The organism is Pantoea sp. EABMAA-21 (genome assembly GCF_030053335.1).
Lineage (GTDB): Bacteria > Pseudomonadota > Gammaproteobacteria > Enterobacterales > Enterobacteriaceae > Pantoea > Pantoea communis.
Genome location: NZ_JASGBX010000001.1, coordinates 115343 through 173013 on the forward strand (window position 1 = coordinate 115343; position 57671 = coordinate 173013).

49 protein-coding genes (2 of these 49 running past the window's edge) are annotated in these 57671 nt (G+C 53.4%); 30 read left to right on the forward strand and 19 right to left on the reverse strand.

Annotation, left to right across the window (positions count from 1 at the left end; genetic code table 11):
* The 3 genes from QMZ65_RS00525 to QMZ65_RS00535 all read left to right on the forward strand — a co-directional run.
* Positions 1 to 2044: the 3' portion of an efflux RND transporter permease subunit gene (locus QMZ65_RS00525; protein WP_160832904.1), read on the forward strand. The gene continues 1118 nt to the left of window position 1, outside the view; the window shows 2044 of its 3162 coding nt (coding positions 1119-3162); its start codon lies beyond the left edge, outside the window; it ends in the stop codon at positions 2042 to 2044.
* Between the two features lies 1 nt (position 2045).
* Positions 2046 to 3470 (forward strand): efflux transporter outer membrane subunit, encoded by a 1425-nt coding sequence (locus QMZ65_RS00530; protein ID WP_283215179.1) that lies wholly within the window; start codon positions 2046 to 2048, stop codon positions 3468 to 3470.
* Between the two features lie 133 nt (positions 3471 to 3603).
* On the forward strand, positions 3604 to 4188 hold the full coding sequence (locus QMZ65_RS00535; protein WP_283215180.1) for a TetR/AcrR family transcriptional regulator: 585 nt from the start codon (positions 3604 to 3606) through the stop codon (positions 4186 to 4188).
* 2 nt (positions 4189 to 4190) lie between these two features.
* On the opposite strand, the gene QMZ65_RS00540 is transcribed toward QMZ65_RS00535, so the two are convergent.
* Positions 4191 to 4754 (reverse strand): TetR/AcrR family transcriptional regulator, encoded by a 564-nt coding sequence (locus QMZ65_RS00540; protein WP_058959940.1) that lies wholly within the window; start codon positions 4752 to 4754, stop codon positions 4191 to 4193.
* 222 nt (positions 4755 to 4976) lie between these two features.
* Here QMZ65_RS00540 and QMZ65_RS00545 point away from each other — a divergent pair, with 222 nt between their 5' ends.
* The 3 genes from QMZ65_RS00545 (at position 4977) to QMZ65_RS00555 (ending at position 7267) form a co-directional block, all read left to right on the forward strand.
* Positions 4977 to 5657 carry a pirin family protein gene (locus QMZ65_RS00545; protein ID WP_211727902.1) on the forward strand — a complete coding sequence of 227 codons (681 nt, stop codon included), beginning with the start codon at positions 4977 to 4979 and terminating at the stop codon, positions 5655 to 5657.
* A gap of 438 nt (positions 5658 to 6095) precedes the next feature.
* A complete protein-coding gene (locus tag QMZ65_RS00550; protein WP_283215181.1) occupies positions 6096 to 6692 on the forward strand; it encodes an NAD(P)H-dependent oxidoreductase in 597 nt (198 codons plus the stop codon).
* The gene (locus QMZ65_RS00555; RefSeq protein WP_097117160.1) at positions 6689 to 7267 is read left to right on the forward strand and encodes a TetR/AcrR family transcriptional regulator; all 579 of its coding nucleotides are present in this window, start codon (positions 6689 to 6691) and stop codon (positions 7265 to 7267) included. Before QMZ65_RS00550 ends, QMZ65_RS00555 begins: the two co-directional genes overlap by 4 nt.
* Here the strand turns inward: QMZ65_RS00555 and lplA are convergent.
* From lplA to QMZ65_RS00570, 3 genes are all read right to left on the reverse strand, one after another.
* Positions 7260 to 8276: a lipoate--protein ligase gene (lplA, locus tag QMZ65_RS00560; protein WP_058959936.1), complete on the reverse strand. Its 1017-nt coding sequence runs from the start codon at positions 8274 to 8276 to the stop codon at positions 7260 to 7262. The genes QMZ65_RS00555 and lplA overlap by 8 nt on opposite strands.
* Before the next feature lie 253 nt (positions 8277 to 8529).
* Positions 8530 to 10521: a transketolase gene (tkt, locus tag QMZ65_RS00565; RefSeq protein ID WP_283215182.1), complete on the reverse strand. Its 1992-nt coding sequence runs from the start codon at positions 10519 to 10521 to the stop codon at positions 8530 to 8532.
* Positions 10522 to 10550: 29 nt separating this feature from the next.
* Positions 10551 to 11009 (reverse strand): RpiB/LacA/LacB family sugar-phosphate isomerase, encoded by a 459-nt coding sequence (locus QMZ65_RS00570; RefSeq protein ID WP_039328632.1) that lies wholly within the window; start codon positions 11007 to 11009, stop codon positions 10551 to 10553.
* 443 nt (positions 11010 to 11452) lie between these two features.
* Here QMZ65_RS00570 and QMZ65_RS00575 point away from each other — a divergent pair, with 443 nt between their 5' ends.
* The 6 genes from QMZ65_RS00575 to QMZ65_RS00600 all read left to right on the forward strand — a co-directional run bounded on the left by QMZ65_RS00575 (position 11453) and on the right by QMZ65_RS00600 (position 18055).
* Complete coding sequence (locus QMZ65_RS00575) at positions 11453 to 12787, forward strand: MFS transporter (protein WP_034823583.1); 1335 nt, start codon at positions 11453 to 11455, stop codon at positions 12785 to 12787.
* Position 12788: 1 nt separating this feature from the next.
* A complete protein-coding gene (locus QMZ65_RS00580) occupies positions 12789 to 14534 on the forward strand; it encodes a dihydroxyacetone kinase family protein (RefSeq protein ID WP_211727905.1) in 1746 nt (581 codons plus the stop codon).
* 2 nt (positions 14535 to 14536) lie between these two features.
* On the forward strand, positions 14537 to 15310 hold the full coding sequence (locus tag QMZ65_RS00585) for a triose-phosphate isomerase family protein (protein ID WP_283215183.1): 774 nt from the start codon (positions 14537 to 14539) through the stop codon (positions 15308 to 15310).
* A complete protein-coding gene (locus tag QMZ65_RS00590; protein ID WP_283215184.1) occupies positions 15310 to 16128 on the forward strand; it encodes a sugar phosphate isomerase/epimerase family protein in 819 nt (272 codons plus the stop codon). Before QMZ65_RS00585 ends, QMZ65_RS00590 begins: the two co-directional genes overlap by 1 nt.
* A complete protein-coding gene (locus QMZ65_RS00595; protein ID WP_283215185.1) occupies positions 16125 to 16982 on the forward strand; it encodes a phosphogluconate dehydrogenase C-terminal domain-containing protein in 858 nt (285 codons plus the stop codon). The genes QMZ65_RS00590 and QMZ65_RS00595 overlap by 4 nt, the downstream gene beginning before the upstream one ends.
* 107 nt (positions 16983 to 17089) lie before the next feature.
* A complete protein-coding gene (locus QMZ65_RS00600; protein ID WP_283215186.1) occupies positions 17090 to 18055 on the forward strand; it encodes a sugar-binding transcriptional regulator in 966 nt (321 codons plus the stop codon).
* A 150-nt stretch (positions 18056 to 18205) separates the two neighbouring features.
* Here the strand turns inward: QMZ65_RS00600 and QMZ65_RS00605 are convergent, their stop codons facing one another.
* Positions 18206 to 18982 (reverse strand): type IV toxin-antitoxin system AbiEi family antitoxin domain-containing protein, encoded by a 777-nt coding sequence (locus QMZ65_RS00605; RefSeq protein ID WP_283215187.1) that lies wholly within the window; start codon positions 18980 to 18982, stop codon positions 18206 to 18208.
* A 272-nt stretch (positions 18983 to 19254) separates the two neighbouring features.
* Between QMZ65_RS00605 and QMZ65_RS00610 the strand changes: the two genes are divergently transcribed.
* The 5 genes from QMZ65_RS00610 to QMZ65_RS00630 are packed head-to-tail and all read left to right on the forward strand — an operon-like array spanning position 19255 to position 24324.
* Positions 19255 to 20358 carry an ABC transporter ATP-binding protein gene (locus tag QMZ65_RS00610; protein ID WP_283215188.1) on the forward strand — a complete coding sequence of 368 codons (1104 nt, stop codon included), beginning with the start codon at positions 19255 to 19257 and terminating at the stop codon, positions 20356 to 20358.
* A 27-nt stretch (positions 20359 to 20385) separates the two neighbouring features.
* Entirely contained in the window at positions 20386 to 21663 is a 1278-nt protein-coding gene (locus tag QMZ65_RS00615; protein ID WP_283215189.1) for an ABC transporter substrate-binding protein, read from the forward strand.
* 10 nt (positions 21664 to 21673) lie between these two features.
* Complete coding sequence (locus QMZ65_RS00620) at positions 21674 to 22585, forward strand: carbohydrate ABC transporter permease (protein ID WP_283215190.1); 912 nt, start codon at positions 21674 to 21676, stop codon at positions 22583 to 22585.
* Entirely contained in the window at positions 22582 to 23400 is an 819-nt protein-coding gene (locus QMZ65_RS00625; protein ID WP_058960559.1) for a carbohydrate ABC transporter permease, read from the forward strand. Before QMZ65_RS00620 ends, QMZ65_RS00625 begins: the two co-directional genes overlap by 4 nt.
* 12 nt (positions 23401 to 23412) lie before the next feature.
* Positions 23413 to 24324, forward strand: a complete 912-nt coding sequence (locus QMZ65_RS00630; protein WP_097117150.1) for a metallophosphoesterase — start codon at positions 23413 to 23415, stop codon at positions 24322 to 24324.
* A gap of 35 nt (positions 24325 to 24359) precedes the next feature.
* On the opposite strand, the gene QMZ65_RS00635 is transcribed toward QMZ65_RS00630, so the two are convergent.
* Positions 24360 to 25106 (reverse strand): HPP family protein, encoded by a 747-nt coding sequence (locus QMZ65_RS00635; RefSeq protein ID WP_283215191.1) that lies wholly within the window; start codon positions 25104 to 25106, stop codon positions 24360 to 24362.
* A 189-nt stretch (positions 25107 to 25295) separates the two neighbouring features.
* Between QMZ65_RS00635 and rluF the strand changes: the two genes are divergently transcribed.
* Positions 25296 to 26177, forward strand: coding sequence for a 23S rRNA pseudouridine(2604) synthase RluF (rluF, locus tag QMZ65_RS00640; RefSeq protein ID WP_283215192.1), 882 nt, complete (start codon positions 25296 to 25298; stop codon positions 26175 to 26177).
* A gap of 109 nt (positions 26178 to 26286) precedes the next feature.
* On the forward strand, positions 26287 to 26436 hold the full coding sequence (locus QMZ65_RS00645) for a hypothetical protein (protein ID WP_160832916.1): 150 nt from the start codon (positions 26287 to 26289) through the stop codon (positions 26434 to 26436).
* Positions 26437 to 26483: 47 nt separating this feature from the next.
* Here the strand turns inward: QMZ65_RS00645 and curA are convergent, their stop codons facing one another.
* Complete coding sequence (gene curA / locus QMZ65_RS00650; RefSeq protein ID WP_283215193.1) at positions 26484 to 27521, reverse strand: NADPH-dependent curcumin/dihydrocurcumin reductase; 1038 nt, start codon at positions 27519 to 27521, stop codon at positions 26484 to 26486.
* Between the two features lie 141 nt (positions 27522 to 27662).
* On the opposite strand from curA, the gene QMZ65_RS00655 reads away from it, so the two are divergent.
* The 6 genes from QMZ65_RS00655 to QMZ65_RS00680 all read left to right on the forward strand — a co-directional run bounded on the left by QMZ65_RS00655 (position 27663) and on the right by QMZ65_RS00680 (position 35586).
* Positions 27663 to 27914, forward strand: coding sequence for a helix-turn-helix domain-containing protein (locus QMZ65_RS00655; RefSeq protein ID WP_058960556.1), 252 nt, complete (start codon positions 27663 to 27665; stop codon positions 27912 to 27914).
* Positions 27907 to 29139 carry a type II toxin-antitoxin system HipA family toxin gene (locus tag QMZ65_RS00660; protein WP_097117148.1) on the forward strand — a complete coding sequence of 411 codons (1233 nt, stop codon included), beginning with the start codon at positions 27907 to 27909 and terminating at the stop codon, positions 29137 to 29139. The genes QMZ65_RS00655 and QMZ65_RS00660 overlap by 8 nt, the downstream gene beginning before the upstream one ends.
* A 197-nt stretch (positions 29140 to 29336) precedes the next feature.
* On the forward strand, positions 29337 to 30692 hold the full coding sequence (locus tag QMZ65_RS00665; protein ID WP_160867313.1) for an MFS transporter: 1356 nt from the start codon (positions 29337 to 29339) through the stop codon (positions 30690 to 30692).
* Entirely contained in the window at positions 30670 to 32013 is a 1344-nt protein-coding gene (locus QMZ65_RS00670; protein ID WP_283215194.1) for an enolase C-terminal domain-like protein, read from the forward strand. Before QMZ65_RS00665 ends, QMZ65_RS00670 begins: the two co-directional genes overlap by 23 nt.
* A 9-nt stretch (positions 32014 to 32022) precedes the next feature.
* Positions 32023 to 33138: a lactonase family protein gene (locus QMZ65_RS00675; RefSeq protein WP_097117145.1), complete on the forward strand. Its 1116-nt coding sequence runs from the start codon at positions 32023 to 32025 to the stop codon at positions 33136 to 33138.
* A gap of 348 nt (positions 33139 to 33486) precedes the next feature.
* On the forward strand, positions 33487 to 35586 hold the full coding sequence (locus QMZ65_RS00680) for an FUSC family protein (RefSeq protein WP_283215195.1): 2100 nt from the start codon (positions 33487 to 33489) through the stop codon (positions 35584 to 35586).
* Here the strand turns inward: QMZ65_RS00680 and QMZ65_RS00685 are convergent.
* A complete protein-coding gene (locus tag QMZ65_RS00685) occupies positions 35583 to 40172 on the reverse strand; it encodes an ATP-dependent helicase (RefSeq protein ID WP_283215196.1) in 4590 nt (1529 codons plus the stop codon). The two genes, QMZ65_RS00680 and QMZ65_RS00685, sit on opposite strands and share 4 nt — an antisense overlap.
* Before the next feature lie 113 nt (positions 40173 to 40285).
* Between QMZ65_RS00685 and QMZ65_RS00690 the strand changes: the two genes are divergently transcribed.
* Positions 40286 to 40837, forward strand: coding sequence for a YbhB/YbcL family Raf kinase inhibitor-like protein (locus QMZ65_RS00690; protein ID WP_034823536.1), 552 nt, complete (start codon positions 40286 to 40288; stop codon positions 40835 to 40837).
* Between the two features lie 36 nt (positions 40838 to 40873).
* Here the strand turns inward: QMZ65_RS00690 and QMZ65_RS00695 are convergent, their stop codons facing one another.
* Together QMZ65_RS00695 and QMZ65_RS00700 are read right to left on the reverse strand one after the other, a co-directional pair.
* Complete coding sequence (locus QMZ65_RS00695) at positions 40874 to 42304, reverse strand: purine-cytosine permease family protein (protein ID WP_058960550.1); 1431 nt, start codon at positions 42302 to 42304, stop codon at positions 40874 to 40876.
* Positions 42305 to 42513: 209 nt separating this feature from the next.
* Positions 42514 to 42789 (reverse strand): VF530 family protein, encoded by a 276-nt coding sequence (locus QMZ65_RS00700; protein ID WP_097117143.1) that lies wholly within the window; start codon positions 42787 to 42789, stop codon positions 42514 to 42516.
* Between the two features lie 109 nt (positions 42790 to 42898).
* On the opposite strand from QMZ65_RS00700, the gene QMZ65_RS00705 reads away from it, so the two are divergent.
* On the forward strand, positions 42899 to 43207 hold the full coding sequence (locus QMZ65_RS00705; protein WP_034823530.1) for a hypothetical protein: 309 nt from the start codon (positions 42899 to 42901) through the stop codon (positions 43205 to 43207).
* A 3-nt stretch (positions 43208 to 43210) separates the two neighbouring features.
* Here QMZ65_RS00705 and QMZ65_RS00710 read toward each other — a convergent pair whose 3' ends face one another.
* The 9 genes from QMZ65_RS00710 to QMZ65_RS00750 all read right to left on the reverse strand — a co-directional run bounded on the left by QMZ65_RS00710 (position 43211) and on the right by QMZ65_RS00750 (position 54338).
* Positions 43211 to 43870 (reverse strand): DUF1345 domain-containing protein, encoded by a 660-nt coding sequence (locus tag QMZ65_RS00710; protein WP_034823528.1) that lies wholly within the window; start codon positions 43868 to 43870, stop codon positions 43211 to 43213.
* A gap of 772 nt (positions 43871 to 44642) precedes the next feature.
* Positions 44643 to 44813, reverse strand: a complete 171-nt coding sequence (locus QMZ65_RS00715) for a YlcI/YnfO family protein (protein ID WP_072050617.1) — start codon at positions 44811 to 44813, stop codon at positions 44643 to 44645.
* 110 nt (positions 44814 to 44923) lie between these two features.
* A complete protein-coding gene (gene cydC / locus QMZ65_RS00720) occupies positions 44924 to 46570 on the reverse strand; it encodes a thiol reductant ABC exporter subunit CydC (RefSeq protein WP_283215197.1) in 1647 nt (548 codons plus the stop codon).
* Positions 46567 to 48327 carry a thiol reductant ABC exporter subunit CydD gene (gene cydD / locus QMZ65_RS00725; protein WP_255253238.1) on the reverse strand — a complete coding sequence of 587 codons (1761 nt, stop codon included), beginning with the start codon at positions 48325 to 48327 and terminating at the stop codon, positions 46567 to 46569. The genes cydC and cydD overlap by 4 nt, the downstream gene beginning before the upstream one ends.
* A gap of 6 nt (positions 48328 to 48333) precedes the next feature.
* Positions 48334 to 49383, reverse strand: a complete 1050-nt coding sequence (locus tag QMZ65_RS00730; protein WP_034823522.1) for a cytochrome d ubiquinol oxidase subunit II — start codon at positions 49381 to 49383, stop codon at positions 48334 to 48336.
* A gap of 15 nt (positions 49384 to 49398) precedes the next feature.
* On the reverse strand, positions 49399 to 50841 hold the full coding sequence (locus tag QMZ65_RS00735) for a cytochrome ubiquinol oxidase subunit I (RefSeq protein ID WP_097117139.1): 1443 nt from the start codon (positions 50839 to 50841) through the stop codon (positions 49399 to 49401).
* A 973-nt stretch (positions 50842 to 51814) separates the two neighbouring features.
* Positions 51815 to 52885, reverse strand: a complete 1071-nt coding sequence (locus QMZ65_RS00740) for a 4-oxalomesaconate tautomerase (protein WP_283215198.1) — start codon at positions 52883 to 52885, stop codon at positions 51815 to 51817.
* Entirely contained in the window at positions 52882 to 53604 is a 723-nt protein-coding gene (locus tag QMZ65_RS00745; protein ID WP_283215199.1) for a 4-carboxy-4-hydroxy-2-oxoadipate aldolase/oxaloacetate decarboxylase, read from the reverse strand. Before QMZ65_RS00745 ends, QMZ65_RS00740 begins: the two co-directional genes overlap by 4 nt.
* Positions 53601 to 54338 carry a PIG-L deacetylase family protein gene (locus QMZ65_RS00750; protein WP_034823513.1) on the reverse strand — a complete coding sequence of 246 codons (738 nt, stop codon included), beginning with the start codon at positions 54336 to 54338 and terminating at the stop codon, positions 53601 to 53603. The genes QMZ65_RS00745 and QMZ65_RS00750 overlap by 4 nt, the downstream gene beginning before the upstream one ends.
* A 129-nt stretch (positions 54339 to 54467) precedes the next feature.
* Here QMZ65_RS00750 and QMZ65_RS00755 point away from each other — a divergent pair, with 129 nt between their 5' ends.
* The 3 genes from QMZ65_RS00755 to QMZ65_RS00765 all read left to right on the forward strand — a co-directional run.
* Complete coding sequence (locus QMZ65_RS00755) at positions 54468 to 55697, forward strand: LysR family transcriptional regulator (protein WP_283215200.1); 1230 nt, start codon at positions 54468 to 54470, stop codon at positions 55695 to 55697.
* 236 nt (positions 55698 to 55933) lie between these two features.
* The gene (locus QMZ65_RS00760; protein WP_283215201.1) at positions 55934 to 57310 is read left to right on the forward strand and encodes an MFS transporter; all 1377 of its coding nucleotides are present in this window, start codon (positions 55934 to 55936) and stop codon (positions 57308 to 57310) included.
* Between the two features lie 10 nt (positions 57311 to 57320).
* On the forward strand, positions 57321 to 57671 hold the 5' end (the start) of the coding sequence (locus QMZ65_RS00765; RefSeq protein WP_283215202.1) for a VOC family protein. 630 nt of this gene lie beyond the right edge of the window; the window shows 351 of its 981 coding nt (coding positions 1-351); the start codon lies at positions 57321 to 57323; the stop codon falls past the right edge of the window.

Sequence of the window (57671 nt, forward strand, 5' to 3'; positions counted from 1 at the left end):
CGTGCCGGTCGTGTTACTGGGCACCTTTGGCGTGCTGTCGCTGTTTGGTTATTCGATTAACACCTTAACCATGTTCGGTATGGTGCTCGCCATCGGCTTGCTGGTCGATGATGCGATTGTCGTCGTGGAAAACGTTGAGCGCGTGATGCGCGAAGAGGGATTATCACCGCGTCAGGCCACCGAAAAATCGATGAAAGAGATCACAGGGGCGCTGATCGGTATTGCCTTAGTGCTGTCGGCGGTGTTCCTGCCGATGACCTTCTTCAGTGGTTCAACCGGTGTGATCTATCGCCAGTTTTCGATCACCATTGTGTCGTCGATGGTGCTGTCGGTGATTGTCGCGCTGACGCTGACGCCGGCACTCTGTGCCACCTTGCTGAAACCACATAACCATGAAAGCGGCACCAAAGGCTTCTTTGGCTGGTTTAACCGTAGCTATGAAAAAGTACAGGGGCGCTATCAAAACGGCGTCGGCCATGTGGTGCACAGTTCAGTGCGTTATCTGCTGCTGTACGGCGTATTGTTGATCGGATGTGCGGTGCTGTATCTGCGCCTGCCGACCGGCTTCCTGCCGACCGAAGATCAGGGCTATATCATGGTGCAGTATCAGCTGGCACCGGGTGCCACGGAAAACCGCACCAGTGAAGTCCGTCAGCAGGTTCAGCAGTACTTCGCGACCAAAGAGAAAGATAACGTTAACGTCAGCATGCTGGTGAACGGCTTCAGCTTTGCGGGCAGCGGACAGAACGCCGGTATTGGTTTTATCTCGCTGAAAAACTGGAGTGAGCGTAAAGGCTCAGAGAACAGCGCCGATGCGATAGCAGGACGCGCCATGGCTGCGCTATCCAGTATTCGTGATGCACAGATTTTCGTGTTGTCACCGCCTTCAGTCTCGGGATTGGGCCAGTCCAACGGCTTTACTTTTGAACTGCAAGCACGCGGCTCAACCGATCGTGACCAACTGCTGAAGATGCGTAACCAGCTGATCGCTGAAGCCAATCAGGATCCGGTGTTGAGCGCGGTGCGTGCCAACTCGTTACCCGATTTGCCTCAGCTGGATGTGAGTATTGATGATGCCAAAGCGCAGTCACTGGGCCTGACCATCATTGACATCAATACCACCTTGAGTGCAGCGATTGGCGGCAGTTACGTCAACGACTTCACCGACCGCGGTCGCGTGAAGAAGGTTTACATGCAGGGCGATCAGCAATTCCGCAGTAAGCCTGAAGATATCGATCAATGGTACGTGCGTGGAACGGATAGCAGCAGCAACACCACCATGGTGCCGTTCTCGTCGTTCGCCTCCTCAAAATGGGCTTACGGTCCAGATGTGCTGTCACGTTATAACGGCCTGGCTTCCTATGAGATTGAAGGATCTTCAGCATCGGGCAAGAGTTCCGGCGATGCCATCACCGCTATGGAAAAACTGGCGGCCAAACTGCCAACCGGTACCACCTATGCATGGAGCGGCCTCTCTTATCAGGAAAAACTCTCCGGCAACCAGGCAATGTCGTTGTATGGCATCTCCCTGATTGTGGTGTTCCTGTGTCTGGCCGCGCTGTATGAAAGTTGGTCAGTGCCGTTCTCGGTGATGATGGTGGTGCCGTTGGGCGTCATCGGTTCCTTGCTGGCCATTACGCTACGCGGTCTGGAAAACGACGTCTATTTCCAGGTAGCGTTATTGACCATCATTGGTCTCTCGGCCAAGAACGCGATTTTGATCGTGGAATTCGCTGAGGAGAACTATCGCAAGGGTGAGAACCTGGTGAAAGCCGCGGTGCATGCCGCCACCATGCGTTTGCGTCCGATCATCATGACTTCGCTGGCGTTTACCGCTGGGGTACTGCCATTGGCGATTTCAACCGGTGCGGGGGCGAACAGCCGTATCGCTATCGGCACCGGCATTATCGGCGGCACCCTGACCGCGACCTTGCTGGCCATCTTCTTTGTACCGCTGTTCTTTGTTCTGGTCCGTCGCGTTTTCCCGGCGATTCCGCATGACGATGCACAGTCAACCGAATCTGCTGTGAAGGCGGAGGAGTAATATGTCTGCAAAACTTTTAATGGTGTTTTTGCCGTGTTTCCTTGCGGGTTGCGTATCTCTCGATCCGCATTACGATCGGCCAAAGGATGCGGTGAATACCACCGCGCCCACCGGCGATGCCTATCGGACGTTACAAGGCACACCGGCTAACTATCGTGATATCAGCTGGCAGGATTATGTGCTGGATGCGAAGCTGCGCCAGGTGGTGACGATGGCGCTGGACAGCAGCCGCGATCTGCGTGAAGCGGTCGCCAGTGTGAAATCGGCTCATGCTCAGTATGGTGAGCAGCGTGCCGATTTGTTCCCCAGCCTGAGCGCTGGCGTGAGCGGCACACGTTCACGCGCGCTAACCGGGGAGGGAAATCAAACTGCGCTCAGCAATACCTATTCAGCCGAGGGCAGCGTCAGCTCGTTTGAATTGGATCTGTTTGGCAAGAACCAGAGTCTGTCGCGCCAGCAGTATGAAACTTATCTCGGCACGCTGGAGGGCGCCCGCAGTACGCGCCTGACGGTGCTGTATAACACCGTGGATTACTGGCTGCAGCTGGCCGCCGATCGCAGCAATCTGGCGATCGCTAAAGAGACGGCAGAGAGTGCGCGTCAGTCACTGGAAGTGACGCGCAAGCGTCTGGAGAACGGTGTGGATTCGATGGTGGATGTCGCGTCAGCAGAGACCACTTATCAATCTGCTCAGGCGGATGTGGCCAGTTACACCACCAGCGTGGCGCAGGATAAAAACGCGCTGGATCTGGTGGTAGGCAAAAGCGTGCCAGATAATTTGTTGCCTGAAAGCATTGAGTCCATTGGCGATGCATTGAAAGCCGTACCTGCTGGCGTGTCATCGGATGCACTGAATAATCGCCCGGACGTGTTGCAGGCAGAGCACAACTTAAAAGCCGCTAATGCCAATATCGGGGCGGCACGCGCTAACTTCTTCCCAAGCATCTCCCTCACCGCCAGCGGTGGGGTGGGCAGTTCAGATTTGTCTTCGCTGTTCAAGAACGGTGCGGGAATCTGGTCGTTTGCCCCAAGTATCTCGCTGCCGATTTTCAAAGGCGGCTACAACGTTTCCTACCTCAACTACACCAAAGCGCAGAAAGAGTATTACGTGGCGGTGTATGAGAAGGCGGTCCAAACGGCGTTCTCAGAAGTGGCCGATGCGTTGGCACGACGCGGCACCATCAACGATCAGCTGACCAGTCAGCGTAATAATGTTGCTGCTTCGCAAACCTATTACCACCTGGCAGATCTGCGCTATCAAAATGGTGTGGATACCTATCTGAATGCGTTAACTGCACAGCGCACGCTGTATACAGCACGCACCAGCCTGGTGAGCGTTGAGCAGGCTTACTACCAGAACCTCAATACTTTCTACAAAGTGATGGGTGGTGGTACTGCGTTGAAAGAATCTGAACTGAAACTGTGATGATCGCCCCGGGTCGATGCGTTAGCGACCTGGGGAAAAATGTAACCGGATTTATAGCCAGCATATCGGCTATAAATCCCTTCGCGTATGATAGGAAAAAACAATAATAACGCGCCGGCCACTTTTAGGAGTTATGTTGAGCAAATCAGAGAATGACGCCTTCGTGCGACAGCGACAGCAAATAATTATTGCCGCTGCAAAAATATGTTTTAGTCGCTCCGGTTTTCACGGGGCGAGCATGGCTGATATAAGCCGGGAATCAGGTTTGGGTGCAGGGCAGATATATCGTTATTTCGAGAGCAAAGAATTCATCGTCAGTGAAACGATTAAAAGTATCGCCACGAGTTGGCGTGTTTTTTTACAAGATAATCTGCCGAAGCAAAGCAGCACCCGCGATATTATTGATGCGGAATCGCCATTTTGGCAGGACTGGCCCTATCAGGACCGCTGCTTATTACTGGAGATGTATTCGGAAGCGTCGCGTAATCAATCTGTGCGGGAAGTTTTGGCACAAGAAGAACAGCTATTGATTGCTGATTTGGAAAAAGCGTTTAGCCGCCAGTATGCTCAAGTGAGTCCACAGCAGCGTAATGAGCGTATCCAATTTTTGTTAATGATGGTAGACGGTGTTGCCTGCCGCGCATTTGGTGATAAGAACCTGGATCATCACGAACAGGGCAGGATTAATGGCATTCTCACACATCATTTGTTTGGCTGATTTCAGGCCATATCATGCTGATTGATGTCACGCGTGATGGCATCAAAAAAGGGCATAAATCCGTCGGGCACGTCACGTTGTTTCATGCAACGGCGAATGATCATCCCATCAATCACCAGAGAGATGATATGCAGTCGGGTGTTGATGACGTCGGCTTTCAGCGCCGGATTGAGCGTCTGCTCCTGAGCAATAAAGTTGTTTTTTAATACCAACCACGCATCATTCATTATCTGACGAATACGCTCGTTACGTGTGGCTTCAGATGAGACTTCCATCAACAAGACAATACTGTGCTCAACTTCGGGCGGCACAATGTCCTGCACCGAATGCGTGACGCCTCCCGCATGGGCAATTCGTTCAAAATCAGCGTTTAATAATGCGATCATGCGTTGCACCACATTGGTCACCAGCGCTTCGATAATGGCATCTTTGTTTTTATAATATTTATAAATTAAACCAATGCTAACATTTGCCTGGCTGGCAATATTCTGAATAGACGTTTGATGAAACCCTTTTAGGCGCATGCACTGTTCAGCTGCATCAAGAATCTGTTCGCTGCGATTCATGTTATTTACTCATCACGGAAAAGCGTATTTTACGCAAAAACAAGCAGCCTGACTAATCCTGAATGCTAAATAGTTGCGTTCTTTAGATTGTTTCTTTTTCTTATTATTGCTGTTAGTTATCAATATTCAAAAATTTTGACTTAAGTGAGCAAATTGCACACCTGTTCAGGGATTTTCTTGTCGCTATCATGATGAGCATAGCCACATTTTGAGGAGCAAATTATGAACGTAATGCGTGCCCAGCGTGACCAACTGTTTGAATACGGTCCCTTTACCATCCGCCGGCAACGGCCTGGCGAGGCTTTTGGCCCGCTGACGATTATTGATCAGATGTCGTTGAAAATGGATGCGCGTATTCCGATGCACAGCCGTCAGGACGAAGAGATTTTCAGCTACGTCTGGCGTGGTTCGGCGCAGCACCTTGCTGAAAATGGCGACAAAACCGCGCTGAATGCCAAACGCGCCATGGTGGTGAGTGCAGGAAGTGGCGTGCGTTATGAAGAGTCTGCGCCTTTTGTTGAAACCGAGATGTTGCAGGCTTATATCCGTCCGGCCAAAAGCGGCGGTGCACCACGCACCCTGGATTTTACTCGCGCTGATGGGGTGCCGCTCAACGCCTGGACATTGCTGGCGGGACCCGAAACTAGCGACGCACCGCTGCCGTTGGGTCAGGAGGTGTTTATTTATGATCTGAAAGTGGAGCGGGGCGCACAGGTTGAGGTGCCACATCTTGCCGGTTACTCAACATGGCTGACCTTGCTGGATGGCATTGTGACTGTTGGCGAGGAGCGGCTGTTGCAGGGGGATTCTATCAGCGAGCAGGGCGCATTGCCTGCAGTCCAAGGCGAGCGTGACGCGACAGTGATTGCATTTTTGGTGAGTGACGGCGTCACGTTTGTGTGAGTGCAGGCTGCCATAGTTAAATCAATGGCAGCTTTTTATGTGCGCTAGTGCGGGCCGTAGCACCTCTGCTGCTGCCGGGCAGTCCTCGCGCCGCTGACGCGGTACCCTCGGCTTCCACGTCGTGCCGACGGAACGTTCGGGGATCGACCATCCCGGTCGGCCCCGAACTGATCCGCGCATCCCTGCGTGGATCTCCTGGCCCAACGTAAAAGCCTCAGCGCTGCGGATAGCCCTTGCAGCATCAGAGGCGCTACCGCCATTCATATGGTGCCCGTTTAGACGAAACCCACAGTGGCTCCAGATTGCGTCATCACCTGAGCACCCACCATTCCCATCAAACGGTATTACACACTGAACTCACACAGCAAACGAACAATTGACAACCTACCACCAGTAAGTTACCAATGGTAGGTCAATCATTGTCGGAGGTTAACCCCCATGCACACGCTTATCGTTACGGCCCATCCAGACCACCATTCACACACCCATGCTGTGGTTGAACAGCTGGTTAAAGGCATTTCAGCGAGCGGCCAACACAGTGTTGAAATCGCCGATTTAGCGGCTGAGCAATTTGATCCACGCTTCAATCAGGCGGATGTCGATCAGTTCAAATCGGGAACCCCTTCGCCTCAGGATGTATTGGCCGAACAGCAGCGTCTCAATCGTGCCGATGCGCTGGTATTGGTGTATCCAATTTACTGGTGGTCTTTCCCGGCACAGTTAAAAGGGTGGATTGACCGCGTGTTTACCCAGGGCTGGGCGTACGACGACACCGGCGAAAAGGTCATCAAAAAGTTAGGTCATCTGCAGGTGCATCTGCTGGCACTGGGTGCGGCGAATACGCGCACTTACCTGCGTCGCGGCTATTTCAGCAGTATGCGCAATCAGATCGATGAGGGAATATTTGGTTATTGCGGCGCGCCGGTAGTCACCAGCGAACTGTTGTTGCCTTCCGATGAGGGTTATCCTGATGCGCATTACGCGCTTGCCCGGCAACTGGGGCAGCGACTTTTTACTGTAAAGGAATCTGCATGAACTCACCAACGCGCCAGCGTATGACCTTTGACGCCCGCCGCGAGCAGCTGATGAACACAGCGTGGAATCTGGTGCGAGAGCAGGGCAGCGATGCCCTTACTCTTGGGCGAGTGGCCATTGAAGCGGGTGTCAGCAAGCCTGTGGTGTATGAGCATTTTGGCACTCGCCACGGTTTGCTCGCTGCGCTGTATGAGGACTTCGATGTGCGGCAAAACGCTGTCATTGACGCGGCGATGGCAAAAGCGGGAGACGATCTGGCAGAACGCGCCAGCACGGTAGCCGCTTGTTACGTGAACTGTGTACTGACACAAGGGCGCGAAATTCCCGATGTGCTGTCAGCACTCAATAGCTCGCCAGAACTGGCTGAAGTGAAGCGCAAATACCAACTCGATTTCATGGCGAAGTTACGTCTGTGGTTTGCTGAGGCGAAGCTGCCGCAATCCAGCCTGTGGGGTTTACTGGGCGCGGCAGACGCCCTCTCAAACGCTGTAGTGTGTGGCGATATCCGGCAGCTGGATGGCGTAAAGGAACTGCAGGGACTCATTGAGGCGCTGGTGCAGCGCCACCTTATCTGATGCTGTTCACCAGCCAGTTTGTTAGTTCGGTGAGTTCCTTCTGCTGTTCCGGAAACGCCGCAATCAGTTTCTGCATTTCAGCCTGCAGTGACTCCGGTCGATACGCCACACCGTGCAACTGCATCGCCAGCGTTTCTAGCGGTGCGGGATTGAGGCTATCGGTGAAAATTTGACTGCGGGTAATGGTGCCACGCTCAACGTCAAAGTGAATCTCAACGCCACCCCAGACAAAACGTTCCTGCAGCAGATGTGAGAAATCAGGCGCCTGACCAAAATTCCACTCCCAGCTGCTCTGGCGGGCGAACTGCGCCTTAAAGCCGGGAAGGTCAGGCAGGGCTTCCGGTGAAATAAACTCGGGCTCGCAGGTTTCATGGTAATGCGCGAAGTAAGCCGCAATCACCTCACGACGGATGTCTGCAAACCGGATATCAGGAATAAAATCCGCGATGTTCGCCACGCGGGAACGCACCGAGGTGATCCCTTTGGCCTGAAGCTTTTTGATGTCCGGGTTGAGGTAATCGGCAAGGCGCGACAGATCGGCGCTCATCAGGAAAGTGCCGTGGTGAAAACCGCGATCCGGCGTTTCACGATAGGCGGAACCGGAAATCTTACGCATATCGCCATTCACATTGACCACGATGTCATTGCGACCGGAGGCTTCGGCGCGCATACCCAGCTTCTCAAGCGCCTGCAAAATAATCGCCGTCGAGACGGTTTTGTCATACTCCGGTTTACCGGCCATAAAGGTGAAACAGGCGTTGCCCAAATCATGAAACACCGCACCGCCGCCGCTGCTGCGTCGCGCCAGTTTGATGCCATCTTCCGCCATCCGACGCGTGTTGCACTCTTTCCACGGGTTTTGCGCGCGGCCAATCACCACCGTTTCAGCGTTCTGCCATAAGAACAATACGCGCTGCGTGGTGGGCATCTGACGGAAGATGCACTCTTCCACCGCGAGGTTAAACCAGGGATCGTGTGAATCAGAGATCAGCAAACGTAAGGTGGACATGTTTCCTCCAGTTCCGTGAGAAAAGGGCAAGCGGAGGACAGAATACGCTGATTCGGATGCAAAGATAAGCGGAGTGATTTTCGTGTTGAGTCAGGTGCGCATCCTGCAACCAGAGGACGCCATTGATGATGTCACGCCGAGCGGAAAATCGATGCTGTATTGAAATGGCTGAAAAAGGGCGGCATTCCTGCCGCCCCTGGGTGCATCTCACGTCTTATGTAGCCAGGCGCACGCCATTTCTGGCGTTGACCATTTACAGAATCGATTTCGCCGTTTGAACCACGTTTTCCACGGTGAAACCAAACTCTTTGAACAGCAGCTCCGCTGGCGCGGATTCGCCGAAAGTGGTCATGCCGACAATCGCGCCGTGCAGACCGGTGTACTTGAACCAGTAATCGGCGATACCGGCTTCGATCGCCACACGCGCGGCCACCGCTTTAGGCAGCACAGATTCACGGTAAGCCGCGTCCTGCTTGTCGAAGGCGTCGGTTGAAGGCATCGAAACTACGCGCACCTTACGGCCCTCGCCCGTCAATTGCTCATACGCAGCAACCGCCAGCTCCACTTCTGAACCGGTGGCGATGAGGATCAGCTCTGGAACCCCTTCACTGTCTTTCAACACATAACCGCCGCGCACCACGTTAGCCAACTGCTCAGCGGTACGATCTTGCTGCGCCAGATTCTGACGCGAGAAGATTAAGGCAGTAGGGCCGTTGACGCGCTCAATCGCGTATTTCCATGCCACCGCAGACTCAACCTGATCACACGGACGCCATAAGCTCATGTTTGGCGTCACGCGCAGGCTTGCCATCTGCTCGACCGGCTGGTGGGTGGGGCCATCTTCGCCTAAGCCGATGGAGTCATGGGTGTAGACCATGATCTGACGCACTTTCATCAACGCCGCCATACGTGCCGCATTGCGCGCGTACTCGACAAACATCAGGAAGGTGGCGGTGTAAGGCAGGAAACCACCGTGCAGCGCGATACCGTTGGCGATCGCGGTCATACCGAATTCACGCACGCCGTAATGAATGTAATTCCCCGCGGGATCTTCATTGATCGGCTTAGCACCCGACCACATAGTCAGGTTGCTGGGTGCCAGGTCAGCAGAACCCCCAAGGTATTCCGGCAGAATCTTGCCGAAGGCTTCAATCGCATTTTGCGACGCTTTACGGCTGGCAATTTTCGCCGGATTGGCCTGCAGCTGCTCGATAAACTGTTGCGACTCAGTTTCCCAGTTATCCGGCAACGCATCTTTGATACGACGGTTAAACTCCGCCGCCAGTTCCGGGTAAGCCTCGGCATAAGCCGCGACTTTTGCCTCCCACGCGGACTCTTTCGCCTGGCCGGCCTCTTTCGCATCCCACTGCGCATAAAGTTCTGAAGGGACTTCGAACGGCGCGTGGTGCCAGCCCAGCTGTTGACGAGTCTGTGCAATTTCGTCGTCGCCCAGTGGTGCGCCATGCACATCGTGGGTACCGGCTTTGTTCGGTGAGCCAAAACCGATCACGGTTTTGCACATCAGCAGAGAAGGCTTGTCCGAGACCGCTTTGGCTGCTTCAACCGCTTTCTTAATCGCGTCGCCGTCATGACCGTCTACGTCACGCACCACGTGCCAGCCGTACGCTTCGAAACGGGCGGCGGTATCGTCGGTGAACCAGCCATCAACGTGACCATCAATAGAGATGCCGTTGTCATCATAGAAGGCCACCAGTTTCCCCAGCTTCAGCGTCCCGGCGATGGAGCAGACTTCGTGCGAAATGCCCTCCATCATGCAGCCGTCGCCCATAAACACATAGGTATGGTGATCAACGATGTCGTGGCCAGGACGGTTAAACTGCGCCGCCAGCGTACGTTCGGCAATCGCGAAGCCGACGGCATTGGCGATCCCCTGACCCAGCGGGCCGGTGGTGGTTTCAACGCCTGGCGTATAACCGTATTCCGGATGACCCGGCGTTTTTGAATGCAGCTGACGGAAATTTTTCAGTTCGCTGAGTGGCAGATCATAACCGCTCAGGTGCAGCAGGCTGTAAATCAGCATCGAACCGTGGCCATTCGACAGGACGAAGCGGTCGCTGTTAGCCCACTTAGGATTGTTTGGATTGTGCTGTAAAAAATCGAGCCACAAAACTTCGGCGATGTCCGCCATGCCCATAGGGGCACCCGGATGACCTGACTTGGCTTGTTGTACGCCATCCATGCTTAAAGCACGGATGGCGTTGGCTCTTTCCCGGCGTGTTGACATAAGGTTCTCCAGAGGTAAGAAGTCGGTGATTATTTAGTATGTGAAACTTGTTCGTAGTAACCGATCTTCTCGACTTTGGCGGTGGAGCCACCACCTTCAAACTCTGAGGCCAGCCAGGCATTGACGATGTTCTTCGCCAGTTCTGGACCGATAACGCGTGCGCCCATGGTCATGATCTGAGCATTGTTGCTTTTACGGGCACGTTCAGCAGAGAAGGTGTCATGGCACTGTGCCGCACGCACGCCTTCCACTTTGTTGGCCACGATTGCCACGCCGATACCGGTGCCGCACAGCAGGATGCCGCGCTCAAATTCATTCTTCTGGATAGCGGTTGCCAGCGCAAATGCCACATCCGGGTACATCGGACGGTCATTTTGTGCGTCATTGGTGTAGTCCGTCACTTGAAAGTCTTTCTCTTCAAGCAGTTTTTTAATGATGTTTTTCAATTCGATAGCCGCATCATCGGCGCCAATTGCGATAGTTTTCATCGTCATTCTCCAGCAGGGTTTAGTTCTGACGCCTGAACGTTTGTTATGCAGGCGAGAAGATGTTCATCGATAGCCTGCCACAAATCCAATCATATGTTCAATGGTTGTTCATGTGTCTTACGTGCTGATTTAGTGATGCAAAGCGCGAAGGGTGCTGATACCGCGCGGATTGCGCTGCATTTCTGCGTATTTTTCCGATTCAGGGCCAAAATCAAATCTCATGAGCAGGCTCACATTTTCAATCATTGCAGTTGAGAGATGTACATTTATACGTGTAGTGTTCATTTGTTCGCATAACGATACCAATGTACAAGAAGACCCCTTGAGGACTCGAACATGTGTCATTTACACCGTACCTCTCAGTACACCTGCAGCCAGCGCTCATTTCGCGTCTGGTCAACACCAAACAACAGTTTTAACCACGCACGTCACGGAGGTGCGTTATGAGTCAGCAAAACATGACGGCGGTTGAGAAATCCGCTATCAGCAAAATCTCCTGGCGTCTGGTGCCTTTCGTGGCACTGATGTTCTTTATTAACTTCCTTGACCGCACCGCAATTTCTTTTGCTGGCCCAAATGGCATGACGCAGGACCTCGGTCTGACAGGTGTGCAGTTTGGTCTGGCATCCGGCATCTTCTTTATCGGTTATATCTTGCTGGAAGTGCCGAGCAACCTGGCGTTGCATAAGTTCGGCGCACGTCGCTGGCTGGCACGCATCATGATCAGCTGGGGTATCGTCTCGCTGCTGTTCACCTGGGTGAGCAGTGTCGAAGGCCTGTATACGCTGCGCCTGCTGCTGGGTATTGCTGAAGCGGGCTTCTTCCCGGGTGCGATTCTTTATCTGAGCATGTGGGTACCGGGACGTCATCGCAGCAAAATCCTGTCCTTGTTCTATCTGGCACAGCCGCTGACCGTCGTATTCGGTGCGCCCCTGGCGGCAGGTTTGATTGAGCAACACGGTCTGTTCGGTCTGGATGGCTGGCGCGTAATGTTCCTGGGTGTTTCCATCCCAGCGATTCTGATCGGTATTGTGGCGCTGTTCTGGCTGGTGGATTCACCGCGTCAGGCGAAATGGTTAACCGCAGATGAGAAGACCTGGCTGACCAACGAGCTGGAAGCGGAGCATCAACAGAAGCAGGGCCATAAGAAACATAGCCTGCGCTCCGTCATGGGCAACGGCCGTGTGTGGACGCTGTGCCTGATCTACTTCGGCTTTATCTATGGCCTGTATGCGCTGGCCTTCTTCCTGCCAACCATTATCGGCGGCTTCCAGCAGCAGTTCGGCACTACCTTTAACGTGATGCAGAAGGGATTGATCACCGGCGTGCCATACCTGATTGCGGCTGTGGTGATGTACTTCTGGTCAAAAGATGCCACCCGTCGTGGTTGCAAAACCTGGCACATCGCGATTCCAGCGCTGGCCGGTGGTATCAGCGTGCCATTGGCGCTGTATATGGATTCACCGTTCACCACCATCATGGTGATCGCGATTACTGCCAGTTCCATCTTTGCTGCCTTGCCTAACTTCTGGACGCTGCCAACGCAGTTCCTGACCGGCGCGTCAGCCGCAGCGGCTATCGCACTTATCAACACCTTAGGAAACGTGGCGGGCTTCTCCGCGGGCTACATCACTGGCGCACTGCACGACGCCACCAACAGCTATGTGTTACCGATGTTCGTGGTCGGTGGCTTCATGCTGCTGTCAGCCGTCCTTATGCTGTTATTGAATCGCCAGCGCCCGCAGTCTCAGCCGACCTCTATCGCACAGGAGCACTAAAATGACGTACCTGTTTAACCAACCTTCAGCCTTTGCTGCTGAACTCATTGAAGGCTTTGTCGCCGCCAACGCCGATAAAGTTCGTCAGGTCACCGGTGGTGTGGTGCGCAGCACGCGCAGCCAACCCAATACGGTTGCGGTGATTGTGGGCGGCGGTTCCGGTCATTATCCGGCCTTCGCCGGGTTGGTTGGACAAGGTCTGGCACACGGCGCAGCCATGGGGAACCTGTTTGCTTCGCCGTCTGCTCAGCAGATCTACAACGTGGCAAGAGCGGCACATAACGGCGCGGGCGTGTTGCTGATGTTCGGGAACTATGCGGGCGATGTACTGCACTTCGGCCAGGCTTGCGAACGCCTGCGTGCCGAAGGTATTGCCTGTGAAATTCTGGCGGTAACGGACGATATTTCCAGCGCCAGTAAAGACGAACGGGTGAAGCGCCGTGGTGTGGCCGGCGATTTGTGTGTGTTTAAAGCAGCGTGTGCAGCGGCAGAAGCGGGCGACGATTTAGCGACCGTGCTGAAGAAATCACAACACGCTAACGATCGTACGCGGACTTTCGGTGTGGCATTTGGCGGATGTACCTTGCCGGGTGCCACGCATCCTTTATTTGAAGTCGAGAAAGGACGCATGGCGCTCGGTCTGGGCATCCACGGTGAGCCGGGTATCAGTGAGACTGATGTGCCGAGTGCCGATGAGTTGGCCGAGTTGTTTGTTGAACGTCTGCTAGGCGAAGTACCTGCCGACGTCAAACAGATTGAAGGTCATCGCGTGGCGGTGATCCTCAACGGTTTGGGTTCAGTGAAGTATGAAGAGTTATTCGTGGTGTATCGCCGCGTGGCACAACTGCTGGACGCTGCAGGACTTAAAGTGGTTCAGCCCGATGTCGGTGAGTTTGTTACCAGCTTCAACATGGCGGGCGCATCGCTGACGCTGATGTGGTTGGACGATGAGCTGGAGACACTGTGGTGTGCGCCGGCAAATGCACCAGCCTATCGCAAAGGAAGCGTGCTGATCGCGGAACCGCTAAGTGCGGAAGAGCGTGAAGAGAGCACGGAAGAAGCATTGCCGCAGGCTTCAGCTGAGTCCCAGCAGAGCGCACAGCGCGTGTTACATATCCTGGAATCAGTGGCAGATTTGTTACAGCGTAACGCGAAAAAATTAGGTGATATCGATGCAGTGGCCGGTGACGGTGACCACGGTATCGGTATGGAACGTGGCGTGCTGGGCGCGGTGGAGAAGGCGCGTGAAGTGGCTGCGCGTGGTGCAGGTGCCGGCAGCCTGTTGTGCCGTGCTGCGGATGCCTGGGCCGATAAAGCTGGCGGCACATCGGGTGCACTGTGGGGTGTGGCATTAACTGCGCTGGGGACGGCCATTGGCGATCAGCAGTCACCCAATGCGCAACGCGTTGCAACCGGCGTACGCGAAGCCAAAGAGGGCATTATGCACTTTGGCAAAGCGAAGGTGGGCGATAAAACCATGGTCGATGTGTTGGCGCCGTTTAGCGACAGCCTTAACGCTGCAGTCGCAGAGGGTGCTTCACTGACCGATGCCTGGTTGGCGGCGGCGCAGGTAGCCGATAAGGCCGCACAAGACACCGCTCAGCTGGTGCCGAAAATGGGTCGTGCGCGTCCGCTAGCCGAAAAAAGTGTCGGTACGCCAGATGCGGGAGCCATTTCACTGGCGATGATCGTCAATACCGTTGGCGATCTGCTAAAAGAACATAAAGCCTCTCAGCAAGGAGCGTAATGATGTCTCAGCCCAAAATCTGGCTCGGCGTCAGCCTGAAAATGTATTTCGGTTACCAGCAGACACTGGACTGGTGCCGCAAAGTCGCCGGATTGGCTCAGTTGCCGGCGGTGAAAAACGGTGATGTCGGGTTGTTTGTACTGCCCGCTTATCCGGCTATTCCCGCTGTGGCTGACATTTTTGCAAAAACACCGGTGCGCTATGGCGGCCAGGATGTTTGCCAGGCTGAGAACGGCGCCTGGACCGGTGAGGTCAGCGCCAGCATGTTGCAGGAGCTCGGTTGCTCACTGGCCGAAATCGGTCACGCTGAACGTCGTCGCCACTTTCATGAAGATAAAGCGCAGATTGCTGCCAAAGTGGCTATGTCGCTGCGACACGGGTTAACGCCGGTGCTGTGTATCGGCGAAGAACAGCAGGCCGGGCCGGATCAGGCTATCGCACTGTGCGAACAGCAACTGGCGGAAGCATTGGCTGATGCAGTGCAACAAGGTCTAAAAGGCGAGGTGTTCTTTGCCTATGAGCCGCAGTGGGCGATTGGTGCACCACAACCTGCACCGGATAGCTATATCCGCGCAGTGTGTTCGGGCCTGCAACAGTTGAAAACGCCGGAGGGTATCACCTTAAAAATCATTTATGGCGGCAGCGCCGGGCCGGGGCTGATTCAGCGTCTGGGGACTGACGTTCATGGTCTGTTCCTGGGCCGTTTTGCCCACGACCCGAATGCACTGGCGCAAATCATTGAAGAGGCCAGCGTGCTGGCGAAGGAGATCCGTTAATGAGCCGTATCGGACTCAGTACTTATGCCTTTTTCTGGCGCATGTCCAGCAAAGTGCCCAACCCGCTATCGCTGGAGCAGATGCTGCAGCAGACCGCCGAGATGGATGTCTCGGTATTCCAGATTTGTGATTATCCGGCGATTGAAAGCTGGTCTGATGCGCAGTTGCAGGACCTTCGCCAATTGGCCGACAAGCTGGGCATCACCCTGGAGTTAGGCACACGTGGCTTAGGCACTGCGCATCTGCGTCGATATCTGTATATGGCGAACATTCTTGATGCGCATGTGGTGCGCTCCATGTTCTACACCGCTGATCACCGTCCGTCACTGGATGAAGCGGCAGAGTTGATTGGTGCGGTGTTGCCTGATTTCGCCCGTCAGCAGGTGCGTCTGTGCCTGGAGACGTATGAGCAGGTCAACAGCGGCGCGATGATGTCGGTGATCAATAAGTTTCTTTCGCCGTGGTTATGCGTGTGTCTCGATCCCGCTAACTGCGTAGCAGGACTGGAATTGCCTGAACAGGTGATCGCCAATACGGCGGCGCGCGTCGGCAACCTGCACATTAAAGATTTTGCCTTTACGCGTCGTGATGGCTGGGTCGGCTTTACCTATGCTGGCTGCCTGATGGGCGAAGGCCTGCTGGACTATGACCGGATGATCGCCAGCGTGCGTCCGGCAGAAAGAGAGATTAATCAAATCGTTGAACACTGGTTGCCGTGGCAGGACGATGCTGTGCTGACCTGCGAGCGCGAAGCCGAATGGACGCGCCGCACCGTTGAATTCTTACGTAGTAAACAAGATCAGGAGTTATACCAATGAGCAATGCATTGAAAACCATCACCGTAATTGGCGCAGGCGGCAAAATGGGGATGCGCATTTCTGCCAACTTCCAGAAAAGCGATTACCAGGTGTTTTACGTTGAGAACTCACCGAAGGCGCAGGAACAAGTCACGGCGCAAGGCCGTGAGTTGTCTGATGCCGCTTCCGTTGTGCCGGTCAGTGACGTGGTAATTCTGGCGGTACCGGATATCGTTCTGGGCAAAGTGTCTGAGGGCGTGGTGCCACAGATGAAGGCCGGTGCGATTCTGCTGACGCTGGACCCGGCTGCGGCTTACGCAAACCTGATTGCCCATCGTGACGGCATCGAATATGCGGTGGCGCACCCTTGCCATCCTTCCGTGTTCCTGGAGCGCTACACCAAAGAAGAGCACGCGGATGCCTTCGGTGGCATCGCGGCGGTACAGCATGTGGCGGCTTCGTATGAAACCGGCTCAGATGCGCAGAAAGCCGAACTGAGCAAAGTCATTAGCGTGATGTACGGTCCGGTAGAGGAAGTGCATTGGGTAACGGTGACGCAGCTGGCCTATCTGGAGCCAACGCTGGTGGAAACCGTGGCCTGCATGGTGGGCGCTTTCATGAAAGAAGCACTGGATGAGACCGTCAAGCACAGCGGCGTGCCGGAAGAAGCGGCCAAAGCGATGCTGTATGGCCATATTCAGATCGCACTGGCCGTGGCCTTCCGCGCCACCAACCCGTTCTCTGATGCCTGTATGATCGCCATTGAATACGGTCGCGAGAAGATTGTGAAGCCAGACTGGAAGCAGATCTTCGATCAGAAAGAGCTGGATATCGTGATTGCCCGCATGCTGAAAATCGACGCCATTAAACGTTAAGCGTGATGCAACCTGCGACTCGCCTCGCTGCTGTCTGGCGAAGCGAGTCGTATCAATGATATAACTCCCTCCTTAAATCAGGTGTCACGATACAAGACAGGTAACGGATGGAAAAAAACACGCTTTCTCAGGACTCCGAGCTGCTGACAGAAATTGCGGTGGCCTATTATCAGGAAGAAATCACCCAGGAGGAGATTGCGCGTAAGTTTGGGATATCCCGCATTAAAGTTGGCCGACTGCTCAAACGTGCGCGTGAAGAGGGCATCGTCGAAATTAATGTGCGCTACCATCCGGTGTTCAGTACGCGCCTTGAACAACAGCTGCAAAGCCGTTTCCCCCAACTACAACGCGCGCTCATTGCACTGGATTCGCCGGACGATGAAGAACAGCGTCGTCAGGTAGCGGCGTTAGTCTCAGCCCATCTGGCACAATCATTAAAAGACAATGCGATTGTCGCTGTCGGGCAAGGGCGCAACGTCGCCGCTGTCGCCGATTACCCCGGCCAGGTGCCGACACGTAACTGCCTGTTTATCAGCGGCATTGGTGGGACTCATCGTCCCGGTGATGCGATTAACGCCGATCATATCAGCCGTCGACTCGCCAAGAAATTTGGCGGTACCAGTGAAACCCTGTACGCCCCCGCCTATGTCGAGAACCGCGCACTACGCGATGCCTTTATGCAGAATGGCACCATCAAAGAGACGCTCGATCGCGCACGTAAGGCCGATGTGGCGCTGGTGGGTATCGGTGATATGAATGAAAACAGCTATATGGTGAAACTCGGCTGGTTTACGCCGCATGAGATCATCGATGCGCATGTGAATCAGGGCGTCACCGGGGATGTTGCGGGTTATGACTTCTTCAATGCCCAGGGACAGCATGTGGATACGGTGATGAATGACCGGGTGATTGGTCTTAGCATCGAGGAATTACGTAAAATTCCCTGCGTGATTGCCATTGCCTCCGAGAATACCAAAGCGATGGCACTACTCGGCGCACTGCGTACCGGGGCGATCGACATTGTGGCGACCACGGCGCAAAATATTCGGACGATTTTGAGTATGTCGCAGTAAATCCTATTCCGTGGCTAAGCCATGCTGCATGGCTTAGCTAAGTGGTTATTAGCAATACCTCTTTGAGTTTCGCCAGCGCCTCAGTGTGTTTAGATGGCTGCATATTCGATAAATTATGTAATTTCCACCAATAAACACTTTGGCGGTCCATTAATTCGACTCCCTGGGGACGGTAATATTCCATGTTTTATCCAATCTGCCGCCACGTGCTATTTCACGTTTACCCACACCTAAATCATATTCTTCCGGCTTAAGGTATTTGAACCAGGCATGATTATGCTGCTGAGACAGCCATAAAAATAATCGTTTGCTCTTGATGCTGGAGCTGGCACGCAAAAGCGCATCCACTTTTTTGGGCGATAGAGTAGGCAAGCTCTGCATCAGTTGATCTGCATGTTCAAAGCTCATTGCTGTTGGAACCCCGGCCAGGGCCTCAAGAATCGCTTTTTCGGGTGTAGAGTAGAGCAAGGGCGGAAGTGACTCTCGCCAGTTATCTTCACGAATATAGCGTATTTCCTGCATCAGTGAATCTGGCCATAACCGGCGGGTGCTGTGCCATGCAAAATGAATGTTGCTGTCAATTTTATTCAGCCATGCAGGCAATGCCGTTTCTGCGTATAGCTCGATGTGGATATGTTTGCTACGTGATTGATAATGTGCGAGTCCTTCCAGATCGAGTGCGCTCAATCCGCCGACATGGATGGGGAAGAGACTCATTCTTTGCAATGAGGTGACAACGCCTTTCCAGTTAACCTGCGATGTTTCGCGGACGTACACCCCAGGGGTCAGTGTCAGCAGGGTTTGGCTTTTGACCGCGTTATCAATGAAGTGCGGATTAAAACCCTGTGTCACCAACCAGGGTTTAGTGGCGAGTAATCCCGCAGGAAGTATCTGTTTCAGCCTTTTACGACTTTCAGCGTTCAACATTGCTTTTGGTTTGCATAATGGTCATATGACGGCAATTATCGCCGTTAATTTCAAATTAAGCAAACCGGATGGAAATTTTGGTTTGTTGTGTTTGAGTTGCACGGCAATTATCGCCGTCCTTTTGACTTTATATAAACTGCACGGCAGGTTTTTTCACTCCCTTATAACAGCAGGGTAGCCTGTTCCAGTCACCCAACCGTCACCCCAGCAACATAAATCCTTCATTTCCCTGAGCTAGCTTACCGCCATTCTGTTTTCAGGACTGCGGATGCATGAGCCACCTTTCGCTACATCACATCACTAAAGCCTGGGGCGACAAAATTGCCCTCAATGACATCACCTTTGATGCCGCAGAAGGGAGCTTTGTTGCGCTGCTTGGGCCATCAGGCTGTGGAAAATCCACACTACTGCGCACCATTGCCGGGCTGGAAACCGCCGACCGCGGCGAGATCCACTTTAAACACGATGAAATCACTCATTTGCCCCCATCACAGCGCAAGCTATCGATGGTGTTTCAATCCTATGCGCTGTTTCCGCATCTGAATGTCCGTGAGAACCTGCTGTTTGGTTTAAAGGCACGCGGTGAAGATAAGCAGACTTTTACTGCCCGACTGGATGACGTCAGCAAGCTGATGGAACTGGATAAGTTGCTTGATCGCCTGCCGTCGCAACTGTCTGGGGGTCAACAGCAACGTGTGGCGTTGGGAAGGGCGGTTATCGCGAATAACAACCTGTGTCTGATGGATGAGCCACTGTCTAACCTCGATGCCAAGCTGCGGCAGAGCATGCGCCGTGAGATTCGTGCCTTACAGAAGAAGCTGGGGCTCACCATGCTGTATGTCACGCACGACCAGACGGAAGCGATGAGCATGGCGGACAGCATTATTCTGCTGAATGACGGCCACATCGAGCAGCAAGGCACACCGAACGATCTCTATAACAACCCCGCCACGGTTTTTGCCGCGCAGTTTATCGGCGCGCCACCCATGAATATCCTGCCGTTGCACAACAAAGAAAACCGTCATTATCTTAGCCATTTACCGGCGCCGGTAGTTGAGCAATGTGATGAAGTTGCTCTGAGCCTGGGCTTGCGCGCCGAGGATATTCAACTGATCTCACCTGAGCACGCTGCCTTAAAGGCCAGAGTGATCAGCTACGAATACATGGGCGCTGACACTTTACTGGTGTGCCAACTCGCGGGTCTGTCCGATGCCATCACCGTAAAAGTGCCCGGCATGCAGCATTTTGTCGAGGACAGCCAGGTCGGCTTGCAGTGGTCCGCAACCCGTCAATATCTGTTTTCCACCACGACCGGCAAGCGCTGTTTGTCTGCCGAGCAACAGATGTTTGTTTCACAGAAAAAATACGCTGTTTAACCGTTGTTTTTCGCCCAAGGGATAATCATGTCTGCGATTCGTTACTCACGCCTGGCCTCTGCTTTACTGCTCTGTACTACGGTTTCCGCTTTTGCCGCCGATCCGGTTAAATTGCAGATGTACTATCCGATCGCGGTCGGTGGCAAAGTCAGCCACACCGTTGACGCGCTGGTGGCTGATTTCGAAAAAGTGCATCCGGAAGTGAGCATTCAGCCGGTTTACACCGGTGACTATGCGACAACCGTCACCAAAGCGCTGACCGCGTTTCGGGGTGGCAATGCTCCGCAGCTGGCGGTCATTGGTGACATTGAGGCTTATTCCCTGATTGATGCGGGCGCGATTGTCGCCGCCAGCGATCTGGCGACCGGTGATGAAGGTAAAAAATGGATCGATGGATTCTATCCAGCGTTCCTGCGTCACATTGATGGCAAAGTGTGGGGCGTGCCATTCCAGCGTTCAACCGTGGTGATGTACTGGAATAAACAGGCCTTTGAGAAAGCTGGCTTGGATGGCGACACACCGCCGGCCAACTGGCAGCAGGTGGTGGAATTCAGTAAAAAACTGACCATCAAAGATGCTAACGGCGTGAGCCAATGGGGCATCGAGATTCCGTCCACGCCAAACGGTTACTGGAACTTCCAGGGACTCTCTGCCACCAATGGCGGTCGTCTGGATAACGGAAAAGGCACGGCCGTACATTTCAACACCCCTGGTAACGTTGAAACACTGCAATGGCTGACCGACCTCGGGCAAAAAGAAGAAGTGTCACCGAAAGGCGCCATCGCCTGGGGTACCACACCACAGGACTTTATCAGCGGTAAAACCGCCATGATGGTCACCACCACCGGTAACCTGACCAACGTGCGCGATAACGCCAAATTCCCATTTGGTGTGGCGATGCTGCCAGAGAAAACACAGCGTGGCAGCCCAACCGGCGGCGGTAACCTTTACGTCTTTAAGAATGCCTCACCCGAGCAGCAAAAAGCCGCGATGGAGTTTATCCGCTGGGTGACTTCACCGGAGCAAGCTGCGCGCTGGAGTATCGCGACAGGCTATGTGGCGACATCTCCAGCAGCATGGGACACCACGGTGATGAAAGACTACGTGAAAGAGGTCCCTCAGGCGCTGGTCGCGCGTGAGCAGTTGAAGTATGCGCAGCCAGAACTCTCGACCTACAACAGCGTACAGATTCAGGATGCGTTGAACCATGCTGTCGAAGCGGCGGTGACCCAGGCAAAAACCCCGGCAGAAGCACTTGAAGGTGCGCAGAAGCAAGCGGATCGCCTGTTGAAGTCCTATCAGTAATGGAAGCGCGATGAGCACGATAAATGCCAGTACGGCGCAGCGTCGTCCCGCATTCTGGTCGACGCAGCTTTATGGTTACCTGCTGATTTTGCCAGCACTGAGTTTTTTGCTGCTGTTTACGCATTATCCCGCGGTGGCGACGATCTGGGAGAGTCTGTTCAGCGCTTCCCGTAATAATCATCCGGCCCACTTTGTTGGGCTGGATAATTACATGGCCTTGTTGGATGACGATATCTTCATCCAGTCACTCTGGAACAACTTGTTGTATGCACTGATCACCATTCCGCTGGCCGTCGCGCTGGCGTTAATGATGGCGCTGACTGTGAATCGACGATTGGCGGCAAATTCGCTGGTCCGCGCGGCGTTTTTTATTCCATCATTGCTCCCAATGATTGCCATCGCCAACCTATGGCTGTTTTTCTACACTCCGCAGTTGGGGCTGTTGAATAAGTTGCTGGCGCTGTTCTCACTGCCTGCCGTGAACTGGCTCGGTGAGCCGGGCACGTCCCTTTATTGTCTGATGGCGGTTTCTGTCTGGCGTGAAGCGGGCTTCTTTATGATCTTCTATCTTGCTGCCTTACAGCAGATCGATCCCCGCCTCAATGAAGCGGCAGCGATTGAAGGGGCTTCACGCGGTTACTTTTTCCGTCGCGTGCAATGGCCGCTGTTGATGCCAACGACGCTATTTGTGTTGATCAATGCTTCGATGAACGCCTTCCGCATTGTCGATCAGGTGATTGCCATGACCAACGGGGGCCCCAACAACAGCAGTAGTCTGCTGCTGTTCTATATCTATCGCACCGCATTCAGTTTCTGGGATATGCCTGCTGCCGCGGCGATGACCGTGGTATTGCTGGTGATTCTGGCGGCGATTGCGCTGATTAAATTTACGCTGCTGGACAAGCGAGCCCATTATCAATGAAGAAGACGAACGCGTTGGGTGGCTGGTGTCTGAACCTCATCATTTGGCTGGCCGCGCTGCTGTGGCTGTTGCCGATTCTGGTCGCCCTGTGGGTAGCAATCCATCCTGCATCGGATCAGGCCAGTTTTTCGCTGTTCTCACCGCTGACCTTTGATAATTTCATCAAGGCCTGGCATGCCGCGCCGTTTGCCCGCTACTTCCTCAATACCACCTTGCTGGTGCTGATGATTGTGGTGGTGCAGTTAATTTTGGCGACCATGGCGGCCTATGCGCTGGTGCGTTTCAAAATGAAATTCTCAGGGGTTATTTTCGCGCTGATCCTGCTGCAGTTGATGATTAGTCCGGACGTTTTGATTTTGAACAATTACAAAACCATCGGTGCGTTTGGGCTGCGCGATACTTTAACGGGAATAGCATTGCCGTATTTCGCCTCTGCTTTTGCCATTTTCCTGCTGCGTCAGACGTTCAAAAGTATCCCACTGGTGCTGGAAGAGGCGGCGATTGTGGAGGGAGCCAGTCGGTTTTATATCTTGCGCAAAATCTACATTCCATTGGCGAAACCGATCTACATCGCTTTTGCCCTGGTCTCGATCAGTTTCCACTGGAATGATTTCCTGTGGCCGCTGGTGATTACCGATTCCGTCAACGTAAGACCGCTCACCGTCGGATTGCAATTGTTCTCGGCGCCAGAGCAGGGTGTACAGTGGGCGCTCATTGGTGCCGCTACCTTGATGACCACCTTGCCGTTGCTGGTGCTGTTCCTGATTTTCCAGCGCCAGTTTATTCAGTCGTTCATGCGTGCTGGTATTCGCTAAGGAGTGTTTTTCGTGACTCATCCGCATCCATTGACATCCTTGCAGCGCGAACTCCTCGGCGATGTGGCCGAGCTTTATGCTTTACCTGATTTACGTCCTGCAATGATGGATAACGTGCTGCGTTTCGGTGTGATTGCTGATCCGCAGTATGCCGATGTCGAAGCTGATATCGCCAATAACCTCTACTACCGTCATGCACTTGATAAGTTACCGCAGGCAATTGAAGCCCTGAATCAGCAACCGCTGGATTTTGTTGTCACGCTGGGGGATTTGGTTGACCGCGATTGGGCAAGCTATGCCGCCATTCTGCCGCTGTATGACCAGTTGGTGCATCCGCATGCGGTAGTGTTGGGGAATCATGATGCGCAAACCCTTGCTCAGCATCTGAATAATCGTGCGGCACTCCCCAAAAGTTATTACTCGTTTCGCTTAGCGGGGTGGCGGTTTATTGTTTATGACGGTAACGATGTCAGTTTGTACTGCAATGCACTGAATGGTGATGACTATTACCAGGCTGAGAACCTGTTAGCGGAATTAAAGGCGCAGCGACAGCCGCAGGCTCAGCCATGGAACGGTGCCGTCGGTCAGCAGCAGCTGAACTGGATTGAACAGCAATTGATTGAAGCTCAGCAACGGGGGGAAAAAGTGGGGGTGTTTGGTCATTACCCGCTGGCGCCTCACACCACGCATATACTGATGAACGCCAGTGTGCTGGTGGATCTCCTTTCTAGTTACAACATACATTTTTGCTTCTCAGGGCATGACCACCGCGGCAACGCTGCATACATCGGTCAGACAGGGTTTTATACCATGAAGGGCATGCTCGATGGCCCAGCCGAAGTGCCCTTTGCGGTGGTCGAAGTGGATGATAATGGTGTAAGGATTCACGGCTTCGGCGGGGAAATCAGTCGCGGTCTGTTTTAATACAGTTTGCAGTTGGGTTTAGTACCGCCTGCTATTTAACTAGCGCGCTTCAGCGACTGTACCGGCAGCTGTTGCCGACGACGCGCAATATCTTCAGCACGCTGTAACAGCTGCTGCAAATCATCCTCGTCAATATCGAGAAGCTGACCGTTCTCCAGTGCCTGATGCAGATCATCGCGAGTAATTGGCACTTCAAGCGCCACTGAATTCGTTTTAGGTTCGTTAGCAGCCAGCGGATGCGGGGAACGGCGACCCGCAAGATTATTAAAAATGATTGCCAGTACAGCGAGACACACGGAATTTAGCAGCACGGGAGAGAGAATAAACTGATATCCCAATTGCTGAACGCCACTGCCGCCCAGAATCGCTGTCAGCGCCACCGCCCCGCTGGGAGGATGCAAGCAGCGCAGCTGAAACATCACGGCAATGGCGAGACAAGCCGCAATGCCGCAAGCGACTGCGGGATAGGGCACATACATCGCGGTTGTCACGCCTATCACGCCTGCGACCAGATTCCCGCCAACAATCGACCAGGGTTGCGCCAACGGACTATTCGGTAAGCCGAAAAGCAGCACTGCAGACGCCCCCATCGGTGCCACAAACCATAAGTTGACCTCACCAAGCAGCCAGTGGCTGGTCAGGCTGGTGATCATCAGGCCGAGGCCCGCACCGATGCTGGCCATCACTCTCTGTTTTTTGGCGACCGGTAACGGATGCGGCCAAAGACGGGCAAGGAAAGTCCGCAGCGATGTTATCCAGCTGGCGCGACGCAGGTGTGTCATGAAGGTCATACTCTGTCATAAGAAAACGCGATGGATGGCGATTGTCGCTGATCGATTCCTGAGGAACAACCACAATGTTAGTGTGCTGTTACCAAACGGTGATGAGGTTACAAGCTGGAACAATGATGTTTAACCGTGTCTTACACAATGTCTAAGGTTGTTGTATAGTCCGTTTTTTTCGGAGGAACCATGCTGCCCAACTCATCCACGCGCCTGAACAAATACATTAGCGAGAGCGGAATCTGCTCACGACGTGATGCCGATCGTTACATAGAGCAAGGCAACGTTTTTATTAACGGCAAGCGCGCGACCGTTGGCGCACAGGTCTTTGCCGGGGATGAAGTGAAAGTGAATGGGCAGTTGATCGAGCCGCGTAACGAAGAAGATTTAGTGCTGATTGCGCTCAACAAGCCGGTGGGCATTATTACCACTATGGAAGAGGGTGAACGCGATAACATCGGTGATTTTGTTAACCACAGTAAACGCGTGTTCCCGATCGGCCGTCTGGATAAAGACTCACAGGGTCTGATTTTCCTCACCAACCACGGTGACCTGGTCAATAAGATCCTGCGCGCCGGTAACAACCACGAGAAAGAGTACGTGGTGACCGTAGATAAGCCCATCACCGACGAGTTTATTGCCGGGATGGCGGCGGGTGTGCCGATGCTGGGTACTGTGACCAAAAAATGCAAAGTGAAGAAAGAGTCGACCTTTGTGTTTCGTATCATCCTGGTTCAGGGTCTTAACCGCCAGATTCGCCGAATGACCAAGCATTTTGGCTTCGAAGTCACCAAGCTTGAACGTACGCGTATCATGAATGTCAGTCTGAAAGGCATCCCGCTGGGCGAATGGCGTGATTTTACTGATGACGAATTGATTGAGTTGTTTAACTTGATCGAGGATTCTTCATCCGAAGACAAAAAAACGCAGCAAAGCCAGGCGAAAAAGAAACCGGCAGCAGCGGCGAAAAAAGTCGTATCGAACGGTGCAAAGATCCCCGAGAAAGCTGCGGCCAAACCGGCAGGACGTCAGCGCTTTGCTCAACCTGGTCGTAAAAAGAAAGGGCGTTAATTTGCCATGGATTTGCCATGACTGTTTAAACCCGGAACAAATTTTATAATCTACTCACTATTTGTTCCGGTTTTTTCCCTCCATACTTTTTTTAACAAAGGAGGGAACAATGAACAACGCAACCTGGTTAGATGAAATGCAGCATTTCTATGCCGCGCAGCCGCGTCCGGCGTGGGTTCCACGCATGTTTTGGCTGACCAAAAAACAGCGTAATAAAATTTTGACGGAACTCTTGCTGCCGCAGGCCAAACAGAGATAACGCTGCTATTTAGCCGGTTATTTAATGTTAAGAATAACCGGCCCTTATCACTCTTCTTCAGCCACTTTGACCACGGTTTTACCAAAGTTATTACCCTTCAACATATCGAAGAACGCCTGTGGTGCATTTTCTAATCCATCGATCATGTGTTCACGATAGTGAATTTTCTGCTGTTCAACCAATGGCGTCATCGCCTGCAGAAATTCCGGATATCGATCACCGTAATCCTGGAAAATAATAAATCCCTGCATACGGATTCGGCGCTTCAATATCCCACTCAGGATTTGTGGCGTACGGTCAGGACCAGCGGGTAGGGTTTTGCCACTGTTATAGGTTGAGACCAGTCCACAAACCGGTACGCGAGCGGCGGTGTTCAACAGCGGGAACACGGCATCAAACACTTTGCCACCAACGTTCTCGAAATAGATATCGATCCCGTCCGGGCAGGCGTTCGCCAACTGTTCAGCAAAATCCTCGCGATGGTGATCGAGACAGGCTGAGAACCCGAGTTTTTCAATCGCGTAGCGGCATTTCTCTTCACCACCGGCAACGCCAACCACATGACAGCCTTTGAGCTTACCCAGTTGCCCGACGGTGGCTCCCACCGGGCCCGTCGCGGCGGCGACCACCAGGGTTTCGCCTGCTTTTGGCTGCCCAATGTCCATCAGGCCCATGTAAGCGGTGAAGCCGGGCATCCCCAGAATGCCCAGCGCCCAGGATGGGTGGGGCAGATCGCCGATTTTAGCTACGCCAGTGCCATCCGAGACGGCATAACGTTGCCATCCGCTGCCTGCCAGTACCCAGTCACCGGTTTTATAATCGGGATGCTGCGATTCAACCACCTGTGAAACTGTACCGCCGACCATTGGCTGATCAAGTTGTGCCGGAGGCGCATAGGATTTACTGTCATCCATGCGCCCGCGCATATAAGGATCCAGTGAGAGGTAAACCGTGCGGAGCAGCATCTCACCCTTTTTGATGGAGGGAATAGGTTGTTCAACAAGCCGGAAATTCTCTTTAACCGGTTCGCCATCGGGGCGCGATGCCAGTAGCCAGGCTTGATTGCTGTCAGGGGATTGCGTCATCTAAACCTCATTGCTCATTTGAATCAGGCAAGTGTAGTAGAAACCTATATAAGAGTTTGTCGAAATCTTAAAATGTTGCTATATAATAACAATCGGGTCTTTTTTACATATATGTTGCTATATAACAACATCTGGAGGCGTATGCTGCCAGGCATGCAAGATATCGGCAGAAAGTGCCAGGAAAAACGTAAGGCGAAAAGGTGGACGCAAGCCAAAGCAGCCTTGCATTCGGGTGTTCACCGCACCGTGATCTCGCAGATTGAGAACGGCCTTTATTCGGGGTCACTCAAAGTATTGACGTTGTATCTCAATACGCTCGAACTAAAACTTTCCGTGCAGTCTGCGGGCATACCGCAACTGGATGAACTGGAGGAATTGTTTAACGATGACTGATTTCAACCAATTGGCAAAGCCACTGCGTTACATTGACGTGTTTAGCGGGGGTGAGTACAGCGGAAGATTGTTGCATGAACGGGGGAGTTACAATTTCAGTTATTTCTCTGAAATGGCACGCCCCGTATCGCTTACCATGTTGGCGGAAAATCGGATCAGTTATAACGGTAGTCGATTATTTAATATTTTTGAGATGAACATACCTGAAGGCTATGTTCGCTACCACATCGCTGAACGTTTACGCCGTTATGTGGGGAACGTGAGTGATATGCTTTTCCTCGCATTACAGCAGGACACTGGAATAGGCGCATTATCGTATAAAAGTGAGATCGATTTTCCGCGGCCTTCACCGGAAAAACTGGATGATTTGCTTCGCTGGGATCATAAAGAAAGCGCTTTTCAATATTTGCTAAATAAATACCTGCTACAAACCTCCATTTCGGGTGTGCAGCCTAAGGTAATGATCAGCACTGAGAATCGTGGTACCGTGTTGTACCCAAATCTTATAGCGAAAACGGGTGATGAAGAGTACCCACGATTAGCGGAAAATGAATTTATCTGTATGTCCCTGGCGAAGCTTTGTGGCTTGCCAGTTGCCGATTTTTGGCTTTCTGATAATAAAGAACTTTTTATTATGGAACGCTTTGATATTCAGCATAATAGACGTCTGGCAATGGAGGACTTCTGTGTGCTATCAGGGAAAACATCAGACCATAAATACAGTGGTTCTTATGAAACCGGTGGGAAAATTGTGAGTTTATTTACGCGCGATCAGTCCCAGGTTGAGTTGTATTGGCGCTATGTTCTTTTTAGCTGCATGGTAGGCAACGGTGACGCGCATTTGAAGAATTTTTCATTACTGTATGCAAGTGAAAATAATGGATCACCCAAGTTATCCCCACTCTATGACGTGGTCAATACAGACATTTATCCAACTACTGATAAAGAGTTGGCGCTTAAATTAAATAAAAGCAAACTATTCCCCAATCGAGATAATCTGCTGAAGTTTGCGCGTGAGCTTAAAATCATCAAGCCTGCTGATATCATTGAGCAATTCGCAGATATCATAAGTGACCAAATAAATAACAACCCGATTTTCGATGATTTCCCTGCGCTTAAGGAATCAATCGCCCAGTCTCTGACTCGCAGCGTGGCGACTAACAATGTATTTTTAACCACTGACGTCAAACGACCTAAAAAACGAAAAACTGACTCATTGCTCTAATAGCGCTGGGAGGTATCTATCTTCCCAGTGAGCCAGCGCACAAACCCACACAAAACTTTACGCTGGGAAAACCGCTAACGCATTGAACATAAAAGCCCCTTCAACATCTGCACAAACGGTCTCGGGCATTCTCACATAACTGCTCTTTAATCGACTGCGTATACCTATAGCGGTGCAATTAACCCAATAGGTGACGCATGACGGTTCAACAATCTTATGATTTAGCAGCAGATCACGACACGCATATCGCCTCCGCAATCGCTAAGTTTTTCCGTCGCATCATCCCGATGCTGGCGCTGATGCTGATTGTTAACCAGATTGACCGAGCCAACATTGGATTCGTCAAAGCCGAATTACAGACGGATGCGGGGATCAGTGCCGCAGCCTTTGGTCTGGGCGCAGGATTGTTCTTTATTGGTTACGCGCTGTTCGAAGTGCCCAGCAATATGATGCTGAAAAAACTCGGGGCACGCGTGTGGCTGACGCGCATCATGATTACCTGGGGCATCGTGGTAGTGTTAACCGGTTTTGTTAGCACGCCGCTGCATTTCTATGTCCTGCGCTTCTTGTTGGGTGTGGCAGAGGCGGGATTTTTCCCTGGCGTCTTATTCTACTTTCGCCAATGGGTGCCGAACGCATGGCGCGGTCGTGCCACCGCGATGGTGCTGAGTGCCACCGCCAGCGCCTTTCTGTTTTCCGGCCCCTTAACTGGCGCCATTCTGATGCTGCATGAGGTGAACGGGCTAGCCGGGTGGAAATGGGTGATGTTCCTGGAAGGGGGCGGATCGATTGTGATTGGTTTGCTGGCCGCGCTAGTGCTGGTCTCTAAACCGCAGGATGCCAAATGGCTTAACCCAGCAGAACAACGTGCGTTGCAAGCACAGTTAGCGTTAGAGGATGCAGCTCGTGACGTACATGCTAAAGAGCACGGCCGCTGGGGTTTATTGCGCGATCGCAGCTTACTGTTCTATTGTCTGATTTTTTTCACCATGACCATGACCGGTTACACCCTGGTCTTCTGGCTACCGCAAATCATCCAGCGTATTCAGGGTTACAACAGCTTTGAAATAGGTTTGCTGACCGCCGTTCCGTGGTTATGTGCCATTGTTGCCTTGTTCCTGCTGGGTAAAACCACCGACCGCTACCGCGATAAGCTGGATAAAGGGCTGGGTCTTGCGATGCTGATTGCCGCGTGCGGCACCTTTATGGCCACCACCGGCACACCCTGGTTTGGCTTTGTCGCGATGATCGTCGCTTGCATTGGCTCGAAAGTCAGCGCGGCATTCTTCTGGCCAATGCCGCAAAGCGAATTACCTGCTTCAATCGCCGCGCCTGGTATTGCTCTCATCAACTCCATCGGCAACCTCGGCGGGTTCTTTGCACCCACCGTGTTTGGCTATCTTGAACTTCATACCGGCAGCACCACCGGCGGGCTGTATGCGCTGACCAGCGTGTCGGTAATCACCGGTGTCTGGCTGCTGCTGCGACGCAAACCTGTTCCCCCTGCATTCGGTCACACGGAGAGAAACCATGTCCGACACACCAGTCATTAAATCGATGCGTATCGTTCCGGTTGCCGGATACGACAGCATGCTGCTGAACATCGGCGGGGCGCATAACTGCTATTTCACGCGCATTCTGGTGATCCTTACCGATTCAGCAGGCAACAGCGGCGTGGGGGAAACGCCGTGCCACGCTTCAACGTTGCAACTGCTGGAACATTTTCGCCCGCTGATTATCGGTAGCTCACTGATGCGTGCTAACGCCACGTTGAGCCAACTGTTCGCCAGCGACGCGCGGCAGCAACACACCTCGCACACCAATGACATTCATATTCCGCAGATGAATCCAGAGAAGTTTTACAACGCGGCGGCGGCTATTGAGGCTGCGTTGCTCGATTTGCAGGGTAAATTCCTCGATTTACCGGTAGCGGATCTGCTCGCCAGCGGTAAGCAACGAGAGCGTATTCTGGTGTTGGGATATCTGTTTTATGTCGCTGACAGAAAACGCACGAACATGCACTACCGTTCGGGTGATGACGAAGCGGATGGCTGGTTCCGGTTACGTCATCAACCGGCAATGGACAGTGCAGCAGTGGTACGGCTCGCAGAAGCCGCAGTAGAACAATACGGTTTTCGGGACTTCAAGCTAAAAGGCGGCGTCTTGCATGGCGAGCAGGAAGTCGAAACCGTGGAAGCCTTGCTGTCGCGGTTTCCACAATCTCGCGTCACCGTGGATCCGAATGCCAGTTGGTCGCTGGATGAAGCGATTCGCTTTGGTAAACAGCTGGCAGGTAAGGTGCCATACCTGGAAGATCCTTGTGGCGCAGAGCAGGGATATTCCGGGCGCGAGACCCTGGCCGAGTTCCGTCGCGCCACTGGCGTGCCGGTGGCCACTAATATGATCGCCAATGACTGGCGGCAGCTGCAGCACGCTCTGCAGCTCAACGCCATCGACATCCCGCTCGCCGATCCCCATTTCTGGACAATGCGCAACGCCAACGTCGTCGCGCAACTGTGTAACGAATGGGGCCTTACCACCGGTTGCCACTCCAATAATCACTTTGATGTTTCACTGGCGATGGTGGCCCATCTTGGTGCTGCAGCACCTGGCAATCGTCAGACCGCCTTCGATACGCACTGGATATGGCAGGATGGCCAGCCACTCAGCCACCAGCCACCGCAAATTCGTGATGGTTATCTGGAGCTGCCGCCGGGGCCAGGTTTGGGCATTGAACTGAATATGGAACGCGTCGAGCAGGCGCATGCGCTCTATAACGCACTGCCCGATAAGAACCGCAACGATGCATTGGGCATGCAGTTTTTGATTGATAACTGGCGTTTTGACGCAAAACGTCCGGCTCTGGTTCGCTGAGGACATTAAATGAAGAAAACCTTTCACATAGCCACATTACTTACGGCGATGGCGCTCAGCGCACCATTGCTGGCAAAAACTTTTGTCTACGTATCAGAAGCGGATGATGGCACCATCGCCCGCTACACGCTGAACGAACAAACCGGCGCATTGCAGTTGATGGGGCGCACTCAGGCAGGCGGAAAAGTGATGCCGCTGGCGTTGAGTGCTGACCACCAGCATTTATACGCGGCCATTCGCAGTAAACCACTGCAACTGGTGAGCTGGCACATCGATCGCGCGACGGGCGACCTTAATCAGAGGATTGCAGTGCCTGCCATGGCCAGTTATCCCTATATCAGCACCGATAAACAGGGGCGATTCCTGCTGGGCGCCTCCTACGATGGCGATGTGGTGCATGTCTATCGGCTAGCCAAAGATGGCAAGGTGATAGCACCGCCGGTGGGCAGCTACAAGACTGGCCATGCGGCACATTCGGTGATTGTTGATAATGCCGGTAAAACCGCCTACGTCGGCAATCTCGGTACTGACCGCGTATTGCAGTTGAAGCTGAGCGAGGAGGGGGAACTCAGCGCGCTGGGCAACGGTTATGTCAAAACCGCCGACGAAAATGGCCCGCGTCATTCGGTGTTATCACCGGATCAACGCTTTCTGTATAACGTCGGTGAGATGGGCGGCATCATCACCCAGTTCCGTCGCGAGCCGAGTGGCGAACTGGTCAAAGTCAGCGAAACCCCCAACGCCGTAGCCACAGAGTATAAGTTGCAGCATGGACGTGAGCGACCGGCAGGTTACAGCGATACCACGCCACGCATCTGGTCAGCCGATATTCATCTGACGCCAAACGGTCATTTCCTGTTTGTGACCGAACGCACCAGCAGCACAGTGAGCGGATACCGCGTTGATCAACACAGTGGCAAACTGACGCTGATAGGTAGTTGGCCAGTAGAGAAGCAGCCGCGCAGTATTGCCATAACACCGGACGGCAAATGGCTGATCGCCAGCGGTGAAAAAAGCGCAGTGACAGGCAGCTACGCCATTGATGCCAAAAGTGGTTCGTTAAAGCGTGTGGGTGAAGCGCCTGCTGGTAAAGATGCGAACTGGGTAACGGTGCTAAGTGACTGAGTCCCCCTTGCGATGATCTGGCGCAATGCTCTGCGCCAGATTGCGCGAAATGTTTTTATGGAGCCGTTGTAATCATTGAGGTTGTTTAGAAAAGTGTGATCCAGGACACATTTATACGACTGATGACAGGTTGTGAAGCAATAGGCTTATAAATCAGAGAGATTCTGTAAATAGAAGCTGAATTTGCATTTAGTCCATTAGTAACCCTTAATAATTACCCTGATATTGATTGCCTGCCAATATCACCAATTTTGATGCTGTAACAACCTGACATATTTATCGCCGTGAGTAGATTGAATATTCTGGCAGGATACGCCGCACTTAGTGCCGTCTGGTCTCAATACTGTCATGCAGTGGTTTTCAAAAAACGCCGTTTTTTTTGCTGTAAAAACCTGTCTGGCTGCCTTTTTGGCATTGTACTTCTCACTGGAACTCAACCTGGATAAACCCGCCTGGGCCATTACCACGGTTTTCATTGCCTCTCAGCTTTACTCTGCGTCCACCATTTCGAAATCACTGTTTCGCATGCTCGGCACCTTGTTAGGCGGCGTGTTTATCTTCTTTGTTTTTCCCGTCACTGTTGAACACCCCTTACTTTTTAGCTTCATTATCTCACTGTGGGTGAGTGTGTGCCTGTACCTTTCCCTGCACGATCGCACGCCAAAAAGCTATGTATTCATGCTGGCAGGTTACAGCGCTGCCATCATGGGATTTCCTGAGGTGATGACGCCGCTGTCTATCACCAATACCGTGTTATCCCGCATTGAAGAGATCGCTGTTGGCACTGTGTGTAGCAGCCTGGTACATGCGCTATTGTTTCCGGTCTCGATGCGTAGTTTGCTGGAACAGAGTGTCAGCCAGTGGTATTTGAATGCGCGCAAACTTTGCCACGATTTGCTGTCCGGTATTCCGGGGGATAAGTCTCCCGAACGCGATGAAATACTGACGCGTATGGCGACCAATCCGCAGCAAGTGGAAATTTTGATCACGCACTGTGTTTACGAGGGTGATGCCGCGCGCCGTTTGATTCGTCTGGTCAGCGTGCAGTATCAACATCTCTCTTATTTAATCCCCACGCTCACTGCGATTGAACTACGCCTGCAGCGATTATCGGCATTGCAGATTACCTTCCCGGACAACGTCGCGGTAGCATTCCGCCTGTTTTTGCATTGGCTCAACGATGGCGAAGCCGTGGGTGAAACCAGCGGTATCCAGCTGGAATTAAGCCGTTGTCAGAGTGATATCAACCAGGCCTGGCGTAGCGGGGAGCTACCGATTGAACACTGCCTGCTGTTTACCGGTTTGCTGGAGCGCATGGCGGACTTTGTCCGCATTGCGGGCGCTTATCAAAGCGTCGGCGGGTTGGTCAGCGATCTCTCGGGTGACACCACACCCGCACGCGGCAAACGTACCCATCGTTTCTATGACAAAGGGTTGATCAGGCTGTCGGCCTTAACCGCATTCTGCGCGATTTTTGGTTCCTGTTTACTGTGGATTGGCACGGGTTGGCACGACGGTGCCTCAGCACCCGTAATGGCTGCCATCCTGAGCTCGCTCTTTGCCAGTATGGATACGCCACTGACCTCAATGAAATTGTTTGTGCGCGGTGTAATTGTGGCCATCTTCATCAGCGTGATTTATGTGGCGTTGCTGTTACCGCAGGCCACCTCATTTGAAGCGTTGATTATTTGTCTGGTGCCGGGCTTGCTGATACTCGGCCTGATGATTGCACGCCCCTCAACCAATATGATTGGCATCAGCGTGGCTATCCAGATTCCCGGCTTTATTGGTTTAGGCCATCATCTTAAGCCCGATCTGGTGTTGTTGATTAACAACGCGATTGCTTCGTTGGCTGGCGTGCTATTTGCCGTGATAGCCACCGTGCTGATGCGTAATAAACGGCCTTCATGGACGGCGCGTCGTGCGGTTCGTCAGGGGTTACGTGAGCTATTACGCTTTATCAAGGAACTTGAACGTACCGGTTCATCGCTGCTGGGCAGACAGCGTTTCATCAGTTTGATGCTGGATAAGGTCAACGTGGTGTTACCACGTTTACGACTCGATCCACAGCCGGATATGTCGACCGCCGGGATGTTGTTAACGGAGGTGTGGCTGGGCGTTAACAGCTTTGATTACTACGCGCGACACAAAGATCTGCTGGCAAAACATCAGCTGGACAGTGGACAGATGTTTCACGAGCTTGCCTTGTTTCTGAAACGGCGTCTGAAATCGCTGCAAACACGACCACACCAGGATTTGCTGGACGAACTCGACTGGCTGTTGCTGCTGCTGGAGCGGCTGGCAAAGCAGGATGACGGGTTACTCACACCGCTGTTTCATCTGTTTAGCATTCGTCTTTACCTGTTTCCTGAGCAAGCGTGGCCCATTGCCACGCCGCGCCAGTTGGAAAGAGTGCAACTGCAGGATTATCGTCAGCGCGCTTATTAACCGTACCAACTGTAACCTTTGGGGACACGTGAGAAACCCGCCTCTTTCAACGCTGCGAGCAGGTTGGATTGTCCGACGGGTCGATCGTTAACCCGTTCCAGCGTGAAATTAAGATGCTTTTCGCGGCTTAACGCCTGGCCCAGCGCAACCAGTGCGGCATGAAGATCTTCGTCGCCATCCTGCGCATCAAAGGTCATCAGCTCTTTACCTCCAGGGGGAAGGTAAAGCAGGACACGACCACTGGCGATGACCGTAAAAGCACCCGCACGGCGCGTGGGTTTGGCTCCTGTGAGGCTGAGCGGCCATGGTAGTGTTAAACCGAAGGGGTTCGCGGGGTCAACTGCGGATAATACGACAGGGGGATGTCGCACTGACTTGCCAGCGTCGAGTTGACGCAGACGATCGATAGCAGGGTTATCGGCAAACTGTGCCGCGCCCATGCCTGCAATAAAACGCCCACGCAACAGTCGCCCGGCATCTTCCATCCCGCGCAACACCGGTTGCAACGCCGGAAAGCCGCCGGGAATCTGTTCGGCGATTGCGGCACCACGCGTGATGACACCAAATCGATCCAGCATATTTTCTGCCATTGACAGCGCGCGTTCGGTGTCAGCAATCGGCTGGCGGGGGATCAACGACCAGCGACCGGCCATGGTATTCAGCGATAAGCGGGGAGCTGTGGTGCGACCGGCGCTAAAACTGGCGCGACTATGCCGTCCATGACGAGCACGTACAGGGCGTGGTTTGGGTGTGATGGTCATTTGGCTGAGATTACGCAACGCCGACCAGGTATCAATGGTGAGGACGCCGCGCCAGACTAGTTGCCAAAGAGCCTGATAAATCTCCGTCGGATCGATTATTTCTCCGTTGTCCCGGATTTCGGTTATGCGCGGGATCAGTTGTTTGACGAACCAACCCGCGCCATCCTGCATCAACGCCAGTAAAGATGACTCAATGGGTGACAATGTCACTTTGTTATCAAGTGCAGGCAAGGTTTCGCTGGCGAATTCACTTAAATGCAGGGAAACCAAGCCGTCCTGCATGTTTGATGAGGGATGACCAACCCAAATGACCTCTCCCGATGAGAGCAATTCATCCAGCATGGCTGGCTGATAATCCCGAATGCGTGCAGGGAAGATTTGCGATTCCCACAGTGATACCGGCAGCACCACGCCTGCCAGTTGTTCAACGACTCTCATTACGCCATTCAGACCGGAGAAAGCGCCTTGTGGCTGTCGCGCGTTTGCATCACTCAACAGCCCCTGACGCTCAAGCAGAAACGTCACATAGGCGGCCGGTGCAACGGGTTGAGTGGCGTCGCGCGCGGACTGTAACGATCGCACACGTAAGCGGCGAAAGACGCTTTCTGCTGCCCACTGCGTGGACTCATCAGATCCTGAAGCGAGAAAATCGCCTTTAAGTAATTTATTTTGCTGGCGAAGCTGATCCAAAGCTTCATCCACAACGGCGCGACCGAGGCCAAAGCGTTGAGCCACTTGCAAACTGGTAAACACGGCGTGGGTGCGGGCGTAGCGCCCCAATAGATCCTGCAATGGTCGGACGACCGGTTCGAGCAGTGCAGCCGGGAGGCCTGTCGGCAACACGCAACCCAGCGCATCGTGCAGACGTACCGCATCTTCAGCCACTGCCCAGCGTGCGATACCCGCGATTTTCACACTGACGATCCGCTGCGCCTGTTGCAGCGCGTGTAAGCCGGGCTCAAGGGGCTCATCGCCATTGAAGCGTGCAACAAGTTCTTCGGTTGATAACGGACCCAGTTCGCGCAGCATATCCACCAGAGCCTCAATAGTGCGCGCCTGATACTCTGCCACGCAGCGCTGTAACTCCTGTTCAACCCGTGCAATCACGGCGGGTTCCAGTAACTCACGCATCTCCGCCTGACCCAGGAGATTACTCAGCAGATTGCTGTCGAGCGCCAGCATTGAAGCGCGTCGTTCAGCCTGCGGTGCATCACTGGCATACATGAACTCGGCGACGTAGCCAAACAGCAGCGGTGCGGCAAACGGCGAGGGCGTTTCGGTGGTGACTTCTGTCAACCGCACATCACCCTGATGTAATCGCGCCATCAGGTGATGCAGCGCGGGTAGGTCGTATACATCTTGCAAACATTCGCGTGCCGTCTCAATCAGGATCGGGAAGTCTGTAAACTGACGCGCCACTTCCAGCAACTGGCTCGCGCGTAAACGTTGTTGCCAGAGAGGAGAACGTTTGCCGGGATTGCGGCGTGGCAATAGCAGGGCGCGGGCAGCACATTCGCGAAAACGTGCGGCGAACAGCGCCGAATGCCCGACTGATACCATGACGATACGTTGTAGTTCATCAGGTTCGAATAAAAAGAGCTCGGCACCCGGCACCCGACCGTCACTATCGGGGAAGCGTGCCACGATACCGTCGTCGCTGGCGACCACAGCCGGATCGATCCCCATGATGCGGCCAATGCGTTCTGCCACCGCCAGCGCCCAGGGCGCGTGCACGCGTTGACCATAAGGGGAGTGCAGGATCACGCGCCAGTCGCCGGTTTCATCCCGACAACGCTCAATCAACAAGCTGCGGTCGGTGGGCAACTCGCCAGTTGCCTGAATTTGTTCGGCGATCAGGCTTTTAATATTGTGTCGGGCATTGGCGTCAAGACTGTCACCGGGTAGTGACGTTTCACTATGGGCCTGTCGTAAATAACCACCAATCGCTTCACCCAGTGTCGCTGAACGGCCGAGACTGTCGCCATGCCAGAATGGCAGACGCGCTGAACGGCCCGGCGCAGGCACCACCACAACCTGGTCATGGGTGATTTGCTGAATACGCCATGATGTTGCGCCAAGGGTAATGATGTCGTTAATCCGCGACTCATAAACCATCTCTTCATCCAGTTCCCCGACGCGTCGTGCGCCCGTCTGTTCTTCACCTTCGGGCAGCATAACGCTGAACATCCCGCGATCCGGGATGGTGCCACCGCTGGTGACAGCCAGGTGCTGCGCGCCAGGCCGTCCAGTCAGGGTATTATTCTGTCGGTCCCAAATTAGGCGGGGTCGCAGGTTGGCGAACTCATCGGAAGGATAGCGCCCGGCTAACATGTTTAGCACCGCTTCAAATGCGTGACGTGGTAACGTTTTAAACGGTTCTGCACGCCGTACCAGCTCAAACCAGCTGTCGATTTCCAGCGTGTCCATTGAGGCGGCGGCGACCGTGTGCTGAGCCAGCAGGTCCACCGGATTGTGTGGCAGGGTAATCGCATCGAGTTCACCCGCCAACATCGACTCAACAATGACAGCCGCATCCACCAAATCGCGTCGGGTGCGCGGCCAGATGATGCCTTTCGGCGTACCGCCGACCTGATGACCCGCGCGCCCGACGCGCTGGAGCGCACTGGCAACCGAAGGGGGCGCACCAACCTGAATCACCAGATCGATATCGCCCATATCAATACCCAGCTCCAGGCTTGATGTGGCGACCACGCAACGCAGCTCGCCCGCTTTGAGCGCGTTTTCAATTTCCAGCCGTTGTTCTTTAGAAACAGAACCGTGGTGGGATCGGGCCAATAAGTCATTCGGTGTGACGGTGCGTTTCTCTGTACCGCCGGTAAAGGAACCGTAGGCAAAGGACTCTTCTGGCGCAGTGGGCTTTTCTTCGAGGCGACGCGTGTAGAGCTCATTCAGCCTCGCGGTAAGTTTTTCAGCCAATCCGCGGGAATTGGTAAACACCAAAGTGGCGCGATGGCGTAACACCTCATCCAAAATCCCGGCTTCAATGTGTGGCCAGATGGATCCTGCAGACAGTGTGGCATCCTGCACTGAACGGCTATCGGGGCGCTGCTGAATATCCGTCATATCTTCAACAGGCACCCGGATAGTTAATGCTAATGGGCGCTGAGCTGTAGGATTCACGATCAGCGTTTCGCGACTCCCCCCTAGAAACTGTGCGACGGCCTCCGGCGGTTTCACCGTGGCTGAGAGGCCGATACGCTGCGCAGGGTGCGTTAGCAGCGTATCCAGCCGTTCAAGGCTGAGCGCCAGATGCGCGCCGCGTTTGCTGCCCGCGATGGCATGTACTTCATCAACAATCACCGTAGAGATGCCACGCAGCGTGTCGCGGGCTTTTGATGTCAGCATCAGAAATAAAGATTCGGGCGTGGTGATCAAAATATCCGGTGGGCGCCGCTGTAATTTTGCCCGCTCGCTGCTGAGCGTATCGCCCGATCGCATGCCCACCTCCAGGGTGATCTCGGCTTCACCGCGTTTGCGCCGCTCTTCAGCCACCCCCGCTAAAGGCCGTTGCAGATTGCGCTGAACATCCGCCGCCAGCGCTTTCACCGGAGAGAGGTAAAGAATGCGTGTTCTGTGACTTCGTTCGGGGAGATCTTCGGCGCTGCGTTCACGAAACAGGGCATCAATCGCATAGAGAAATGCCGCCAGCGTTTTACCAGAACCGGTGGGCGCAATCACCAAACAGTTCTTACCGCTCGAAATGGCCTGCCAGGCTTCATGTTGTGCGGGCGTCGCCGCTTTAAAGGTGTCGCGAAACCATTGCTGCGTGGCGGCGGTAAACAACGCGAGTGAAGAGGCTGGCATCCGATGCTCCTGGGGTTTCAAAGAGGACTTTCAGCAGTGTAGCCTGCAGCATGATTGTGAGCAGGTTATATACTTGATGTTTTGGCTGATTTTTTCATCAACAGGAGTGAGAAATGATGATGTTCAAACGCGCACTATTATTGGCGTTGCTTCCGGGAACCGTGCTGGCTGCCCCGATATTTACGCTGCAATCATCGGATTTTAACGACAGTGCCATGCTGGATAAAACCTTTGCAGGCAACAACAAAAGTAACCCGTCATGCACCGGCGACAATGTATCTCCCGCTCTAAGCTGGTCAAATGCACCGGCCGGCACCCGTAGCTTTGCGCTGATGCTGACCGATCCCGTAGGAGGAAAAGGCTTAGGCGTGACACATATGGTGGCCTATAACATCGCGGCGGATCGCACGCAGTTTGCGCAGGGCGAATTAAGTAAAGGCGAAGGATACACTGGAGGTAAGAATTCGCCGGGCACCACAAGTTATTACGGTCCATGCCCACCAGTGGGAAGTGGCATACATCATTATAACTTCGTGATGGTGGCAACAGATTTGCCGGTAAATCAATTACCTGGCGGACTGACACATGATGAGTTGATCGCCAAATTGAAAGGCCATACCTTGGGGGCTGCCACCATTGTGGGACGGTTTACCAACGATAAGTAAGTCATACGGCCGCCTGAACTGGCGGCCGTGACAACGTCACTCTACAGGATAGATAGACTCTGCCAACGCGCCCCGACGATCCAGTCGGCGTGCGGCTAACCACAGCAATGCGGTGACAAACCAGCCAATAATCCACGACACATCATTGCCTGCAAATATCCAGGTCAATGAGCCATGGTGCAGCGGATTATCAATAAACGGCAGTTGCACCATCACACCCAGGAAATAGACCACAATCCCTGCCCAGTTCCAGCGCCCATAACGACCATCAGGCTGTGAAAGTGCCGGAATATCCACGCGCCCTTTGGTGATGAGATAAAAATCGGTAAGGCTGATTGCGCTCCACGGAACAAAGAAGGCCAGCAGGAACAACAGGAAATGGGTAAACGACTTAAGGAAGGCCGGTTCACTGATCAGGGCGATGATGCAGGCGATCGTGACCATCAACACCACAAACAGAACCCGACCGCCACGGCTGAGGGACGTTTGCTGCCGGAAGCCTGACACGATGGTGGTGAGTGACATAAAGCTGCCGTAAGCATTCAGGGTAGTGAAGGTAATCTTGCCAAAACAGATAGCAAAGTAGATCACCATTGCCATGGTCGCGCTACTGCCCAGACCCACGATATATCCCACTTCATTACCGGAAAACGCTTTTCCGGCAATCGCCGCCACAATCACGCCCAACGTCATTGAGGCTTGGGTGCCTAAAACGGTGCCGAAAAACACCGAACTGAACAGCTTTTTCGCCGAGACGTTAGCCGGCAGGTAGCGTGAGTAATCAGACACATACGGGCAAAAGGCTATCTGCCAGGAGGATGAGAGTGAAACGGCCAGCAGGAAGTTGGCAATCGTGAAGTGCTGATTTTGCCACACGGCCGACAAATCATGCGTGGAAAGCAGGGTGATGAACAGATAAGCGAAGGCCAGCACACCGATCACACTCGCCACTTTACCCAACTTGTGAATCACCCGATAACCGAGCACCGCAATCACCACAATGATGGCGCTGAACAGGATCATACCCGTCGCGTTGCTCACATTAATCAGCTTTGCCAGTGCCTGACCGGCCAGCACGGTGCCACTTGCCGAAAATCCAACATACATAATGCATACCAGCAGCAGCGGGATCACCGCACCAAACACGCCAAACTGCATGCGACTGGTGATCATCTGCGGTAAGCCAAGACGTGGGCCCTGAATGGCATGCAACGACATAATGGCGGCACCAATAATCTGGCCCACCAACAGACCCACAAGCGACCACACCACATCGCCGCCCAACACCACGGCGAGCGCTCCGGTGACAATGGCGGTGATCTGCAGGTTACCGCCAAACCAGAGAGTGAACTGGCTGAAAGGGTGGCCATGGCGTTCGCGGAGCGGAATGTAATCGATGGAGCGGGTTTCAGACAGGCGCTGGTTTTCTCTGCCTGAATAATCGGCTGCAGGTGATTCGGCTGACATAGTTTCCTCGCTGAAACAATGAACGCAGTGCGTTATGTTATTTTTGTTTATCAGTTGTGTTTGCAATAGGCGATACATGTATATACATGTATCGATATTGTCACGCGAGAAAAGAAGTTACAAGGCAGCCTGTCATTGGAAAATGTGATGACGCTGGCAAGGTTGTCATCAAAAGGAAAGGGGGAAGAGAGGGTAAGCCGCTGTGATTATCAGTGGCCCTGGGTCCAGGGATTAAAATCGCTGTCAGCTGAATTTTGTGTGTCGGGTTCATCCAGAGAATCCAGGTACAGCGCTTCCACTTCAGCACGCGCCCATGGAGTGCGACGCAGGAATTTGAGGCTGGATTTTACGCTGGGATCGTTTTTAAAGCAGTTAATATTGATGAGTTTACTGAGTTCAACCCAGCCATAACGCACCACTAACGCATTAACAATCATTTCCAGCGTCACGCCGTGCATGGGATCTTTAGAAGAGTGAGGGGTCATATTACGTCCTAATTTGCAGGCGGATGATTGGCGGGCAAGATTACAAGAAAGCCGTGCCGGCAGCAATGGTGTAAACTTGAGCTTAGCCATTTACTGAGGAAATAACGCGATGAGCGATAAGAAAATGATTTCAATCGACCAGTTCAATGAAGCTGAGCGAAGTGAAGTGGATGAAATCTTCAAAGGGTTAATGGAAAAACATCGCCAGCGCAGTGGTAAAGAGCCTGATGCGAAAAAAGAGAAAGAATATACCGCAGATGCGCGTCAGCAAGTCATGACCAGCAAGCTAGCCAAAGAAAAAGCCAAAGCGGACAAAGCAAAGAAAACACCTGCGCGCCGCAAGAAACCTGAAGCGCAATCTGCCAGCGAAGTCAGTGACTTCAACTGGTCTGCCTCAATTAATAAAGGGCGTCGTTAAGCGTTAACTCAGCAATCCGGCGCCCACATTCACCGACAATCCCAGAATGGCCAGATTGAAAATAAACGAGATCACCGATTGCAGCAGCGCCAGCTTGCGCATTTCGGTGGTGCCCGTTGCCACATCAGCGGTCTGTGATGCAACCGCGATGGTGAATGAGAAATAGAGAAAATCCCAGTATGCCGGTTCGTCCGGTTTTTCCGGGAATATCATGGGCGTGACATTTTGACTGCGATGCAAATAGTGTTGATGCGCATAATGCATGGCAAACGAACTTGGCAGTAATGCCCATGAGACAATCAATGTCATGGCCGTCAGCAGCAGATGTAACACGCGTGGTGTGCCGGTGAGATGTTTGAGCGCCGGCAGTTCGCTCATGATTGCCACGATGCTGATCATGCAGGCCACAATGACCATACCCAAAACTAACGCAGCGCTCTGATCTTGCATCTGAGCGATACGTTTGATCTCGCCAGCGTCGGTACGCAGCATGCGAAACCAAATAAACCACAGATAAAGCCACGCCAGCACATTCCAGCCAATCAACACGCGCTGCAACTCTCCCAGTTTTGCAGGCAGTAAGAAATAGCAGACGACCCCGGCAACAATCGATATCAACAGACGTAACCGCGCGAACAGATGTGTGGTGAGAGAAAAGGGCATGATGTTTTTTTTGCTGGGGTTTGAATCAGTTAACTGTAGTTGATGGCAGGAAAAACGCCTGAGATAGCGGTTAAGAATCATATCGGGATTTGAATGATTGTCGGTTTAGGACACTGGCTGAACGCTGCATTCTCTGACGTCGCTACGTGAATTCTGAGATTTTATGTGAGGGATTACTGCCAAAGATTGGCGTAGCGACGCCTTAATTTGGCGGCATTTTAAACGATTAATGAAGGGGGTATTGATAATTTAGCCACGCCTATCAGGATGAGAGTGACAATAAGTCTACCTGAAGAATACATATAGGGTGCTTTCATGTGTACTTGTCTCATACGAGCGAGCAGTTTTCATGAGTTAAGCGGCACAGCCCATGTTGAGCCATTTACGATGTGAACGGCTGAGCAGAGTGGAGGGTTCGATGACAATTCAGGATCGGAAGTCGTTTGCGTCAGCATGGGGCGCTGGCCATTCACAGCAACGCAATCAAATATCAGTAGGAGATAGCCCAGCGGAGTCTGGAGTGCGCAACTCAACACCTTATTTAACATAATATACATTACCCGTACTTTTATTATCTGGCTAAGTTAAAGTGACCTCCTGGGAAATACGTGCGTTTTGTTGAGCTGGATGTGCTCTGTAGCGTTCCACTAATGCGACGGTTTCTGGCATCGGCCACAGGCCTGAAATGAGAATTTGAAGAGTCAAATCAGATGAGCTTTCCCGTCCGTAACACGTCAGCGATGATGACCTGCCACCAACGGGAAATGATGAATTACTTTTTTCCGTTGCCGGCTTCCCGCGCTTTCAGACGACAGGCTTCGACAACCCAGGCTGAGAAGTTTTGAATGTTTTCGCTCTTCATACTCTCTTCGATTTGATCAATCAGCAGATGTGGGAAACGAATATGTTTTCGTCGGGTTTTGGAGTTTGTCATTTTATCCATGGTGATCCCTGGTCAGTTGTCTCACAAGTTTATTTTTGTATTGATTAAGCATCTGCTCAGATTGCCCCTAAGCAGATGTAAATAAACCAAAAAACAGATCCCTGCTCTTGTTATTGTTTATCGAGCAGTAACCGACTGTCCGCGAGGGAAAGTGGCTGGATCTGATGGGTCACCAGCAGCGTGGTTTTACCCTTAATGAGTTCTTTCAAGCAGTTAAGTACTAATTCGGTATTTACTGCGTCTAGCCCTTCAGTGGGCTCGTCCAGCAACACGATCGGCGCATGGGAAAGAAACGCGCGAGCAATCCCAATCCTGCGGGCCTGACCACCAGACAGACGCCCTCCTAACTCTCCCACCAGGGTGTCGAGCCCCAGAGGAAATGCGCGGACTTCGTCGTCTAAAGCGGCGCGCGCCAGTGCATCCCATAAAGCCTCGTCATCCGCATCCGGTGCAACCAGGCGCAGGTTGTCTCGAATCGATGCGTTGAAGAGATAGGTTTTCTGGCCAACCACTGAGATCATCTGACGCAGTGTATCTTCAGAAAGCGCCCTGACCGGACGACCGCCGATAGACACATCCCCTGCTGTCGTTTCCCAGAATCCTTGCACCAGATTCAGTACGGTGGTTTTTCCTGCTCCGCTGGGACCTAAAATCGCCAGACAATGGCCGACCGGCACGGTAAAGCTCAGCTTATCCAGTACATTAGGCGCGTCAGGCGTGTAACGCATTGTCACGGAAGAAAATGACAACTCGCTGCTTTCCGGTATCGGGCTGGTTTCAGGCAGGACAATCGCCGGTGTTAGCTCCGTCATGGAGAACAGACGGCGTGCCGCTTCACGCGTAGTGCCGAGGGCAGCAAAGGCCGCGGGCAACCCGGCCACCGCTTCAGTACTCGCCAGGATGGTGAACAGCAACATCACGATTTCACTGGCAGTAATACCGGTTGCGTGCCCAGTGTTGAAGAGCAGGATAAAAGCGAAAAATAACCCGAGCTGTCCCATTAAGGCGCAGATCGCCCCGCCGCTGGCGCTGATCCAGGCTTGCCGACGCTGTGCGCTGATCAGTTGCTGAGAAAGCTGGCGCAGATGATCGGTTTGATGACTAACAGCACCAACCATCTGTAACTCTGCTAATCCACGCACCAAATCGGTGGATGCGGCCTGAACGGATGAGCGCACGGTAGCGATCTGGTTGCCACAGGCTTGCGTCAGTGAGGCCACAATCCACGGCACGACCACGCCCGCAAGTATCAGCACCACCGCATCAATCATTGCCACTGAAGGTGAGAACCAGCAAATTCCTGCCAAAATGATGAGCGACGAAATCAGCCCTGCAATGGCCGGCGTCAAAATACGCAGATAGAAATTGTCGAGGCTATCTATATCAGCGCGAAAACGTGCCAGCACATCCCCATCGCGAAAATCCTGCAGTCGCGCAGGCGCAAGATGGGCTAACTGCTGATAGAACCAGACACGTAAAACCGACAACAAGCGCAAAGTTGCATCGTGCGTCACCAATCTTTCCAGATAACGCGCGAAGGTGCGCAATACCGCGAGCCCACGAATCGCTGCAGCCGGAGTGAAAAACTCCAGTGCCAGTGAGCCCACGCCAGCCAGCGCCATGGACGTAATAAACCAGCCTGACAAGGCAAGCAGTGCCACGTTGGAGAGAATCACAATCACAGAGAGCAATATTCCCACCGCCATGCGGAAACGCCATGGACGCGCCAGGCGCAAGAGATGGCAAAGATCCTTCATGCGAGGTCTCCTGTTTGCAGACGCTCGAGTTCAGCGAAGACGCCAGCCTGATCGCGCAATGCTTGCGGCGTCCCTGCTTCAACCACACGCCCTTTCTCCAGCACGATAACGCGGTCGGCCGTGGCGGCAATCTCCGTATCGTGGGTGATGATCAAGCGTGCGCTATCCGGTAATGCATCACCCAAGGCGGCAATCATCTGCTGTGCCGTCTGGCGATCCAGCGCGACCGTAGGTTCATCAAGTATCACCACCGGTGGCGAAATCAATACGGCGCGGGCCATTGCAATACGCTGAATCTGCCCACCGGACAGCCCTTTTCCACCATCACCCAGGCGGTAATCATATTGCGCCGGCAACGAATGGATAAAAGTGTCAGCCTGAGCCAACTGTGCCGCTGCTTCAACCTCTGCCTGGCTGATACCCGAACGCGACAACAGAATATTTTCCGCAATCGAACCGGCAAACATAGTGGGTCGCTGCGGGAGCCAACCAATCTGTTGCTGCCATGCAGGAAGATCTAATGAAGAAAGATCCTTGCCATCAATGACGATGCGTCCTGAGTTCGGCGCGATAAAGCCCAGTAGCATTCGCGATAAGGTGGTTTTACCGGCACCGCTGGTGCCGACGATCGCCAGTGTTTCCCCGCTGCGTAAAGTAAAGGAAACATCGGTAACGCCGCCGCCCTCTTCATACTGATAGCTCACGCCTTCGACGTTGATTTCACGAGGTTTCGCCGGGAGCGCGTCATTACCCTGTGACGATTCCGGCGCTTCAGCATTGAGGATCGCCAGTAGACCTTCCGTCGCGCCAATTGCATCCATTCGGGCATGATAGTGCGTGCCCAAATCGCGCAGCGGACGGAAAAATTCCGGTGCCAGCAACAAGGCAAACAGCCCCGGCAGGAAGCCCATTTCGCCATAGAACAGACGGAATCCAACATACACCGCTACCATCGCGGTGCTGATGGTGGCAAAAAATTCCAGCACCAATGATGAAAGGAATGCCAGCCGCAACACCTTCATGGTGGTCTGACGATAGCTGTCCGAGATCGCCGCGATGATGTTCGCTTGTCGGCGTGCAGCATGGGTCTGGCGTAACGTTGTCAGGCCAGCAATCACATCAAAGAAGTGTGCACTCATCAGGCTGAGTTTGTGCCACTGCTTCAGGCTCATTTTCTCTGCGCCCTTTCCTACTACGATCATGAACAACGGCACCAGTGGCGCGGTGATCAGCATGATCAAGCCGGAGACCCAGTCAAAAGGAAAAAGCGCCACCAGAATGGCTAGCGGCACAATGCCGATGATGATTTTTTGCGGAAGAAAACCGGAAAAATAGGCTTCGATAGCTTCGACGCCTTCGCCAAGGGAGCTGGCGATACTGCCCGTACGTTGATGCTGGCTCCAGGCGGGACCCAGTGTGGCGATGCGGTCTAACAACATCCCGCGCAATCCCTGACGGATACGTGCGGAGGCTTCAAACGCAAAACCCTGGCGCAGGATATCGATACCCGCGCGCAGCAACATCACAACCGGCAGCAATAAGAGATAAGGCAATAGCGCGGTGAAGGTTTTACCACCGAGGACGGCGTTGCTGATTAGCCAGGCTAACAGCCAACACTGTGCAATCATCAGTATGGCATTGAGCGCCGCCATACTGATGGACAGTGAAAATAAACCGCCCGCCTGGCGACGCAGGCTCGAAAGCCAACGCTCCGCCAGGCGGGCTGCCATTCCACTTGGAGGGGAACTAGCAGACATGATGTCTTAGTGTCCCCCGTGACCAACCAGCTTGGAGATACGGCCGCGGAATACCCAGATCTGATACCAGTTGTACATCAGCATTACCGGAACAAAACCGCCCATGGTCATGGTGAAGGTAATCAGAGAAACCTGTGGACTGGCGCCCGCCCAGATGGTCCAGGTGCCTGGCACAATCCACGGGAACATGGTCAGTAACATACCGAAGCCCAGAATAAATGCTGCGCCATTGAACCACATCACCGCTGCAAAATCTTTGTCCTTCAGGGTGTCACGACGCACCTGATCAATACAGACCAGAGCGATTAAGCCAAACAGGCCCCAGATCCAGAAATGCGGACCAAACCATTTCGCACGTGCCCAGTCGAAGATCACCGCACTCCAAACCCAGGTAATCACCACGGCAGCGATAGCTAACCAGAAGATCACCGCCGTCCAACGTGCTGCATCCTGACGAATCGGTTCATTTTTCTCGAAGCGAGCACGTACGAACAGCACGCCTGCCAGCGTCATTGCCACGCAGGAAGCCACGCCGGTCCAGATGGAAAACGCTGAAATAAAGTTAAATGCGCCGCCCACATAGGTTGGAACCCCTTGAGCTGGCGAATCCATCTGAAAACCTTGCAGCAACGCCCCAACGCTCATCCCACCAAAGAAAGTCACCGCGAGACTGGCGACACCGAAGATACCGTCAGAAAACTTCTGCCAGAATGGCGAGGCCAGATGACGAAACTCCAGTGCCACCGCGCGGGACATAATGCCCCACAACACCAGCGCCATTGGCACCATCAGGTAGCTAAATGCCGAACCGTACACAAACGGGAAGGTGCCGAACATAATACCACCGGCGACGATCAGCCAGGTTTCGTTGGCATCCCAGGTGCCAGCCATTGCCGACATGATCGCGCCACGTTCATCATGGTCGCGAACGAAGAGCGAGAAGATCCCCGCCCCCAGGTCGGCGCCATCCAGCGCGATATATAAAAGAACGCTGATACCAAATGCTAACCACCAGGCGATGATCAGGAAGTGCTGAGTCGAATTAAGCATGTCCATGGATTTAATCTCCCATCAAACCGGACGGATATATTCAGGATGGTCAGCATGACCACTGGCAGGCATTTCAAGGTGACCCAAATGCTCATGCCCCTCGCCCGGGATTTTGCTGGTCAAATCAGGACCCATACGCACCACTTTAGCGAGGAACCAGATGGTGCCCGCCACCACAGCGGTTTCAAAGATGGCAAAGCCCACCAGCCAGAAGATTGCCAGACCCAGGGTCATTGGACTCATACCGTCTTCGGTGCGCATCAGGCCATACACGATCCACGGCTGACGGCCAATTTCGCGCGTCCACCAGCCCGCAATCACTGCGATATAAGGCAGGATCACCATAATAACGGCCAGCGCCAGGAACAGCTTATTGCGCGGAGCCAGCTCAGCGGTCATGCGACGACGTGCAATCAGCCAGACGCCCCAGAGGCTCACCAGCAACATGGCACCCGCAGCACCTGACATGGCGCGGAAAGCGTAGAACGGCAACACCACAGGCGGTTGCTGATCTTTCGGGAAGCTGTTCAGGCCCGTTACCGTACCGTTCCAGGTTTTGGTTTCAATCAGGCTTAAACCGTGCGGGATATCGATAGACCATGCGAGGCCCGTGCCTTCTTTGTTTGGCCAACCGAGGATGTGCCAGGCACTGTTGACGTTACCCGCAGAATCATAGGTATCGTAGTGCCCTTCCATTGCTGCCAGCGCCGCCGGTTTATGTTCCAGCGTGGCTTCACCCAGCACGTCACCCATATAGATCTGAACGGCGGCGACCACGGCCAGCGCCATCAGTGAATACTTCAGCGGCTTCAGGAACAGATCAACATGACGCTGTTTCAGCACATACCAGGCGCAGGTCGCCACCACGAAGCAGAGCGAGAGCTCGAAGCTTGCCAGCAGCATGTGCGGAAAAGCACTGCGCGCATTCGGATTAAACAGCGCGGCCAGCCAGTCAGTTACGATGAAAATACCGTTATGCAGTTCAACACCGGTTGGCGTTTGCATCCAGGAGTTAGCCACCAGGATCCACATCGCAGAAAGCGTAGAAGAGAGCGCCACGTTAAAGGTCGCAAACAGGTGCATCCCTTTGCTGATCTTGCCCCAGCCAAAAATCATCAGTCCGATAAAGCCGGCTTCGTACATAAAGGCGGTGATGGTCTCATAGCCGAGCACCTGACCAAAGAACGGCCCGGCAGCCTGCGAGAAGCGACCATAAAGAATACCAAAGGCCATTTCCATGGTGACACCGGTTGCCACGCCAGCACCGAAGTTAACGATAAACAGCTTTTCAAAGAAGCGACACAGGCGATACCACTGCTCATCTTGCTTCCTGACCCACATCAGTTCAGAGATGAACAACAGTGCAGCCAGTCCAATGGTTAGCGGAGGAAAAATGATGTGAATGGATGAAATTAGCGCGAAGTCAATACGCGTGATCAGCGATGTAAGATCGTTACTTAGCATGACTATCTTCTTTTTTTGAGTGACCGAATGAGTTAACGGCAATCCAGCGCCGTTTCACATGTTATGAAGTGAGATGAAGCAAGCTCGTGCATAACAAGTTGAAATCGGTGCCGCACTGTCGTCTTTCTCTTAACTACGAGCAACAACCACAGTTTATTTTCCAGACAGGTGACGTCTGGGAAATAGGATATTCACTTCGGCGTTCGTTCCGGAGAAAGAACGGGGAAAATAAATCACGATTGTTAACGAAATGTCTGTCGATAACACTTGCAGGCGTAGGTATCGACACGGCTCGTAATAAGAATTTTTCTGTAAATTATTCTATATTTTCGTTTACACAAAGGCATCCAAATTAAAGGGGTAACTTGTAACAAAAAGAAAAAATTCGCTGTATAAATGAATGATTTTCATGTGAATTAAATGTAATGAGAGCGTTAATTTATGAGGGATTTTTGATTTTAATCAACCTAATTCAAGGTTTTAGCGTAGTTTTGAGCGTTAATTATGATGCACTGAAGAGTGAAAGAATCGGCGTGCAGCCCGTAATGATGCGATTATCTTATTATTTAGCAGGGTTACAATTACCGTAGACATAAGCTCAACATCAATAATACGTAATTTTAACAAGCATTGAGTTATTGTATTTTAATAACAGCCGGAATGATTTGATTTAACAAACCAAAAACAATTATCACTTTCAGAACACTTAATTCCTGCGCCATTAAATCTTTAAAAACCTCGCTATTAAATATACTGACTCGTAACATTAAAGACACACCGTGCGCACACTTGTCACATTAATAATGAATCAGGCGACATTTATTTAAGGAAAATAAGGAGTCTGGCCAGGCAGTGTGAGTAGGAGCACGCAGTCACGCGTGGAAACGAAGATTTTGCAGAGCGAATGAAGAATGCCGACAACCCATAAGGTTGTCAGCACAGGAGAACGTCAGCGTGCAGGGTAATTCGTGTTTTAGTGTGAGCCTGGAATGGCGACCCGCCCGTCGAATAACAAACGTGCCGTACGTATCAGGCCGCTTTGCGTCACCTTCCCTGCCTCATCACGGGTCAGCATCACGCTAAACTCGCCGCTGGGATGCTCTACCGCCAGACGCTGCTGCCTGGCATCGGTAATCTGCGCGATGCCCTGCGTCACGGAACCGGGGATCAGGCAGGCTGTAGCCACACTCACCGCGCCCAGTACGCCTATAGAGGCGTGACAGCGATGGGGAATAAATGTTCGCGTGGATAGCGCACCGCCATTAGCGGGCGGCGCAATCAGGGTCATTTTCGGCACAGTTCGTTTGGTCACATCTCCAAGGTTCATCAGCGGACCTGCTTGTAAGCGGATGGACTCCAGACGCGCTTTTAACCCGGCATTACTCTCCAGCTGTTCACGGGTTTCCTGTCCAGTGCATCCCACATCCTCAGCACGCAGGATCACCACGGGCATACCGTTATCGATGCAGGTCACCTCAATCCCGTCAAACCGATTACGCGCCTCTCCGGTCGGTAACAGCGATCCGCAGCTGGAGCCTGCAATATCCTCGAATTGCAGAACTTGCTCTGCGCCAAAACCGGGCACGCCGTCTATCTGGGTCTCGCCCTGATATTCCACCGTGCCATCGGGCGTGGCAAATTGCGCCACTGCGATTTGCCCGGTGTTGACCATAAAGATGCGCACGCGCGTGATGTCGCCCTGTGCCCTTGTCAGGCCCTTCTCAATGGCAAAAGGCGCCACGGCGGCGAGGATGTTACCGCAGTTCTGTCCATAATCGACCACCGCTTGATGCACGTTAACCTGTGCAAACAGGTAATCGACATCCGCATCAGGCCGCGTGGAGGGAGAAATTATCGCTACTTTACTGGTCAGCGGATCAGCCCCACCGATGCCATCAATTTGACGGGGATCGGGTGAACCCATGACGGCCAGCAACACGCGATCTCGTTGCGGCCCCGCTTCTGGCAGATCGCTGGCCAGGAAACAGGCGGCTTTGGAGGTGCCGCCTCGCATTAAGATACAGGGTATCAGCGTCTGTTTCATAGCGAACTCTTTTGCAGGGCATCCAGAGACTCCACGTAGCGCAATCCCTTCTCCGCTAACGCGCCACGCATCTGGTAAATATCCAGCCCGAGTTCCCCCGCAGCCAGTCTTACTCGTTTACTCTCCTCATTGGCGACCCGCCGCTGGGTGGTCTCGGCGATATTTTTCGCATCCGCTCGCGGCACAATCACTACTCCGTCGTCATCGGCAACCACGATATCGCCAGGAAGAACCAGCTGACCGGCACAGAGAATTGGCACATTCACCGACCCCAGCGTGGCTTTAACGGTTCCCTGAGCAAACACCGCACGCGACCAGACCGGGAAACCCATCTCACGCAGGGTCTGGCTGTCACGGATACCGATATCGCCCACCAGCGCCACTACGCCACGCGCCTTTAATGAAGTGGCCAGCAGATCACCGAAGAAGCCGTCATGGCAATCCGAGGTCGGCGACACCAACAGCACATCGCCAGGCTGACACTGTTCGACTGCAACATGAAACATCCAGTTATCACCGGGAGAGACCAGCACCGTGACCGCACTGCCGGCTACCGAGACACCTTGCTGAATGGGTCTTATACGCACATCAAGCAGACCTTGCCGCTGTTGCGCTTCGTGGACGGTCGCCACTCCGGCACGAGCAAACTGCGCAATCAGAGCGGAATCGGCCCGCTCAATTTGCGTAACCACGATGCCTTTCTGGTTAACCCCGCTCATGAAAGATCCTCCGTCACCCGTGGGAACAGACTCTGATAGCCTTCGCCGTGGGTGATGACGCGCGTGGAAGTAATCCCAGTATTACGTTTGGCCTGTACGCCGCGCTGGAGCGCCACGCGCGTGTAGTATTCCCACAGGTGTTCCTGCCCGGCCATGCACTGAATCGCCTGATATTTCTTTTCCCAAACCGAGGTGATATCCAGCAGCACATCCGGTTTCCACAGGCATTGTTCAGGCTGATGCGGTTCAAAACAGTAAACCGGCGGTGCACCGATAATTGGTTCTCCCGGACGATATCCTTCTGCCTGTGCAATGATGCGTGCTTCCTGGGTGAGATTGGCCGCCAGGGGATGATCGTAGTTATAAGGATCGGCAATCGAATGCGTCAGCACAAAGTGAGGCTGCACGCGGCGAAACACATCGGCGAGGCGAAACAGCGTTTCCTTATCCGCGCGAAGGGGATAATCGCCGAGATCGAAGAACTCAATGCTGGCACCTAACACATCCGCGGCCCGTTCGGCCTCGGCCTGACGATGCTGCTTGACGGTCTGCTCGGTCATATTGCCTTTGCGCCACAGTTTTGCCGACTCACCGCGCTCCCCGTAAGAGAGGCAGACGACGTGCACGTCATAGCCGCTCGCACTGTGCAACGCGATGGCCCCGCCTGCGCGCCAGACAAAGTCAGCGGAATGGGCACTGACCACCAAGGCACTCTTTTTCACTGCGTTTTCCATTATGTTCCCCTTCTGTTGCGTTTTTTTCATCCTGACACGCACCACCGTGACCGAATAATGCCTTTCATTGTGCGAGCTATGATTTTTATTTATGTTGTGATCATTATCAGAGGTTCAGGGGCAGAGGGCATGCAGGAACAGGAAGACACTAATCACATTAAAATCATGCAGCTAAGGTCACTTTGTATGATTGCAGAACGTGGAACCGTCTCGGAGGCTGCGGAAGATTTATTTCGCACACAATCGGCGGTGACGCGTTCGATACGTGATCTGGAACACACTCTTGCCACGCCTTTGTTTGAACGTCATGCCAGCGGGATGCTGCTCACCGAGAATGGCAAATGTGTACTGCCCCGCGCACAGCGCGCCCTCCAGGAACTCAAACAGATACCTGCACTTCTCGCTCGATTTAAACTGCGCGAGTCCATACGGGATGACGCCGAACCGATTTGGTTGTTCAACGTCAGGCGCCTGCAGATATTTTTAAGGCTGTTTCATTTGCAGCATACGCAAAGCGTGGCCAGTTCGCTGAGCATCAGCCAGCCCGCCGTCAGTGCCGCGCTAAAGGTGCTGGAGAAAGGGGCCAACATCGTGCTGTTCCAGCGCTCGCCGCGAGGTATGCAGCCGACAGCTGCCGCGCGTGAAATGGCGCCACACATTAGCCGCGCCCTGAATGAAATTCGCCATATCCCGGAAGATCTTGCCGCCCAGCAAGGTGTTCTGCAGGGCACCGTTCATATTGGCGCACTACCTTTGTGCCGCAGTGTGTTATTGCCCCGTGCGATCACCCGTCTGGTGACGGCACATCCGGCGATCAACGTCGTGACCAATGAAAGTGCCTTTAGCACGCTGATTACCGAACTCCGGGCCGGCGACGTTGATCTGATTGTCGGGGCTTTGCGTCATGACAGCAACGTTACTGATATCGTTAATCGGCGGCTGTTCAGCGAAGAACTTGTGCTGCTCGCCAGGCCACAACATCCGTTAGCCGGTCGAACGTTAAGCGCTGCCGATCTCGCCGACACACAGTGGATTTTTCCGCGAGAAAACAGTCCGGCCCGCCATCTGCTAGAACACGCCTTTGCGACGCTGGATATTCCGGTACCCAAACCGGTGGTTGAGAGCGGTGACCTCGCCATCGTGCGCGGCTTATTAATGGACTCCGATATGGTGGCGGCGGTGTCATGGCACCAGCTGGAGTACGAATTGAAGTCAGGTGTGCTCCAACCTCTGTCCTTCACCCTACCCGATACGCGTCGTGATATCGGCATCACGTTGCGCGCGGGTGCGCTGCATTCCCCGGCTACATTGGCGCTGATTGAGTGCATCAGCGCCGAAGCTCATCCAACAGCGACCTAAACGAAATTCATACAAAGATTGCACGCCGTTTACGTATAGGGCTTTTCTACCGGGCACCACAAACCCGTACTGACACCGTGGATTATGACAACTCGCTCACAATATAAACGTAACTCATACCGCTAAAAGCCTTTTTTGACAGACAGCCTGCCACACGGTGCTTACCGTGGAGCTGGATGAGTTAATCATGACTTGTCATTCAATAGACTTTGCGTGCCCGAAGAGAGAGCGAACGTATGAATACAAATAAGCTGGTCGACATCAAAGCCTGGATTGATTCGCGACCCATTTCCGCCTTTCAGTGGCGCGTGTTATTCCTCTGCCTGATCATCATTATGTTCGACGGTTACGATGCTGCCGTGATGGGATTTATTGCGCCTGCGCTGATTGAGCAGTGGCATATCTCTCGCGCCGCGATGGGGCCGATCCTTGGCGCGGCGATGTTTGGCGTGGCGATTGGCGCATTGATCGCGGGTCCCTTATCCGATCGATTTGGCCGAAAAAAAATCATCCTGCTCGCGGTTATGATCTTCTCCGCTTTCAGTCTGATTTGCGCTTTCGCCACCACGCCGCTGCAAATGGCGATGATGCGATTCATTGCCGGGCTCGGGCTGGGCGCGGTCATGCCCAACTGCGTCACGCTGCTGGCAGAATATATGCCTGAGCGTCGTAAGGGCGTGATGATTACCCTGATGTTCAGCGGCTTTAATATCGGATCCGGTCTGGGGGGCTTTATCGCGGCCGCGTTGCTGGCGCACTATCACTGGAATGCGGTGTTGATTTTCGGCGGTGCACTGCCGCTGCTTATGTTGCCCTTATTAGGTTATCTGCTGCCCGAATCTGCGTTAAATTTGGTGGTGCGCCGGGCACCTCGCGCGCAGATTGCTGCTCTGCTTAATCGCATGGGCGGCCAGTTTCAGCAGGATACGGCGTTCGTGCTCAACTCTCCCCGGATCAATCGCAACAGCACCATCTCCCAGCTCTTCCACAACGGTTTTGCTCGCGGCACGATCATTTTGTGGGTGACATACTTCATGGGGCTGTTCGTGATTTATCTGCTTAACGGCTGGCTGCCGACCATTATGCGCTCGGGCGGTATTTCCCTCGAACAAGCGGCGATTCTGGCGGGGTTATTCCAGCTTGGTGGTCCGCTGGGTGGTATTCTGGTCGGTGCATTGATGGATAAATGCAACGCCAGAGTAGTGATTGGCGTGGTCTATCTGCTGGGTTGTCTCTGCTTGTTAGCACAAGGCATCTTCACGTTTTCCGGGGTGGCGCTGGGCGTATTCATTTTCATTATCGGCATGTGTATTAATGGCGCACAGAATGGTCTACAGGTGTATTCCCCTGCTTATTACCCTACCGAAATGCGCGCCACCGGCGTGAGCTGGATGCACGGCATAGGCCGTACCGGTGCGATTCTCAGTTCTTCGATTGGCGGCTTGCTGATGGGTGCGTTCCCGGCGCAGTCGGCGATTTTCTTTATTCTCGCGCTACCCGCGTTACTGGCTGCGATCAGCATTGTGCTTCATCGCAATGTTTCTCTGTCTCTGAAAATAAAGGGTGCAGCACTGGATGACCTTCCGGCGCTGTCACAAACCCTCAATAAATAGGAATGGCATCATGACATCTCAACTTTCTGAACCCTGCTTCGATATTGCGCATCTGGCTCACGTGGAGCTTTACACCGACAAGTTTGAAGAGAGCCTCAACTTCTTTGTCAATGTTTATGGCTTGACGGTCACCGCGCAGGACGACGATCACGCCTGGCTGCGCGCCTGGGATGATTATGAGTTTCACAGCCTGAAGCTCACACGCCATCACACCACCGGCGTGGGGCACATTGCCTATCGCGCCGCTTCACAGGCTGCGCTGGAACGGCGTGTTGCGGCGATTGAAGCCAGCCCCTATGAAGTGCTTGGTTGGGTCAACGACGATCAGGGTCACGGACAGGCATTTCGCTTTACCGATCCT

Coding starts and splice junctions, on each gene's coding strand:
- QMZ65_RS00580 (WP_211727905.1), top strand. CDS start 12,789: ATGACGTACCTGTTTAACCAACCTTCAGCCTTTGCTGCTGAACTCATT.
- QMZ65_RS00675 (WP_097117145.1), top strand. CDS start 32,023: ATGAAGAAAACCTTTCACATAGCCACATTACTTACGGCGATGGCGCTC.
- QMZ65_RS00590 (WP_283215184.1), top strand. CDS start 15,310: ATGAGCCGTATCGGACTCAGTACTTATGCCTTTTTCTGGCGCATGTCC.
- QMZ65_RS00610 (WP_283215188.1), top strand. CDS start 19,255: ATGAGCCACCTTTCGCTACATCACATCACTAAAGCCTGGGGCGACAAA.
- QMZ65_RS00585 (WP_283215183.1), top strand. CDS start 14,537: ATGTCTCAGCCCAAAATCTGGCTCGGCGTCAGCCTGAAAATGTATTTC.
- QMZ65_RS00670 (WP_283215194.1), top strand. CDS start 30,670: ATGTCCGACACACCAGTCATTAAATCGATGCGTATCGTTCCGGTTGCC.
- cydD (WP_255253238.1), bottom strand. CDS start 48,327: ATGTCTGCTAGTTCCCCTCCAAGTGGAATGGCAGCCCGCCTGGCGGAG.
- QMZ65_RS00545 (WP_211727902.1), top strand. CDS start 4,977: ATGAACGTAATGCGTGCCCAGCGTGACCAACTGTTTGAATACGGTCCC.
- QMZ65_RS00660 (WP_097117148.1), top strand. CDS start 27,907: ATGACTGATTTCAACCAATTGGCAAAGCCACTGCGTTACATTGACGTG.
- QMZ65_RS00665 (WP_160867313.1), top strand. CDS start 29,337: ATGACGGTTCAACAATCTTATGATTTAGCAGCAGATCACGACACGCAT.
- QMZ65_RS00550 (WP_283215181.1), top strand. CDS start 6,096: ATGCACACGCTTATCGTTACGGCCCATCCAGACCACCATTCACACACC.
- QMZ65_RS00715 (WP_072050617.1), bottom strand. CDS start 44,813: ATGGATAAAATGACAAACTCCAAAACCCGACGAAAACATATTCGTTTC.
- QMZ65_RS00615 (WP_283215189.1), top strand. CDS start 20,386: ATGTCTGCGATTCGTTACTCACGCCTGGCCTCTGCTTTACTGCTCTGT.
- QMZ65_RS00570 (WP_039328632.1), bottom strand. CDS start 11,009: ATGAAAACTATCGCAATTGGCGCCGATGATGCGGCTATCGAATTGAAA.
- QMZ65_RS00605 (WP_283215187.1), bottom strand. CDS start 18,982: ATGTTGAACGCTGAAAGTCGTAAAAGGCTGAAACAGATACTTCCTGCG.
- QMZ65_RS00755 (WP_283215200.1), top strand. CDS start 54,468: ATGCAGGAACAGGAAGACACTAATCACATTAAAATCATGCAGCTAAGG.
- QMZ65_RS00595 (WP_283215185.1), top strand. CDS start 16,125: ATGAGCAATGCATTGAAAACCATCACCGTAATTGGCGCAGGCGGCAAA.
- QMZ65_RS00710 (WP_034823528.1), bottom strand. CDS start 43,870: ATGCCCTTTTCTCTCACCACACATCTGTTCGCGCGGTTACGTCTGTTG.
- QMZ65_RS00705 (WP_034823530.1), top strand. CDS start 42,899: ATGAGCGATAAGAAAATGATTTCAATCGACCAGTTCAATGAAGCTGAG.
- QMZ65_RS00645 (WP_160832916.1), top strand. CDS start 26,287: ATGAACAACGCAACCTGGTTAGATGAAATGCAGCATTTCTATGCCGCG.
- QMZ65_RS00535 (WP_283215180.1), top strand. CDS start 3,604: ATGTTGAGCAAATCAGAGAATGACGCCTTCGTGCGACAGCGACAGCAA.
- curA (WP_283215193.1), bottom strand. CDS start 27,521: ATGACGCAATCCCCTGACAGCAATCAAGCCTGGCTACTGGCATCGCGC.
- QMZ65_RS00700 (WP_097117143.1), bottom strand. CDS start 42,789: ATGACCCCTCACTCTTCTAAAGATCCCATGCACGGCGTGACGCTGGAA.
- QMZ65_RS00575 (WP_034823583.1), top strand. CDS start 11,453: ATGAGTCAGCAAAACATGACGGCGGTTGAGAAATCCGCTATCAGCAAA.
- QMZ65_RS00620 (WP_283215190.1), top strand. CDS start 21,674: ATGAGCACGATAAATGCCAGTACGGCGCAGCGTCGTCCCGCATTCTGG.
- QMZ65_RS00750 (WP_034823513.1), bottom strand. CDS start 54,338: ATGGAAAACGCAGTGAAAAAGAGTGCCTTGGTGGTCAGTGCCCATTCC.
- QMZ65_RS00745 (WP_283215199.1), bottom strand. CDS start 53,604: ATGAGCGGGGTTAACCAGAAAGGCATCGTGGTTACGCAAATTGAGCGG.
- QMZ65_RS00635 (WP_283215191.1), bottom strand. CDS start 25,106: ATGACACACCTGCGTCGCGCCAGCTGGATAACATCGCTGCGGACTTTC.
- cydC (WP_283215197.1), bottom strand. CDS start 46,570: ATGAAGGATCTTTGCCATCTCTTGCGCCTGGCGCGTCCATGGCGTTTC.
- QMZ65_RS00695 (WP_058960550.1), bottom strand. CDS start 42,304: ATGTCAGCCGAATCACCTGCAGCCGATTATTCAGGCAGAGAAAACCAG.
- QMZ65_RS00600 (WP_283215186.1), top strand. CDS start 17,090: ATGGAAAAAAACACGCTTTCTCAGGACTCCGAGCTGCTGACAGAAATT.
- QMZ65_RS00540 (WP_058959940.1), bottom strand. CDS start 4,754: ATGAATCGCAGCGAACAGATTCTTGATGCAGCTGAACAGTGCATGCGC.
- lplA (WP_058959936.1), bottom strand. CDS start 8,276: ATGTCCACCTTACGTTTGCTGATCTCTGATTCACACGATCCCTGGTTT.
- QMZ65_RS00655 (WP_058960556.1), top strand. CDS start 27,663: ATGCTGCCAGGCATGCAAGATATCGGCAGAAAGTGCCAGGAAAAACGT.
- QMZ65_RS00685 (WP_283215196.1), bottom strand. CDS start 40,172: ATGCCAGCCTCTTCACTCGCGTTGTTTACCGCCGCCACGCAGCAATGG.
- QMZ65_RS00625 (WP_058960559.1), top strand. CDS start 22,582: ATGAAGAAGACGAACGCGTTGGGTGGCTGGTGTCTGAACCTCATCATT.
- QMZ65_RS00690 (WP_034823536.1), top strand. CDS start 40,286: ATGATGATGTTCAAACGCGCACTATTATTGGCGTTGCTTCCGGGAACC.
- QMZ65_RS00730 (WP_034823522.1), bottom strand. CDS start 49,383: ATGGACATGCTTAATTCGACTCAGCACTTCCTGATCATCGCCTGGTGG.
- QMZ65_RS00530 (WP_283215179.1), top strand. CDS start 2,046: ATGTCTGCAAAACTTTTAATGGTGTTTTTGCCGTGTTTCCTTGCGGGT.
- QMZ65_RS00760 (WP_283215201.1), top strand. CDS start 55,934: ATGAATACAAATAAGCTGGTCGACATCAAAGCCTGGATTGATTCGCGA.
- tkt (WP_283215182.1), bottom strand. CDS start 10,521: ATGTCAACACGCCGGGAAAGAGCCAACGCCATCCGTGCTTTAAGCATG.
- rluF (WP_283215192.1), top strand. CDS start 25,296: ATGCTGCCCAACTCATCCACGCGCCTGAACAAATACATTAGCGAGAGC.
- QMZ65_RS00555 (WP_097117160.1), top strand. CDS start 6,689: ATGAACTCACCAACGCGCCAGCGTATGACCTTTGACGCCCGCCGCGAG.
- QMZ65_RS00735 (WP_097117139.1), bottom strand. CDS start 50,841: ATGCTAAGTAACGATCTTACATCGCTGATCACGCGTATTGACTTCGCG.
- QMZ65_RS00740 (WP_283215198.1), bottom strand. CDS start 52,885: ATGAAACAGACGCTGATACCCTGTATCTTAATGCGAGGCGGCACCTCC.
- QMZ65_RS00680 (WP_283215195.1), top strand. CDS start 33,487: ATGCAGTGGTTTTCAAAAAACGCCGTTTTTTTTGCTGTAAAAACCTGT.